The sequence below is a fragment of the Salegentibacter salegens genome, from assembly GCF_900142975.1.
Classification (GTDB): Bacteria; Bacteroidota; Bacteroidia; order Flavobacteriales; family Flavobacteriaceae; genus Salegentibacter; species Salegentibacter salegens.
Genome location: NZ_LT670848.1, coordinates 3,746,312 through 3,803,130, shown reverse-complemented (window position 1 = coordinate 3,803,130; position 56,819 = coordinate 3,746,312). Strand labels below are relative to the sequence as shown.

Sequence of the window (56,819 nt, the reverse complement as noted above, 5' to 3'; positions counted from 1 at the left end):
GCTTCCATTATTGCTTTTCTGGCAATGGACAAATCTTCTTATATCACTGGCCAAAATATTGTTGCAGACGGTGGAATGAGCATTAATGCCATTTAAACGCAGTTTTTTGTACCTTTAAAGTAAAACCAACACCATGAAAAAATTACTATTTTTTACTTTTCTAATTTCAGCCTTAATTAGCTGTAAGAATAATGAAACCAACATTGGTAAAGAAACCGCTGCCGAAACCGATAGGAGTATTGAACAGCAAATTGCTGAAGCGCATGGTTTAAATAATTTTGCCGAAGTAGAAGAAATTCAGTTTACTTTTAATGTTAAGGTTGAAGATTCTCTTAGAACCAGCCGCGAATGGACCTGGAATCCCCAAACTGACGAGATTAGGCTTACCGAAGGTGATATTAGCCGCACGTACACCAAAACCGACAATATTGCTGAAAATGATAAAGATATAGACCAGAAATTTATTAACGATTCTTACTGGTTCTTATTCCCTTTTCAAATGGTGTGGAGCGATGCAGAGATTTCTGAAGAAAAAACCGGGGTCGCCCCAATTAGTAAAAAAGAGATGAACTATCTTGAAGTGTCTTATAAAGGTGAAGGCGGCTATACTCCTGGTGACACTTATGTAGTTTACTATAAAGACGATTATTTGCTAGAGGAATGGATCTACAAATCGGCCGATGGCCAGCGGGAAATGCCTACTACCTGGGAAGATTTCGAAGATTTCCAGGGCTTAAAAATCTCTAAATCCCATAAATCTCCCGATGGAAGTTTTGAATTATTCTTTACCGATATTGAAGTAAAATAAATCTTTGATTAAGATAAGAAAGCCATGAATTCACCATTATTTAGTGAATTTGTGGCTTTTTTAGTTCCTAAATTCTGGATGTAATTTTTAAGGCTAGACAGTAAAAATCTACTAATATTTTAAACCACTAAGAATTTCAGCGGCTCCTTCTGCCGGTTTCCAATTAGAATCGGGTTCAAAATAATTCCACAGTAAAGCTGAAATTTCCTTTTGTAATTGCCAGGCTTCATTATTCTCCTCCCAGGAATCATCTTCATTATTTTTGGTTGCTATATAACAAACATAATCTCCCGATGGTGCATTTACCATAAAAAGTTCTGACCGGGATTTGTTAACCATTCCTTGCTTTGCCGCTGCCTGCACATGCGGCGGAACTTGCGATAAAGCATAATCCTGATAAAAAGAGTTGCCAAGCAACCTATACATTTCATCACTCGCTGCAGCACTTATCAGTTTACGGTTTCTAATTTGTTCTAAAATAGAAGCCATTTCACGCGGGGTGGTTTGACCCCAGCCATGTTTTTCCCAGTCTTTATCGCGACCCTCAGTTCTGGAATTTACGCGCGTGTGCTCCAACCCAATTTCAGCCATTAACTCATTAATTCCTTCTCCGCCTCCGGCAAGTTCCTGGTTCCATAAAGAAGTTACATTATCGCTATAACTAATCATTAAAGCCACCAAAGTTCTAAGATCGGTTGTGGTGCTGTCTTTGTAAAATTGCATTAAACCTGAACCACCATAAATTCGATCTTTAGAATAAACCAACGAATCTTTATAGCTTAATTCTCCCTTTTCAATTTTATCAAAAATCTTTAGCAGAATAGGTATTTTTACGATACTGGCAGTAGGGAAAATAGTATCGGCATTTATCGCAGCTTCTTTCCCGCTTTTTAAGTGTTTTACATAAATGCCAACATCGCCTTTAAAATCCCGGGCAATGGTTTCTAATTTCTGCTGAAGTTTTAAATCAATCTCAGCATTTTGAGAAAAACCTGCGATTGAAATCATCAAAAAACAATAGATAAAAATCTTTTTCATTAGTATTTTAAATTAAGTTTTATTAATCTATTTAGATTTATCAAGAATTCCTTTTTTCAGGATCTGCCCAAACTGGTACATATCTTCAAAAGAACAATAAAACGGTGCCGGCGCAAGTCTAATTACATTAGGTTCCCGCCAGTCGGTTATCACTCCATTTTTCATTAAATAATTAAATAATTCCCTGCCTTCCCCGTGTAAAAACACCGACAACTGGGTACCGCGTTCTTCCTGCTTTTTAGGTGTAATAATTTCAAAATTACTATCAACCTCCTTATCAATTTCGTGTAATACGAATTCCAGGTAAGCCACGATCTTATTTCGCTTCTCTATTAAAGCCGGCATTCCCACTTCGTCAAATATTTCCAGCGAAGCTAAGTAAGGCGCCAAAGCCAAAACCGGTGCATTCGAAATTTGCCAGGCATCGGCCCCGTTTTCGGGCTGAAATTCAGGCTCCATTAAAAAGCGGCGTTCTTTATTATGGCCCCACCAACCTTCAAAGCGGGGAATATCTTTTTGGTTGTGATATTTTTCATTGATAAAACATCCAGAAGCATTTCCCGGGCCGCTATTCATATATTTATAGCTGCACCAGGCGGCGAAATCAACGTTCCAGTCACTCAGTTTAAGCTCAATATTTCCGGCAGCGTGGGCAAGATCCCAACCTACAAAAGCACCAATTTCTTGTCCTGCTTTTGTAATTTTTTCCATCTCCAGTACCTGCCCAGTGTAGTAATTAACACCACCAATTAAAACCAAGGCGCACTCGGCTCCTACTTCCTTAATCTTTGCTAAAATATCTTCGGTTCTAAAATTATTTTCACCTTCCCGCCTTTTAATTTCAACAATAGCATCTTTTGGATCATAACAGTGAAATCGAACCTGGCTCGAGATCATATACTGGTCGCTGGGAAATGCTTTTTCTTCACAAATAATCTTATAGCGTTTTCCCTTTGGTCTATAAAACGAAACCATCAACAAATGCAGGTTTACCGTAAGGGTATTCATTACTGTAACTTCAGTAGGTTTAGCGCCAACAACTTTAGCCAGTTTTTCTGCAAAACGTTCGTGATAATCCCACCAGGGCTTTTTGGCATAAAAATGACCTTCTACGGCGAGATTTGCCCAATCGGTCATAATTTCATCTACGTATTTTTTAGCTGATTTTGGCTGAAGACCTAAGGAATTCCCGGTGAAATAAATCACATTTTTTCCTTCGTGTTGTGGGAAAATAAATTGATTCCGGAATGATGATATTTTATCCTGGGCATCAAGTTGCCGGGCATATTCTAATGTATTTTGAAACTGCATGTGTGGTTGTATTTTAAATCCTGAAGATTTGAAATCTAAGTTATCGAGTAAAAATACAATTTATTGGCAGAAGTCGCGCTCCTGTGAAACCATTCCTAATTTCTACTGAAAGCTATTATTTCAGAACCATTAAATTCTATAAATTTGACAAAAATAGAATCTTATGCATTTTCTTCCTGAAGCGATAGACCAGTACATTATAGAACATTCAGCTAAAGAACCAGATTTTTTGGCAAAACTTAACCGGGAGACCAATCAGAAAGTATTGCAACCGCGCATGATAAGCGGAAACTACCAGGGAAGGATTTTGAGCCTGATTTCTAAAATAATCGCTCCAAAAAGCATTCTGGAAATTGGAACTTATACCGGTTATTCAGCTTTATGCCTGGCCGAAGGTTTACCTAAAGATGGAATTTTGCATACGATAGATATTAATGAAGAATTATACGATTTTCAGCAGAAATATTTCCAGGCTTCAGATTATAAAAATCAGATCAAACAATATATTGGTGATGCCCGGGAAATAATTCCGCATTTAGATCAAAAATTTGATTTAGTTTTTATCGATGCCGATAAGCCCAATTATCCTGCTTATTTCGATTTAATTATTGGGAAAATGAATCCCGGCGGAGTTATTTTATCAGATAATGTTTTATGGAGCGGAAAAGTAGTAGAACCGGTTAAAGCCGAAGATGAATCTACCCAGGCGCTTTTAAAATATAATAAAATGTTGGCAGAAGATGAACGCGTAGAAACCGTGATTTTACCTATTCGCGACGGATTAACTTTAACTCGGGTTAAATAAATCTTTTTCCCGAACGCTGATAAAGAAAGAAGAAAATAATTGCAAAAATAATCCCAACGGCGGCGCCAACCAAAACGTCTCCCGGATAATGAACACCAACATAAATTCGGCTTAACATAAACATTAACGGCCAGATAAGTACTGCCCAAATCCACGGATATTTCTCTTTTAATGAAAGGATCAAAAAAAGTGCTGCTGCCATAGATACTGCTGAATGGCCGGAGAAAAAACTATAATTATCTGGCGTTTGAAGAATTCTAATTATATCGGCTATTTCGGGTTGGTTATTAGGTCTTAGACGCAAAAAAAAGTTCTTAACTATATTGGTAAAACCATAAGTAGAAAGCGCTGTTGCAAGAATAAATAAGCTAGTGAAAAGTGCTTTTTTCCAGTGAAATGCCAGGAAATAAATAATAAAAAAAGTGATATAAAGCGGAATCCAGTTTTGGATGGTAGTTACGGTTATCCAAAAATTATCGTAGGTTTCAATTCCCAGTCCGTTGAGATAAACAAACAGCTCGCGATCCCATTGTTTTAGCTGTTCTAGCATAAAATGTGATTAAAATCTACGTTTTACTGAACCTGTAATCTCGTCTATATCTTCCTTCACTTTATCAATTTCACCTCTCACATCTTTAGAAATATCGGTATCAATGCCTTGTTTATCGGCACTTTTCTGAATTTCGGTTTTAATATCGTTAGAGGCATTACGAAGCATTTTCATCCCTTTACCCATACCACGGGCTATATCGGGAATCTTATCGGCACCAAAAACCATTACCAGAATAAACAGGATAAATGCGATCTCGGCACCACTAATAAAAAGAGGTATGATGTTCATAGCAAAACAAATATAGCCACAAATTTAAGCATAAAAAAAGCCGACTCGTTAAAGTCGGCTAAATTTATTTTAGTTTCCAAGAGTCTCCTTGAATTCTTCAAATTTACTGGTAGTTTCTTCTTTAGGCCAGGTATTGTTGCTTACATCAATATCGGCCGTTTCTAGGTTTGGATCTACCACCATTTTTACGATTTCCTTATTGGTAGCGATTGCTTTTGTAGCCACTTCATCGTCCATTCTCCAAAGCTGTACTGGGTATCTTTTCATTTCAGTGGTACCATCGGCATAAGTGAATTCTACGATTAAAGGCATTGGGATTCCTCCCGGTTTTTCGAAAGTTACCTGGTAGAAATATTTAGGATCCTTTAGTTTTGCTCTTTCTTTTTCGGTAAAGTTATCCATCACATACTCTTTTAAAGTAGACGAATTTTCAAAAACCGAATTTCCTTTTAAACTTTCATCAAAATCTTCGCTTTCTTCTTCTACTACATAAATAGCATCAACTTCTTCTGGATCTGCTCCATAACGCTCCAAAAATTCTTTTCCTTCTTTAGTTGCATTATCCGTAATATATAGTTTCTGAACTTCCTTAATTCCCATATCTACATTATGCGTAGTATAAAACCATCCTCTCCAAAACCAGTCTAAATCTACTGCTGAAGCATCTTCCATAGTTCTGAAAAAATCTTCTGGTGTTGGGTGCTTAAACATCCAACGATGTGCAAATGTTTTATAGGCGTGATCAAAAAGCTCGTGTCCCATTACAGTTTCACGTAAAATATTAAGCGCGGTTGCAGGCTTACCATAAGCGTTATTTCCTAACTGGTAAACATTCTCAGGATTAGACATAATTGGCGCGATATACTTTTGGTTTCCTTTCATATAAGGAACAATTTTCGCGGGAATTCCTCTTCGAGAAGGATATTGCTCTAAAGGCGTGATCGCTTCAGGGTATTTTTCTCCAAATTCCTGCTCGGCAAGATACTGGCTAAAGGTGTTTAAACCTTCGTCCATCCAACCCCACTGGCGTTCGTCACTGTTTACGATCATTGGGAAAAAGTTATGTCCAACTTCATGAATAATTACACTTATCATCCCAAATTTAACCCTATCGGAGTAGGTTCCATCTTCATCGGGACGGCCATAATTCCAGCAAATCATTGGATATTCCATTCCCTGGTTTCTTGCATGAACTGAAACCGCTTTATGATATGGATATTGAAAAGTTTGATTTGAATAAGATTTTAAAGTGCTGGCCACGGCTTTTGTAGACCATTCTTCCCAGAGTGGGTTCCCTTCTTTTGGATAAAGTGACACTGCCATTACATCCTTACCTCCAACATCTGTAGCCATCATATCAAGAATAAATTTTCTTGAAGTAGAGAATCCAAAATCCCTAACCATCTCGGCTTTATATTTCCAGGTTCTGGTTTTGTTAGAAAAAGACTTTTCAGCTTCTTCGGCTTCGGCCTGTGTTCTAACTATTACGGGTTTATCGTAAGATTTTTTTGCCTGTTCATAACGATTCATCATTTCTTTAGTATAAACATCTTTACGGTTCTGAAGTTCTCCTGTAGCCTCCATAATATGATCTGCAGGAACAGTAATATTCACTTCGTAATCACCAAAAGGAAGTGCAAACTCTCCACTGCCCCAAAATTGCATATTCTGCCAGCCTTCAACATCGTTGTAAACTGCCATTCTTGGAAAGAACTGCGCTATCACATACGCATTATTGCCATCTTTTGGAAAATGCTCATAACCACTTCTAGCCCTATCGGTAATATGATTATTTATAGTATACCACCATTTCATTTCAAACTCAAAAGATTCGCCGGGCTCTAAAGCCTCTTCCAAATCTATTCTTAGCATCGTTTGATTTATGATGTAATTTAGTTTATCGCCATCGTGAGTTAGGCCAACAATATTGAAGCCGCCGTCAAACGACTCTTCCATATGCTGATTTACAAAACGCTGCGGAGTAGCCACAGGGCTCATTCCACTTGGATTTCGCTCTAAAGCCGGCGCGTCTTTTTTACGTACATTCTGGTCTAATTGCACCCATAAATATTCTAATTTATCGGGAGAATTATTATAATAAGTCACCTCAGCCTCACCATCTAAACGAGTATTTTTATCGTCCAGTACGATATCCATTTTATAATCGGCCTGGTTTTGATAATAGGCTTCGCCGGGAGATCCAGCACCGGTACGGTACTGATTGGGAGTTGCGAAAGTTTCATAAAGTTGTTTAAACTTATTGTTATTTTCGTGGCCTTCCTGTTTTGGCTGCTGTTCTTCGGCTTCTGCTTCCTGGGCCTGCACACCGCTTACAAAAAGCATCACCAAAGCGAAACTTAAAAGTCTTAATCTGTTCATCAATTATGTTTTAATTTAAAGATTGCTAAAAATAAATATTTTAGTCAGGTTTTCCTTAAGGAAAAGTGAGTTTTTCTGTTTCCTGTTGCCGCATAAGCAACAAACTTTTTGTTTTGCCATTAACTTTAACGTGTACTACGTTTTTCTGGTCGTCAAAAAGATCGGTTAAAATCTCGTTAGTGACTTCAATTTGATTAAATGAAACTACATTTTCAACTTCAATATAAAGCACTAATTGGTCGGCATCGTATTCTTTTCCCAAATAATTTAGCTGAAGCTCTTCGCCATTGGTTTTTAACCTTAATTTTTGGATAAGATATTTAGAAATATGTTCAGTTACCGCACCTTCTTCTGCTTCCTGGGAAAGCTGAATATCGGCATCATAACGTTCGTTTAAAACATTTTGAAAATCGTCTATAAAAACCCGCGTAATAATTTGCAAACTTTGCTCCTCATTGTTGTATTCAATTTCAGTAACGCTAAGGTAAAACTCGTGCGCGCCAGATTTAAATGCTGAAAGCAAAAAAAAGCTGGCCAGGATTAGGCTTATCTTTCTCATTAATCTTTTTCTCTTCTCTAACAAATATTAATCCAAAGCACTTAAAGCTTTAAATTCAACTGATTTGGACTGAAAAAACTCGTATAACTCTAAAGGACTATCCAGAAAAATTTCCAAATCATAATTTTCAGCACAATAATACACAAAATTCATCACCTCAGTTTGCTTTATTTTGAAGTCTTCAATTAGAGTATTTTCAGAAATTAAATAAATGGCTTTTTCAATAGTAAATTTAAATTCGTCCTTTGCCTTTCTTTTCTTTAACCACGCAGTTCTACCACTAATTCCATTTATTACAGGATCTAATGGGATTGTTCCAGTTAATACACTTAAAACACTAAGCCTTCTCCCACCCGGGCCTGTGGTTGCGGTAAATAATTGCCTTTCTACCTGAGAGGGGGGCGGTTTTCTGGCCATTGGAGCATTTAATTCGAATTTATTAAAGGTTTTAATGCCTGAAATATCATTTGCTAAATTTCCCGAGAGATTATGAAGCTTTACCTCATCTAATTCGGTAAGATCTTCTGTTAGTTTAATCGTGAAATTGTTTTGCTAAAGACTTTCGCTATTCACTATAAAAATTTCTTTTTTATATTGAACCGAAGAAAAAATAAGGGAGTCCCCGATATTTACTTCTACCATAAAATAACCCGAAAGTTCACTTAAACTTCCTTTTTGTTGCGTAATATTAATAATATGAACCGGCGAGTTGAGGGGTTCTTTCGTGATAATATAACCAGATAAAATTGTTTTTTCCTGCGCAATAGCTGAAACAGCAATTAGCACAAAAACCAGGAGAAAAACACATTTATTCCTCGATAAACTCATGATATTCCGGGACCATTCCTTTTAAAAATTCTATTAAAACCAGGGGATCATTTTTTTTGACCAATTCTTCAAAATTAGGTTTTAAGCTACAATAGTAAAGAAAATCCATAATTTTATTCTCGGGTAAAAGTAAGGTCTCGGTAAAATATGCATCGGGTACAAGCTCCCTGGCCTTATAAACCAGTGCGCTTAATTTGTTATTTTCTATTGCTTTTTTAAGTTTTTCACTTTCTCCTGAAATCGCTCCATAAATAAGACCAACAGGATCCATAGGACTGCTCATTGCAACCAGTTTTCGTTCTTCAATACTTAGTGGTTCTTTATCAGAAAGGGCAAAACCAATAATTCTTGGATCAAAGGTTTTAATTTCTTTAATATCACTTGCCAGGTTGCCACTTAATTGGTGTAACCTAACTTCGTCTAATTCGGTAAGGTCTTTTTGCAATTCAATTTCTAAGAATCCAGATGATAAAATTTCAGAAGTAATCAGGATTTCTTTTTTCTGAAATTGTACCGATGAAAATAACAGCAAATCATTTTCCCTCACCTCTACCGAAAATTCGGCACCTGCTTCGGTTACTGTACCCTTTTCAGCTGTTATATTTATAATATGAATAGGAGCTTCAATAGAATCAGCAAGAATCTTTCCTTTTAAGATTATACTTTCCTGGGAAAATAAATGAGCTGAAAAAATAAGTAGAAATACAAGAAAGAAGCTGCTTTTCATCTATTCAGCAATAAGTTTTAAATACACTGTACTCTTCTTTTCCAGAAATACTACAAGTTCTAAAGCGCGTTCTTCTTTTAATAAATTTTTATGAAAACCATTTTCAAAAATATAGGTTAGGAAATTCATTATATGAGTAGAATCAATTTTTAAATGATTGGTAAAGAAATAATCGTCAAACCTGATACGTAGATTTTTTACGATCTCCCTTTCACTTGTAGCAGGAGAGGCAGATTTACCTCCTAATGATCCAAAATTTGGTTTTCCCGCAATTAATCCCACCAAACCTAAAATATTCCCACCGGCCGGCGCCTGGGTTTGGCTGGCATTAAATGCTGCGTTTGGCGTACCTCGTGGAATCACGCTAGGAGGTGAAGGCGGTACACTAATAACCGGCATATCTATTACCTTAATATTGGCAATATCTTCTTCCAGGTTTCCACTAAGATTATGAACCCTCACCTGTTCGAGTTCGGTTAGCGCAGGGCGTAATTCTATATTAAGTATTTCTTCATTAAGAATCTTAGAAGTTATCTTAATTTCCTTTCGCTGAAATTGTACCGATGAGATTAGCAGTAAATCATTTTCTGCTACTTCTATTTTAAAATTTCCCGCTTTATCGCTTACACTCCCCTTTTCTTGCGTTATGTTGATAATGTGAACGGGAGCTTCAATACTATCGGCTTTAATTTTACCGGTAAGTTGTTGTTTTTCCTGGGCGTTTAGCGCGAGTACAGAACAAAACATTAAGAAAGATAAACAATATTTCATGGACTGATGATGATAATAAATAATGATGATTGATGATGATTTTTAAATGTTATTCTCTAGCGTGAAATGCTTTATATTCTTTACTTTTTTCTATTAAAAATTCAATAAGGTTTAATTCGTTTCCATCTTCCAGCAAGTCATTATCTAAACCGTGATCTGTGACGTAGTAAATAAAGTCATTTATTTTATCTTTTTCTATATCCAGGTTGGCCCTAAAAAATTCATCATCATAAAGATTCCGTAATTCTTCGTCTAATTCCTTTTTCGTAAAAGGATTGTTTTCAACTTCAGCTCCAACCAAAAATTTAAAAATGTTCACAAAGTTAAGTCCGTTTACTAGCCTCGTATTTCCCGCGGCAAGGGCAGCATTTCTACCTGGCCCCATTAAAGAATCGGGTTGCCTTCTAACATTCATCGCTTCCAAATCAGCCGCAGAATACCTGGGAACATCGGGATCGCTAACTTCAATTCTTGCGACATCTACCCTAATATCTCCTGAAAGTTTATTATCAGATAAAAGTACTTCAGGTAATTCGGTTACGGTTTCGGTGAGAAAAACATTCATTTCTCCAGAGTTTATAACACCTTCTTCTACCACAACTCTAAATTCTTCAAACTGTATGGAAGAAAATACTACCGTGTCTTTAAGTGCCACGCTCAATTTAAATTCTCCGTTGGGATTGGCTATGGTTCCCCGTGATGTGTTTAGATTAAAAATCGTCATCCCCTCGGGAGTAACGTCTTCAGGGACAATGATTTTACCATTAACCAGAAGGCGTTCCTTTTCCTGAGCAATTAAAATACTGCTGAATAAAATTAAAATAATAAAAAATGTATTTTTTAACATAGTTGTAATTTTCCTACTAATAAAGTAACAATTCTTACTTCTTATTTATAGTAAAGCTGTTTGTAAACTTTTGTTAAAACCCCTATTTAGACTATTTTTAAGACATTAAATATTATACTCGCAACACAAAGAATTATTTGAATATGAGCAAAGCACTATTAGCCAGCACCTCAACCTTACACGGCCAGGAATATTTGGAATACCTAATTCCAGAATTAAAAACCTTTTTTAGCCATACCCAAGAAGTAATTTTTATTCCTTTTGCCCGTCCCGGTGGAATTTCGCACAATGAATACACTAAAAAAGCTTCCGAAGCTTTCAAAAAAGCTGGAATAAAGCTGCGTGGAATTCATGAGTTTGAGAATATGACTGAAGCTATAACTTCAGCTAGAGGAATTTTTACAGGTGGCGGGAATACTTTTCTACTAGTTTCTGAACTCTACCGGAATAAATTAATGCAAACACTTAAAAACAGTATTCAAAATGGCTGCGCTTATATGGGCACCAGCGCAGGAACCAATATAGCCGGCTTAACGATGCAAACCACCAACGATATGCCCATTGTTTATCCGCCGAGTTTTAAAACCCTGGGAATAGTTCCTTTTAATATTAATCCCCATTATTTAGATCCCGATACAAATTCTACCCATAAGGGAGAAACACGAGAAACACGTATTAAAGAATTCCATACTATAAATACCCAACCGGTAATCGGGCTTCGTGAAGGAAGCTGGTTAATGGTTTCAGATAATAAAATTGAGTTAAAAGGTAGCTTAAGCGCCCGTATTTTTAAATCAGAAAAATTACCTTTCGAAATAGAAACCAATTCAGACTTAAGCGAATTAAATTAATATGGATTACCAAAGTATACTAAATACCATAAACGATGAGTTGAGTTACCGCGATGTAACAGGCAAGGTTGCCTCTTATATTCCAGAACTCGCTAAAGTAGATCCACGTAAATTTGGAATGCACGTTTATTGTGGAGATCGGCAACATTTTAGTTTTGGAGATAACGAAGAACTCTTTTCTATTCAAAGTATTTCTAAGGTTTTTAGCCTCGCTATGGCCATGCGTATTATGGGTGAAGATCTTTGGGACCGGGTAGATGTAGAACCATCGGGAGATCCGTTTAATTCTTTAAGTCAGTTAGAATATGAAAGCGGTGTTCCTCGCAATCCCTTTATCAATGCCGGTGCTTTGGTAATTTCAGATATTCTGGTAGATCAATTAGAAGACCCAAAACAGGAATTACTAGATTTTGTAAGAAAAATTACTGAAGATAATAGCATTAATTTTGACCCTAAAATTGCCGCTTCAGAACGTGCTACCGGTTATAGAAATGTCGCGCTCGTAAATTATATGAAAGCGCTTGGAAATATTAAATGTGAAGTAGAACCTATTGTAGATTTTTACTTTCATCTTTGCTCTCTTGCAATGTCTTGTAAACAATTATCGCAGGCTTTTATGATCTTTGCCAATAAGGGCAAAATATTAAGTTCAGACGAAGAAATTTTAACCCCTACTACGGTAAAAAGGATTAATTCTTTAATGCAAACCTGTGGTTTCTATGATGAAGCCGGGGAATTTAGTTTTGAAGTAGGATTACCTGGAAAAAGTGGAGTTGGCGGCGGTATTGTTGCCATTCATCCCGATCAATACTCCGTAGCGGTTTGGAGTCCTATTTTAAATGAAAAAGGAAATTCAGAATTAGGAATGAAAGCTTTAGAACGTCTCACTTCCCTAACCGGTCTTTCGGTTTTTTAAACCTAAAACTATAGAAATATTAAACCAACTAATGGAAATAAAAAAAATGCCTTCCGCAAACGCAGAAAGCATTTTTTTATAATTGAACACTGTAATAATTCTTAAAGCGTAGCTACGTGCTTTGCAAGTTGCGATTTTAAGTTCGCAGCTTTATTATCATGTATAATATTTTTCTTTGCCAATTTATCTACCATAGAGATAACAGAAGGCAAAAGAGCTTCAGCTTCTTTCTTTTCAGACTCCTTCAACTTTTTAATTGCGTTTCTGGTAGTTTTATGCTGGTAGCGGTTTCTAAGACGTTTGGTCTCATTGCTACGAATCCTCTTCAATGCTGACTTGTGATTTGCCATTACAAAATTGCTTTAATTATTTTTTAAAAGTAGTCCGTAGGGGAATCGAACCCCTGTTACCAGGATGAAAACCTGGCGTCCTAACCCCTAGACGAACGGACCATAAATTTATTTCAAATTGCCTTTTCAGGACTTTAAAAACACAAACTAAAAACCTGTGTTCTTTTGTAGTCCGTAGGGGAATCGAACCCCTGTTACCAGGATGAAAACCTGGCGTCCTAACCCCTAGACGAACGGACCATTTTTTTGTTTCAATGCGGATGCAAAAATACAACTATTTTTGAATGGCGCAAGACTTGAACAAAAAAAATTTAAAATTTAATAAGCCTTCGCAAAAAGCACTCTTTGCCCAGACGGTTTACCAGTAAGTACACAGCTTCCCGACTCCTTTTCGGAATTAAATGGTATACAGCGAATTGTGGCTTTGGTAAGCCCTTTTATCTTATTTTCTGTCTCTGTAGTTCCATCCCAATGCGCAGAAATAAATCCGCCTTTTTCTTTTAAAACTTTTTTAAATTCATCAAAAGAATCTACTTCGGTGATATGTTCGTTTCTAAAATTGTAAGCTTTCTCGAATAATGTATCCTGCATTTCCACCATTAAATGCTTCACCTTCTCCACTACTTCACTCTGGTTTACAAATTCTTTAGTTAGTGTATCTCTTCTAGCCAATTCTACACTTCCTTTTTCCAGGTCTTTTGGGCCTATAGCCAATCTTACCGGAACGCCTTGTAATTCGTACTGTGCAAATTTCCAGCCCGGCTTTTGAAAATCTCTATCATCATATTTCACCGAAATACCGGCTTCTTTAAGATCATCGGCAAGTTTATTCGCCACCTTAGAAATATCTTCTAACTGTTCTTCTCCTTTATATATAGGAACAATTACAACCTGGGTAGGCGCTAAATTTGGAGGAAGCACCAGCCCGTTGTCGTCACTGTGCGTCATAATAAGCGCTCCCATTAAACGGGTGGAAACACCCCAGGAAGTTGCCCAAACATTTTCTAACTTTCCTTCTTTGGAAGTAAATTTCACATCAAAAGCCTTTGCAAAATTTTGACCTAAAAAGTGAGAAGTTCCCGCTTGCAATGCTTTCCCATCTTGCATCATGGCTTCAATACAATAAGTTTCTACAGCACCGGCAAAGCGTTCACTTTCGGTTTTACTTCCTTTTATAACCGGCATGGCCATAAATTTTTCGGCAAACTCAGCATAAATATTATTCATTAATTCGGTTTCCTCTAGGGCTTCCTGTTTGGTAGCGTGAGCGGTATGCCCTTCCTGCCAGAGAAATTCTGAAGTTCTCAAGAACAAACGGGTTCGCATTTCCCAACGTACCACATTGGCCCATTGGTTTATTTTAATAGGAAGATCGCGGTAAGACTGAATCCAGTTCTTATAAGTATTCCAGATAATTGCCTCAGAAGTTGGTCTAACTACAAGTTCTTCTTCCAACTTAGCTTCAGGATCTACGATTAATTTAGATTTATCGTTAGGATCTGTTTTAAGCCTGTAATGAGTAACCACAGCACATTCTTTGGCAAAGCCCTCGGCATTTTTTTCTTCAGCTTCAAAGAGATGTTTGGGAACAAAAAGTGGAAAATATGCATTTTGGTGACCGGTTTCCTTGAACATTTTATCAAGCTGGGCCTGCATTTTTTCCCAAATGGCGAATCCGTAGGGTTTAATAACCATACAGCCCCTTACTGCGGAATTTTCAGCTAAATCGGCTTTTACCACCAATTCGTTGTACCATTTTGAATAATCTTCGCTTCTTTTGGTTAACTTTTTACTCATTCTCTGTATTTGGCATAAATCTTGTATTTTGTTAAACACAATCTAAATGCAGGTTTAGTTAGCGCAAAACTAACTATTTTTGTAATGTTCAACAATAAAATACTAAGCTAATGATACGCAATTACAACTTACAGAAAAAAGCAATTCTATTTGTTGCTCCTATGTTCTTGCTATTGTTAGCATCTTGCGGTTCTTACCAGTATTCTGGTTATGAGGATGGAATCTATGGTGATTCTAACCAACAGCAATCACCTGCTGAAGAGCCAGCCCAATATGCTAATAATAACCAGGATCAGGGAAATACATATTACAAGAACCTTTTTTCGGAAAAATCAGAATTTTATGGCCAAATGGCCGATGACATCATCTTTACCGATGTAGAATCTTACTCTTCTGCTGAAGGCGGAGAGGATGAAGTTTATTATGAGGACCAACAAGCTTATGTTGGTGGAAGAGCGCCCTGGGGTGAAGATCCAGACCAATACACCATAAACATCTATAATACCGGTTTCCATGGTGGATTTTATAATCCCTGGAGATGGAATCGTTTTGGATACGGTTACGGTTTTGGAGGTTTCTATGACCCATTTATGTGGGATCCATTTTACGGCCCTGGTTATTGGGGCGCAGGATTTGGCTCCTGGGGTGGCGGATTTGCTGGCCCATGGGGTGGCGGTTTCGGCTTTGGCCCAGGATGGGGCTGGGGTAACCGCTTTGGATATGGTGGCTTCGGCGGTTTCTATAACCCATACATGGGAAGAGGTTTTATAAACAACCCATATTATAATACTCGTAATAATTATAGAGATGTAGCTTATAATAGTGGTAGAAGAGCTAGTTATTCAGACTATAGTAGAGATAATGTTTCCCGTCTAAGAGATAACGAATCTTCTTACTCCAGGAGCATTCGCAATATAAGAAGCAATGATAATGCTTCAAGAAGCAGAAGTTACACCAGAAGTAATTCTGATAATTCTAATGTTTATTCCCGTTCTAACAGAAGAAGCGAACCGGCGAGAGTCAACACTTCTTCCACCAGAAGAAATGCTGATATTAACAGGTCTAACAGAAGTTCAAGATCTAATTCTACCTATAATAGGTCTTCAAATAGTTCTTCAAGAAGCAGTGGTACTGTTCGCAGTAGCTCGAGTAGTTCAAGAAGTTCTGGAACAAGAAGTTCAGGTGGAGGTCGTTCTTCCTCATCACGAGGTGGCGGCGGTAGAGGTTAATAAACATCTAGTTTGAAAATATTTTAAAAAGTTATTTAATCAACCTTACAGTTATGCGCTGTAAGGTTTTTTCTGAAATCCTTAATTATATAACCGGTTTATAATCTGGAAAAAATCTAAAAGGAATTAAAAAAAGTTTATGAAAAAGATATTTATAATATTGAGCGTTCTTTTTATAGCAGGAGGCGCCCAGGCTCAAAATATTACCGATGCTTATAGATATAGCTCTGAAGAATTGAACGGAACCGCAAGATTCCAGGCCCTTAGTGGTGCTTTTGGCGCACTTGGTGGGGATTTATCGGCGATCACCGTAAACCCAGCCAGTTCTGCTGTATTCCTTAATTCTTTTGGTACTATGACGTTGTCTCACCGTTCTACAAATAAAAATGTAGATTATTTTGGAACAGGCACTACTAACGAAAATTCAGATATTAATTTTAATCAGGCAGGAGGAGTACTTGTTTTTGACACGCGAAGTGATAGTCCCTGGAGAAAATTTAGTTTAGGCTTAAATTATAGCCAGACGAATAATTTTGATGATGCTTTTGTAGCTACAGGTACCAGCCAAACCTCTATAGACCAGTACTTTTTAAATTATGCTAATGGCCTGCCATTAGACTTATTACAAACCCGTGAAGATGAAAATATTTCTGATCTTTATTCCTATTTAGGGGAAAATGAAGGTTATGGAGCACAACAAGCATTTCTGGGATACCAGGGTTATGTTATAGACCAGGCAGAAGATTCGCCAGATAACACCGAGTATAATTCGTTTATAAGTCCTGGAAGTTTTAATCAGGAATATCGCTCGGTAGCTACAGGCTTAAACGGTAAATTTTCTTTTAATTTCGGCACACAGTTTAGGGATTTCTTATACCTGGGCGCTAATCTAAATACCCATTTTTTAAATTACGATCGTACTACACGTTTTAGGGAAAACAACAGTAATTCGGGTAGTGCAACCAATCAGGTAATTTTTAATAACAACCTAAGTACAACTGGAGATGGGTTTTCCTTTCAACTGGGGGCCATTGCCAAAGTAAGTGACCGCTTTAGAGTTGGAGCATCTTACCACTCTCCTACCTGGTTTAATATTGTAGAAGAGGCCACCCAATATCTTGAGACAAATAATGAGGCGAATGAGCGTGTGGTTGTAGACCCTAACGTATTAAATCTTTACCCCGATTATAATTTGAAAACGCCCGGTAAAATCACTGGTAGCCTTGCCGTATTATTCGGCTCAAAAGGATTAATTAGTTTCGATTATTCTTATAAAGATTATTCAGCTACTGAATTTAGACCTACTAATGATCCCGAATTTGAATTTCAGAACGAACTTATTTCAGAAGAACTTCAGGCGGCTTCTACTTTTAGATTGGGTGGAGAATATAGAATCAATAACTGGAGTTTAAGAGGCGGTTACCGTTTTGAGCAAAGTCCATACGCCAACGAATCTACTGTAGGCGATTTAACCGGTTACTCCGGTGGTATAGGTTACGATTTTGGAAGTATGAAATTAGACCTGGCATATACCAATGCAAATTACGAGGAAAATGCGCGGCTCTACGAAACCGGGCTAACAAATACGGCAAATATAGATAGAGACCTCTCTAAGGTTATTTTATCCTTGAGTTTCGGATTATAAAAAAACAAACATTTATTTATTTTAATCTACAAACGCCCTTCGGGGCGTTTTTTATTGGTTCAATTTATAAAAAATAAACAGATGTATTTAGCTATTTTTCAGTAACTTACAGTACCTATTTATTTTAGCCTCATCTATCATAGCTGCATTACTAACACTTAAATAAACAGCTTATGAAATCAATTTTCTACTGGATGATGCTAATCCCTTTTTTAGTACTCTCCCAAGATCAACAAAGTAACAATGAAGAATACCTCATTGTAGGAACCGCTATCTATTCAGCAAAAAGCGACAAAACAAAAGAGTTTTCTGAAGGAATGAAAAACCACAACGAGCAATTTCATGCTGAAGGAGCTATGGGTGTACGAATTTTTACAATTATGAACGGCCAAAACGCCTATGATTACATGGCAGTTATGGGCCCTATGCCATGGAGTGCCTTAGATGCTCCCAACACAGAGCAGGACGCACATGATGAAGACTGGGCCAATAATGTAGTGCCTTATTTAGCCAGCGAAGAAGATGTAACTTTCTGGAGGTTTCACAATAATTTCTCTAACTTCCCTACAGATTTTGAAATGAGCAAACTTAGGGTTACCGTTTGGGATATTGCAAGAGGAAAATATGATGCAATGATTTCTAGGAAGCTTTGAATAAGTAATGGTTTTTCTTTTATTTCTCTTTTCCGAGAATTTTTTTGGACTATTTTGCCTAAATCCTTGACTTTTGGCCAATTTTTTTCATCATTTTCGTTATTTTATTCCCTTTTTGTTCCAACACTGCGCACGTTCCCACGTTTTAGGCTTTCGAGAGCAGATAACTGGCCCGAAAAATATTGTACAGGATGCAGTTGAAGTCAAACCTTAATTCGTTCCTTGCCATTGTTTTAGCAACCGTTCTTTTGTAGTTCAACTTTTCCTTCAAATAGGCGAAAGGGTGTTCAACCTTGCATCTTATCTTTGATTTCTTCTTGTTGTTTTTCTTTTGCGTCGCGGAGAGTTTCCGCTTTCGTGTCCCTTTGTCCAGCATCCCGTAATAAACACCCTCTTTCCTGGCCTTTCGCTTGTCGGCAATAGTGCCATAGGCGCTATCGCCAAAAATCATCTGCTCATCGCCGCTAAGGAGTTCATCTTTTAGCTGGGAATCATGAGGACGTGCCGAAGTGAATGTCCTTTTCCTTATCAGCTCACTGCCCACATCGGTTCCAATATGACCTTTATAACCAAAATATTTCTTCCCCCGCTTTGCCGTGGATTGGGCATCGGTATCTATTTGCGCACTCGGGTGTTTTTCCAGTTCTTCCCGCCGCTCCTTGCTCAACGGCTTGGTGGTGGACTGAAGGATGGTGGCATCTACACTCGTTCCTTTTTTCAGCAACAAACCTTTTGATTCAAGACTGGCCAAGATCAAAGCAAACAACCCATCCATCAAGCCTTCCCGTACCAAGGCTTCTTTGAACCGCCATATGGTCGTGAAATCTGGCACCGTGGTAGTGTAGTTGATCCCTGCAAATTTTTGAAAACTCAAGCGGTCGTTGACCTGATCCTCCAGTTCCGGGTCGCTCAGGTTATACAGGTGCTGAAGAAAAAGCATTTTGACCTTAATGGAAAGATCGCGGTGCGGCGCTCCACCGATAACTTTATTGGTGTTGTCCACTGCCTGCACCAGATTGAAGACTTTGTCCCATTCCACCAAATTATTGATCTTGTTTAACTTGGAGGATACCCTGCTGGGCTTTCTACTGCGTCCCAATTCTATATCGGAAAAACTTAACTGGCTCATAGGAGATGGTTTTTGTAAAGCATGAAATTAGTGAAAACCAACCATGCACACAAATTTTTTATGCTATGTTTGTAAGGGGTTATGCAAAGGATTCTTCTAAATTAGAAAAAGTAACAAAAGTCCTGAAAGAAAAATCAGCTGAAACGCCTTTTGGAATTTACACCAATGAATTCTCTTCTACCCAATCTGGGCAGGATTTATCTGTAGTCTATTTCTTTGATGACTTTGCCTGGCTGGGAAAAGATCAAAAACTTAAAGAGAAATTTGATGAAGTTCACGGCTCAGGTTCTTTTGATTCTTTTGCACAAGAATGGATGGAGATCACTAACGGTGCTTCCCAGGAATTATGGATATACAACCAAAGCCTAAGCGGTATTGGGCCACAGGTGACCACCTCTACAGAAGATTAAAACATTTAGATATAAATATTTATAAAGCCTGCTCTGTTATATTCAGGGCAGGTTTTATAATAAATGTATCTTAACCATTTTCAAAACTCCTCCAAAGCATTTTTCCTGATTTTCAATTGAAAAGTAGATTTTAATCACTGAAAAATTAAGAATTTCTTATCTTGTAAAAAATTAGCAACTTATCATGTTTGAGTTTGACCAGGAAACCTGGATTTACTTCGCGCTTATTGCGGCTTTTCTCATCTATTTTATTTGGAATTCCCGTAGGGCGAAAAAGAACCGGAAGGCACGTAAAAACAGAAACTTTAGAAGGCGATACATAGAACGCCGAAGAGAGGAAAAATCAGAACCTAATATCTAATTTCTAATCCTCACTAATTACCGGCTTAATTCTTCATTTTGTACCTTTGAAAGGTAAACTGCTTTACGATAAGGCTACAAAACCTTAGGTAAAAAAAACAAAATATTTATATGAAGATTTATACTAAAACCGGTGATAAAGGTACTACCGCTCTTTTTGGTGGCACCAGGGTCTCGAAAAATCATATTCGCATTGAAAGTTACGGCACTGTAGACGAACTCAATTCTCACATTGGGCTTGTACGCGACCAGGATACCGGCGAACACACAAAGAAAATATTAAGTAGAATTCAGGATAGACTTTTTACTATAGGTGCTACCCTGGCTACAGATCCCGAAAAACAGAAATTAAAGAACGGAAAAGAGCGATTAAATATTCCAAAAATTTCTGCAGAAGATATAGAGATGCTGGAAAAAGAAATGGATAAAATGAATGAGGAACTTCCTCAAATGACTCATTTTGTGCTTCCAGGAGGCCACCAAAGCGTGTCATTCTGTCACATAGCGCGTTGCGTTTGCCGCCGTGCAGAGCGACTTGCCACCGCTTTATACGAAATTGAAGCATTTGACGATAAGGTTTTACAATATCTAAATAGACTTTCTGACTACCTCTTTGTGCTGGCACGGATGTTGTCTAAAAAGTTAAAGGCCGAAGAGGTAAAATGGATTCCAGAAAAATCTTAAATTCTCAGTAAGGCTTTAGCAAGAATTACATAGTAAACTACCTCGGGGCAACTTACGAGATAATATTATTAGGAAATAATCTTTTAATTTCGAGATAAGTCTTAGATAATTTACGCTTGGCTTTCGAGTAAAATCTATAATTTTTGCGTATGTTCTTAACGGTATTGATTAAATAATAGATTTTTTTCTTGGCTATTACCACAAAAAATTTATTTTTGCAAAAATAATAAACCTGATCAACCCATGTATTGGACTTTAGAATTAGCATCTTATTTAAGTGATGCACCCTGGCCAGCAACTAAAGACGAGTTAATTGACTATGCTATAAGAACAGGTGCTCCACTAGAAGTAGTAGAGAACCTGCAGGCAATTGAAGATGAAGGAGACTCGTATGATTCTATTGAGGAGATCTGGCCCGATTATCCAACTGACGAAGATTATCTTTGGAATGAGGATGAATATTAAATAACAACACGCAAAAAATAGAAAAAAGTCTCCAAAGTGAGGCTTTTTTTTTGCGTACATTTAAACCCCGTATTAAACAAAAACCATTATGGATTTTTTAAATTCTGTATTAAAAGTATTTGTTGGCGATAAATCTAAAAAAGACGTCAAAGAAATACAACCCATAGTCGATAAGATAAAGGCGCTGGAAGGTGAGTTTGAAGCCCTTTCTATAGACGAACTTAGAGCAAAAACCGCAAGTTTTAAAGCGAAGATCGCTGAAGCTTTAAATGATATAAACAAACAAATTGAAGATCTGGAAGCTGAGGCTGATGCCAGCGACGACATTACCCGAAAGGAAGATATTTATGCTGAAATTGATGCCCTTAAAGCAAAATCTTACGAAACCTCTGAAGGGGTCTTAAATGATATTCTACCAGAAGCTTTTGCTACCGTAAAAGAAACCGCGAAACGCTTTTTCCATAACGAACAAATAAAAGTTACTGCATCAGAATTTGATCGCGAGATTTCTGCAGAAAAAGATTATGTAAGCCTTGATGGGGACCACGCCATTTGGAACAACTCCTGGGATGCTGCCGGTAAACCGGTAACCTGGGATATGATTCATTACGAAGTGCAGCTTATTGGTGGTGTAGCGATGCACCAGGGTAAAATTGCAGAGATGCAAACCGGGGAAGGTAAAACCCTTGTAGCTACCTTACCAATGTACCTCAATGCGCTTACAGGAAAGGGAGTTCACCTGGTAACCGTAAACGATTACCTTGCAAAAAGGGATAGCGCCTGGATGGCACCAATATTTGAATTCCATGGGATGACGGTTGATTGTGTGGACTACCATAGGCCAAATTCAGCAGCAAGAAGAAAAGCTTATAATGCCGATATTACCTACGGAACAAATAATGAGTTTGGTTTCGATTATTTGCGTGATAATATGTCTCACGCGCCAAACGATCTTGTACAGCGCCCGCATAACTTTGCCATTGTAGATGAGGTAGACTCCGTGTTAATTGATGATGCCCGTACGCCACTTATTATCTCGGGGCCAATTCCTAAGGGAGATGTACACGAATTTAATGAGTTAAAGCCTGCAATTTCTAATATCGTAGAATTACAACGGAAACACCTTACCAAGGTGCTTGCTGAAGCTAAAAAACTTATCAAGGAAGGAAACACCAAAGACGGTGCTTTCTTATTGCTTAGGGTCTATAGAGGTTTACCTAAAAACAAAGCACTTATTAAATTTTTAAGTGAAGATGGCATAAAACAATTACTGCAGAAGACCGAAAATCATTATATGCAGGATAATAACCGCGAAATGCCAAAAGTAGACGCGGACCTTTATTTCACTATTGAAGAAAAGAGCAATCAAATAGATCTTACCGATAAAGGTATTGAGTTTCTTTCTGCCGATGGTGATGCCGATTTCTTTGTTATGCCCGAAATGGGAATGGAGATCGCCAAGATCGAAAAAGAAGGATTTCCAAAAGAAGAGGAAGCCGAGAAAAAAGAGGAACTTTTTAGAGATTACAGTGTAAAAAGCGAACGTATACACACTTTACGACAATTGCTTAAAGCATTTACACTATTCGAAAAAGACGACGAATATGTGGTGATAGATAATAAAGTTAAAATCGTAGACGAGCAAACCGGTCGTATTATGGATGGTCGTCGTTATAGCGATGGTTTACACCAGGCTATTGAAGCCAAGGAAAATGTAAAAATTGAAGATGCCACTCAAACTTTTGCTACTGTAACCCTTCAGAATTACTTTAGAATGTACGGTAAGTTATCTGGTATGACAGGTACTGCGGTAACTGAAGCAGGTGAGCTATGGGAGATCTATAAATTAGATGTAGTAGAAATTCCTACCAACCGCCCTATTGCCAGAGACGATAAAGACGATTTGGTTTATAAAACAAAACGAGAAAAATACAATGCAGTTATAGATCACGTTACCGATCTTTCTAATGCGGGTAGGCCGGTGCTTATTGGTACCACTTCTGTAGAAATTTCAGAATTACTTTCCAGGATGCTGAAATTAAGAAATGTTCCGCATAACGTACTTAACGCGAAACTGCACAAGAGAGAGGCCGATATTGTTGCTGAAGCCGGTAAATCTGGTATTGTAACTATCGCCACCAACATGGCAGGTCGTGGTACCGATATTAAACTAAGTAAAGAAGTTAAGGAAGCCGGTGGTTTGGCCATTGTAGGTACAGAGCGTCACGATTCACGTCGTGTAGACCGCCAGTTAAGAGGTCGTGCAGGCCGCCAGGGAGATCCGGGAAGTTCTCAGTTCTATGTGTCGCTTGAAGACAACCTGATGCGTTTATTCGGTTCTGAAAGAATAGCGAAATTAATGGATAAAATGGGGCTGGAAGAAGGTGAAGTAATTCAGCATTCTATGATCTCAAAATCTATTGAGCGTGCACAGAAAAAAGTAGAAGAAAATAACTTCGGAATAAGAAAGCGTTTGCTGGAGTATGACGATGTTATGAATGCGCAACGTGAGGTGATTTACAAACGTAGATATCACGCTTTATTTGGAGATCGTTTGCGAGTTGATATCGCCAATATGATTTTTGATACTTCTGAAGCGATTACCGACAACAATAAAGTTGCCCAGGATTATAAGAATTTTGAATTTGAATTAATTAGGTACTTCTCTATGAGTGCCCCGGTTTCAGAAGAAGAATTCGAGAAAATGGGTGTACAAAAAATCGCTGGAATTGTTTATAAAGAAGCCTACCAACATTATCAGGATAAAATGAAGCACAGCGCTTCCAGAGCATTCCCGGTAATTAAGCAGGTTTATGAAGATGAAAGCAATAATTTTGAAAGAATTTCGGTTCCATTTTCAGATGGACAAAAAACACTTCAGGTAGTTACTAATCTTGAAAAAGCTTATGAAACCGAAGGTGTACAGTTAGTTAAAGATTTCGAGAAAAATATAAGTCTTGCTATTATAGATGATGCCTGGAAAACTCACCTTCGCAAGATGGATGAGTTGAAACAGAGCGTTCAGCTGGCAGTTCACGAGCAAAAAGATCCTTTATTGATCTATAAATTTGAAGCTTTTGAATTGTTCAAAGCAATGTTAGATCAGGTAAATCGAGATGTAATTTCATTCCTTTTCAAAGGGGAAATTCCGGAAGGCAATGTTTCAAATATCCAGGAAGCGAGACAACGCAAAAAAGAAAAAGTAGAAACCCAAAAGGACGAAATTCCTAATATAGACGAAAGAGCTGCACAAAGCAGGGCTGCCGGAAATACCCAACAGCAACGTCGCCCGCAGGTGACTGAAACCATTACGAGAGATCAACCAAAGATTGGTCGTAATGATAAGGTTACAGTCAAAAACGTAATGAGCGGTGAAAATAAGACTATGAAATATAAACAAGCCATCCCCCTTATTGAAAAAGGAGATTGGGTTGTTGTAAATAACTAGTCAGTAACCAAAAATTATATAAAAATCCCGCAGCCTATTTGGTTTCGGGATTTTTTATATAATACTTTAGGATTCACCTAATACTACATTCTAATTAAGTATCTATACGTATTTTTTAAATAATTTACGTAGTTTTGAAACAAAGAACTTTAATCTTCAACTTATGAATTTTAAATTACCATTTCTGTTTTTCTCATTATTTCTACTCTATCCCATTTCCGGAATTTCTCAGAATTTTTATATTGATGCCGATATAAGACCGCGCTTTGAATACCGCCACGGGTATGGAAATCTTTTTCCTAATGACGCTAAACCAGCGGCTTTTGTAACCCAACGAAGCCGATTAAATTTAGACTACAATTCTGAAAAATTACAAACCTATATTAGTATCCAGGATGTAAGCACCTGGGGAGATACCCGCCAGATTCTTCCCAGCGATCATAACGATTCTTTTTCCTTATTCCAGGCCTGGGCTCAATTGCAACTAAGTGATTATTTTGCAGTAAAACTCGGAAGACAGGTAATTTCTTATGATGACCAAAGAATCTTTGGCGGACTGGATTGGGCAATGCAGGGACGTTCTCATGATGCACTTATCCTAAAATACAAGTCTACAGGATTAACTATAGACCTTGGAGCGGCATATAACCAGGAAGAACCATATTTAACCGGAAACACCTATGCTATTCAAGGCTTCTTTAGTTATAAAAGTATGCAGTATTTTTATTTGAAAAAAGAATTGGGCAGTGCCCAGTTCAGCATTCTATTTCTAAATAACGGCTTTCAAAAATTCGCTGGGGAAAATAATGATCAACCAGATGGGGTATACAACCGGCAAACCACAGGCTCATACTTCAGGATACCGGCAAAACGCTTTCAAATATCTGGTAGTGCCTATTATCAATTTGGTTATTCCAGCGCACAACAAGAACTAAGTGCCTATCAATTTTCGTTATTGGGAGAATACAAGCTCAACAATATGCAATATGGAATAGGACTTGAAATACTAAGCGGAACCGACAGGGAAAGTGAAGGAATAAATAAATCTTTCTTCCCACTTTATGGCACCAACCATAAATTCAACGGGTTTATGGATTACTTTTATGTGGGAAATCATGCAAATAGTGTTGGATTAAATGATTTTCATGGGAAGATAAATATCAATACAGGAAAGCTAAATTCCTTGCTAATAAAAGCTCATTATTTCACCTCCAATGCATCTTTGGGAGAAGACCATGAAAAATACCTTGGAACTGAACTGGATGCGGTTTTTACACATAAATTCTCAAAAGATATTATTCTGAATTTAGGATATTCCCACATGTTTGCTTCAGAAAATATGGGCATTCTAAAATCTGAAAATCATCAAAATACCAACAATTGGGCCTGGGCACAGCTAACTATCTCTCCAAGAATTTTTCAACATAACTTTACTAAAGATTAGAAAAAGCCGAATGTTTACTATTAAAAGCTATTAGAAAGTTAGTTTGTAGGCATTCAACAGGTCTTACGCATTTAACTCCCAACCGATTTTTACTTAATTTTGTCAAAATCGATCGACCAATGAAAAACTACGTAATTGAAATAAAATGGGGAGTAATCTTTTTCGCTGCTTCTCTACTCTGGATGTATTTTGAAAAACTTATGGGTTGGCACGATGTGCTAATTGCCAAACACGCAATTTATACTAACTTTTTCGGCTTAATTGCCATTGCGGTCTATCTGTTTGCTATCCACGATAAAAGAAAAAATTTTTTCGGTGGAAAAATGAGGTGGAAACAGGGATTCGTTTCGGGAGTAATTTTAAGCATAGTCATTGCCCTACTCTCTCCAATTGGCCAGTTAATCACACACTATCTTATTTCTCCAGAATTCTTTGAAAATTCCATAGAAAGCAGTGTAGAAAGAAATGCAATGAAACGTGAAGACGCTGAAGCCTATTTTAACCTAAGCTCCTACATTGTACAATCTATAGCAGGTGCGTTAATGTTTGGTGTAGTAACCGCAGCATTTGCTGCACTTATTTTAAAGAGAAAATAATTAAGAATTTCTTAGTTTGAGCAAGTAATTGGGATCTGGACAATTTTGTAAATAAAAATCCAGGTCCCTTCTTGAAGTTACTCCCGGAAAATCACCAATTTTTTCGACCAGGTCTTCAATGATCTGAAAGTGTAAATGCGGGGCATAATCCCCGTTTTCTTTTGCAGTTCCCAGTTCACCTATTTTCTCTCCTTTCTTGATGGAAGTTCCAGGCGTTAAATCTTGTAAAGAAGCCCGACTTAAATGACCATAAAGGGAATAGAATTTATTCTCTTCAAATTTATGTTCCAGAATAATTGTGGGCCCATAATCGCCAAAATTGGTATTATCATTAAAACTGTGAATTCTCCCATCCAGGACTGCTAAAACATCGGTATGCGCATCAGCCCAAAAATCCAAACCTAAATGAATATTCCTGTTGCTGTCTTCATCTTCTGAAGTTGTAAAAAGGTCGCTTCTTTTGTATAATTTCCGAACTTCAGAATAACCGCCAAAAGCGACTTTTTTTCCGAAGGCATTTAAATATTCAGCTATATAATTAGAAAAAGCCCGGGAAGAAGACACATCTACTTTCCCGAGCTCTACATTATCTTCAGATAAATCTATAATAATATAATCTTCTTCCCTTAAGTTCACATCTAAAACCTGGGTAAATCCAGAAGTTAGCTGCGAAAGAAATTCAGAAAAATTGGTGGTTCCCATAAGCGATCTTATAAACGGTTTGTAGTTTATAATGATTGCAAAATACAGTTTGAAATCTAATTTAACAAGACTTCACTGAAATTAGCTTTTATACTAATATTCCCACCAGAATCTTTAGTTTTATGAAAACCCGTAAGCTTTTTATTATCGTAAGATTCACTACTCGTTAATTTTAAAGTTTTGGGATGTTTAATATCGCTCTGCGTGCCGCTGTACATAAAATTAAAGGCTGAAGAAGGCAAGCCCAGTTCCAAATCGCTATTTTCTAAATTGATATCCAGATTTTTAAAATTAGGACCGACGCTTGCAATATTCAATTCGCCAAAATTCCCCGATAAGATCCCGGTATCTTCCAGCTCGTTGATATTCACATTACTTGAATTTGAAGTTAGTTTAATGCTTTTAACTTTATTAATTTTAAAGTTTTTCACATATTTAGCATCCATAATCCCGTAAGACCAGTAGTTGATATTCACCGGCGTGTAGGCCGCTTCCACATCAGTATTTTTCCCATTTATCCTATCGGCGGTTAATTTACTATGAGAAAGATCGGCTCGTAAATTATTGGTAGTTCCAGAAAGTTTAACCTCTCCGTGACGAACATCAAGTTTAAGTTTACCCCTTTTTGGCATTTTCACCTTAATGGTCTTTTTAGCCTTAGAATTATTTAAACCTATCACTTTACTTTTTCCATTTTCAGCCTCACCAAAACGAGCTTCCATTTGTGCTCCAAAAGATTCGCCCCAGGCTTCCATATCTTTCCCAAAGCTTTCTGCCCATTTCTCCATAGACTTTTCCAGCTCTTCCTCGTTTATATCCATTTTCATTTCAAAGTTCTTCTCCCATTTCTCAGCATTTTTCTCAAACTGGCTAGCCCATTTTTCCATAGATTTTTCAAAATCATCTCCAAAATTAGCTTCTATCTCTTCTTCAAATTTCGCAAGATATTTATCCCCGTCTTTTTGGTAAGCTTCATAGTCAAATTTTATCTTTCCCATTTTCTCACTGAATTCTGGCGGAAGCGGTGCTCCCATACCTTCGCCCATGCTTTCACCCATACTTTGTATTAAAGGAGTTACCAGGTTATTCATTAGAGGTTCCAGCATCTGCGGAAGACTGGCCAAAGGTTTTTCTAGTCCACTTAGATCTATCTCCCCGTTCCACTGCATCCCGCCTCCGGAAGAAATATTCACTACAGAAGTATTTCCTGATGTATTCAATTCCCAGGCGGCCAATAGTTCTTCCGTTTTATCTTTTTCAACCTCACCTGTTTCTAAAGTGGCTTCTATTTGAACTTCATTTTTATCCCAGTAATCTACCAAGATATTGGTGTGACTGGCATCTATTCTCACTTCTACATTATCTGAAGTTTTATAAGTTTTATTCAACTTTTTGGTTTGTGCACCAAGCATTACCGGAAGGCAAAGTGCCAGGGCGAACATTAAATTATACCTCGTAGTTTTCATATTCTTTGTCTTGTGATTGATTGATTTCTTTTAATTTATTCTTCAGCTTATACAGCAAATCCAATCTTAATTGAAGGTTTGCGATCATTGCCTCTAAAGTTTCCTCGTTTGGACCGGTTTCTTTTATTTCTATGTTTAAGCGTTGATATTCTTTATCTAACTCTGCCATTTGTTTCATAAAAGAATCTATAAGCGCCTTATTCTCTGGTGTAATATTGATCTTGGAAAGTTCAATATTGAGACTTGCCATATAATAATCTTCAATTTTCTTGAATTCCGGAGAAACTTCACTTAGCTGAAAAATATTTCCCGAAGCTTTTAGTTGATTTTCTTTTTCTTCAGAAGTCTTCTCGGTTGGAGTATCCACCACCGCAGGCTCATTACTAAAATTATCTCCATTAGAATTCAGAAAATAGAATCCTATTCCCAGGGCTACAACAAGTACCGCTGCAATCTTCAGAAAAAAGAAAGCCTTGTTTTCTTTTTTCTTTGGTAAGTCTTTTTCCAGGAGAGCTTCAAAGCGTTTTTGGTGCCCTTTAGGTAATGTATTTGATTTGGGCTCCTTCTTATTCCTGAACATTTCCCTAATATCCTGTGCCATTTTTTATAGTCTTTAATTCTTCTTTCAATTTTTTCTTACCTCTGTGTACCAGAGTCCGCGAGGCTACCGGACTAATATTTAAAATCTCTGAAATTTCTTCGTGATCATAACCTTCCATCAAGAATAACATCAGCGGGTATTTATATTTCTCAGGAAGATTTTCCATACTTGTTTTTACTTCTTCCATCCCAATACCATCATCTACCTGCCAATTATCATCTTCTTCGGCAGTGGTCAAAACCTGTTCGTTTATCGCGACCAATTCCATTTTTTTCGCCTTTATTTTATCAATACATTTATTAATTACAATGCGCTTAAGCCAGGCACCAAAAGTGACTTCTCCTGTAAATTGTTGCAGTTTAGCAAAGGCTTTTATAAACGCTTCCTGCATCGCGTCTTCGGCTTCAAAAGGGTCCTTCAAAAAGCGTAAGGCCACATAATGCATACCCTGGCAATATTGATTGTAGAGCTTTAGTTGGGCTCTGCGATCATTATTTTTACAGGCTTCTATTAATTTATGCTGTATCATTTTTGATGGTTGATTTCACCCAATAAATGGGATTTGATATTCTGGATACAAGCAACGAAACATTTTGGTTGGCTATCAAAACAATCGGCTTTTACCAGCTTGGTTTCAATATAAAGACGAAGCTATTTTTCTAATGTTGCAAGCTTCTATTAAATATTAGCTGAAAATACGTCTTTTTCTCTTTTCTTGCTGAAAATGAAGTTTGCACGCTTTTTGAACTAGATATTGTAAATTGAATTATAATGAAAAAACCGGTAAAGACTTTCTTGAAAATGGGCGGCATAATTCTCGTGCTGGCCACAGTAATTTTGCTTGTGCTGCGCTACAATACCAAAGCTCACAGCCCGGAAGACATGGTATCTTATACTGAAGAAGATTTAAAAATAGAGGTTTTCTACAACCGCCCTTATAAAAAGAACCGGGTAATTTTTGGAAACCTGGTTCCTTACAATGAAGTTTGGCGAACAGGGGCTAATGAAGCAACTACTTTTGAAACCAATAAAGATATTATGGTAGATGGCTCTCTTTTAACGGCCGGGAAATATACCTTATGGACTATCCCGATGGAAAATTCCTGGAAAGTTATTTTTAATGATAAAATGTATCCCTGGGGAATTAACCTGGAAGAAGAAGCCTATCGTGACCCTGCATTTGACGCGCTGGTACTGGAAGTCCCCACCAAAGATTTAAAACGAACTATGGAACAGTTTACCATAGCTTTTAATCAAAAAAATGAGTTTATACTTCTAAATTTAGCCTGGGATGAAACGCTGGTTAGTGTTCCTATAAAACCTGAAAAGGCATAAAAAATTAAACCTCACAGGGTCTTAAAACCCTGTGAGGTTTATAATTTAAGTCACCCTGAACTTGGTTCGGGGTCTAATTTCTTAAAGTCTTAGATGCTGAAACAAGTTCAGCATGACGATAACGAAATTTCAAAAATTTCACCTTAGTCTTCGTCTACTAAAAGGTTAAGCGTTACATCTATATTGTCTCTTGTTGCACGAGAATAAGGACAAATTTCGTGCGCTTCATTAACAAGTTTCTCACCGGTTTCTACATCAACGCCGGGTAAAAAACAATCTAAAACTACTGCAAGTTGCAAATTTTCATCTTCAGTTTGCCCTAATTTTACTACTGCACTCACACTAAGGTCTTCGCCTAATTCTATATTGTGTTTTTTAGCTACCACCTGCAACGCACCTCCAAAACAAGCAGAATAACCAGCTGCAAACAATTGCTCGGGATTGGTGAAATCACCGCCTTCGCCGCCCATAGACTTAGGGACGCTTAATTGAACATCCAGTAAGCCGTCATCACTTTTGGCGTGGCCTTTTCTTGCTCCTTTGGTAGTTACCGTTGTTTTATACAAATTTTTCATCGTTATTTAAATTTAATTAATTAGGCCTGAATATACCAAGCAAAAACAAGGCTCCCAAAGATCGAATTCATAAATTTGTCATAAATAACCATAGGTTTGAGCAAGAAGAAACAACAATCGGCACTAAGTGAATCTGGCAGTAAACCAACTTCAGCGAATGTGAACCCCAATTCCGCTCAAAAGATAAGGGCTTCCCGAAAAAGTAAGTTTGCAGAAGAAGACTTGCTTCAACGATTACTTAATGGCAATAAAACAGCTTTGGGCCGTGCAATTACACTAGTTGAAAGCAATCAATTTTCGCATAGAAAAAAGGCACAACAGCTTTTGGAAGATGCCTTGCCACATTCCCAAAATTCAATTAGAATTGGAATTACCGGTGTGCCCGGAGTTGGTAAAAGTACTTTTATAGAAAGTTTTGGTTCGTATTTAATTCAGCAAGGAAAAAGAGTTGCGGTGTTAGCGGTAGATCCTAGCAGCAGTGTTTCGCGAGGCAGTATTTTAGGCGATAAAACAAGAATGGAAAACCTGGTAAAAGAAGAAAATGCTTTTATACGCCCATCAGCCTCCGGTAATTCCCTTGGCGGCGTAGCCAAAAAAACCCGTGAAAGTATTATTCTATGTGAAGCCGCGGGATTTGATGTGGTTCTTATTGAAACCGTTGGCGTTGGCCAAAGCGAAACTACCGTACACAGTATGACCGATTTCTTTTTACTGCTGAAACTGGCCGGTGCAGGCGATGAATTGCAAGGCATAAAACGCGGAATTATTGAAATGGCCGATGCGATTGTGATCAATAAAGCCGATGGCGACAATATAAAAGCAGCGCGTGAGGCAAAACTGGAGTTTAATCGGGCACTTCAACTTTACCCTTCAAAAGAAAGCGGCTGGAAACCAAAAGTTGCGCTTAGTAGTGCTTTGAAGCAAACAGGAATAGATAGTGTTTGGGAACTTATTTCTGAATTTCAGGCTACGCTAAAAGAGAATGGATATTTCCAGAAAAACAGGAAAGAGCAGAATAAATTCTGGCTTTTACAAACTATAAATGAGCATCTTAAAAACCGGTTTTATCGAAATCCAGTAATGAAAAACGAATTAGAAATTCAGTTAAAAGCTATAGAAAACAATGAAATTACCGCTTTTGCCGCAGCCGATCTTTTAATTGAAAAATTTGAAAATCTAGATTAATCTTTTTTAAAAATTTTCTCCTGAGCCCATTGGTGAAGTTTATAAAAAATAAAGCCTAGAAGGGCACCAATCAGCATTCCTACAATAATATCGCCTGGATAATGTACACCTAGATAAACCCGGCTATAGGCTACTAATAATGCCCAGGCGACAAGCCAAATTATCATTTTTGGATATACTTTTCTAAATAATAAACCCAAAAAAATAGCTACACCCATCGAGTTCGAAGCGTGTGCCGAAAAGAACCCGTAAGAACCACAACGCACAGCGACAAACCGGGCATATTCCATTACGCCTTCCTGGCGGCAGGGCCTTAAACGTTCAAAACCGTCTTTAAAAACATTCCCCAATTGGTCTGTAGCGGTTATTAATAAGGCGATAAAAACAAGCGTTACCATGCTTGATTTCCAACCAAAGTTCTTAAAAATAAGGAATAAAAGTAAAGCATATAATGGGATTGCTGTCCATTTATCGGTAATAAGCAACCAAAGCCAATCCCAGGATTCGTTCCCCAAATTATTGAACCAAAGAAATAATTTATGATCTAAGTCTATTAATCGTTCCATTAATCGTCTTCGTATCGCGCTATTTCTCTATCGTAAAATTCTGAAGCTTCTTTAATAAGGTTTTCGGTCTCGTTTTCGAGTTCCTCCTCATCATGCTGGTCAAATTCTTCCAACCATTCTACTTCATCATTTTCAAGATTGATTATAAAACGCGGAAATTCAGTATGTACTACGAAAATAGCAGTGGGATAATCGGTATTATCACCGAGAAGAAATTTAGGGAAATCCATAATTAAATTTTTGATTGAACAAGACTTGATTCTTGCAAAATAAGTTTTTTTGATAAATAATTAAATCGAATGTACAACATTAATGCCGAAGCCGAGAGCCCTGCCAGAAGTCCAAGCCATATTCCCATAGTTCCAAGGTTTTCGGCTTTTCCAAAATACCAGGAAACCGGGAAACCAATAATCCAGTAAGAAATAAAACAAATTACGGTTGGAATTCTCACATCCTGAAGCCCTCTTAAAGCTCCCAGAATAACAACCTGTAAGCCATCGCTAAGTTGAAATAACGCAGCAACAACCAGTAATTGCGCTGCCAGTAAAATCACTTCAGCATTATCTAAATAAAATGTGGGTAGCCAATCTTTCAACAAAATAAAACCTAGTGCAAATACCGCTTCAATTAAAAACACCAGCAAAAAAGTTGACATGGCGATTCTTCGCAAATCCTTGAAATTGGCCAATCCTTTTTGATTTCCCACTCTAATTGTAGCGGTAACTCCAAGTCCAACGGCGATCATAAACGTCATAGACGCGAGATTCAAGGCTATTTGATTAGCCGCTTGTGGATTGGTTCCCAGCAAACCGGCTAGAAATACCGTAGCGGTAAAAATCCCTACTTCAAATAGCATTTGGAGCGCAGTTGGGAAACCGAGATTTAATAATCTTTTAAATACTTCAGAATTTAAAGATTCCTTTTTACCCCATTTAAAATATTCGGCGAATTTCTTTTTACGTCTCAAGATTTCCCAAACAAACCAAAGCATAAAGAAACGGGAAATTAAGGTACCAATTGCTGCGCCTTCCAGTTCCAATCTTGGGAAGATCCAAATTCCGTAGATAAGAAGATAATTAAAAATAACATTCACTACGTTAGCTATCAATGTCGCGTACATAGCATATTTGGTTTGCGAAAGTCCGTCAGCAAACTGCTTAAAGGCCTGGAAGATCATTAAGGGAATCATTGAAAACGCCACAATATTAAGATAAGGAATGGCGAGTTCTACTACTTCAGGTGGTTGATCTAAATAGTATAAAACCGGTTTTGCCACCAATAAGGTGAGGAATAGAACAATCCCGTTAATGGTGCATAAAATAACCCCGTGATGAAAATAGCTTCGGCCTTTATTGATATCCTGTGCACCATCGGCTTCAGCAATTAAAGGTGTAATAGCAAAAGAAAATCCAATTCCCAGGGAAAGTGCAATAAACACCAGGGAATTTCCGAGAGAAACCGCAGCAAGTGGTGCTGGCCCCAATTGGCCAATCATTAAATTATCTACCAAACCTACCATAACATGCCCCAACTGGCCGAGCATTACGGGAAAGGCAATGTTTAAATTCTTACCGAATTCTTTGGTATAGGCGCTTAGTTGCAAAACATAAATTTTGGCGGCAAAGATAGCAGGATTTTACCGGCCTAAAATTTAAATCGCGATAAAGAATAATTAAATTTTTGGTTTAAAGTTTTTGGCCTTTTTCAATGTTAATACGCTTCATTCCGTACTTATCTACCAAGTATATTAACGAAGTCATTGTAGCAGCTCCCAATTCTAACTCGCGCTTGTTGACGTGCTCAAAAGTATCGGTCGCGGCGTGGTGATGATCAAAATATCTTTGAGAATCTGGTCTTAAGCCAGCAAGGACGATATCCCCTTTCTTTAACGGACCAATATCTGCACCGCTACCTCCTCTTTCAAAATAATGAATTAAATAAGGTTCAAAAAGCGGTTTCCAGCTTTCAATTTGTGCGAATTGAGCGTCGTCTGCTTCAAAAGAAAATCCGCGTGGTGTGAATCCACCGGCATCACTTTCTAAAGCGAAAATGTGATTTTCATTTTTGCTATGAGCAACATCGGCATATTTATTTCCGCCGCGTAAACCATTTTCTTCGTTCATAAACAAGACTACTCTAATAGTTCTTTTTGGCTGGTACCCCGTTTCTTTAAACAAACGCAAAACTTCCATAGACTGCACCACTCCAGCGCCATCATCGTGGGAACCATCCCCCAGGTCCCAAGAATCCAGGTGACCACCAACAACCATAATTTCTTCAGGAAATTGGCTTCCGGTTATTTCCCCGATTACATTATAAGATTGAACTTCGCCGTGATTTTCTGAACTTAATTTATAATAAAATTCCAGGTCTTTTTTCAATTTTAAAATTCCGGAGAGATATTCAGCATCTTTGGTGCTTATTGCAGCGGCCGGGATCCTTTGACTATCCTGCAAATCACCATAGCTCATTGAACCCGTATGCGGATTTTCATCAATTTTAAGGCTTAAAGAACGTACAATTACTCCTGCAGCACCATATTTTGCAGCTGCTTCAGCTCCCGAGTAACGCTGATCTACACACCCACCGTAAGCTTCGAAAGTTTGAATAAGTTCCGGTTTCATTGGGCGGTTATAAAAAACAATTTTGCCTTTTATTTTATCTTTATAATTTTCCAGGTCTTCTATCCCCTGTACTTCTACAACCTGAGCTTTTAACCCGCCAGCGGCTGTAGCCACTGAGCCTCCCAGAGCAGTTATATTAACTTCGGTAGTCATCCCAGGGCCGGTTTGAATATAAGCGTGCTCCCGGGCGCCGCGCGTCCATTTGGGCACCATAACCGGTTGCAGCCAAACTTTGTCCAGACCTAATTCTTCCAACTGTGCTTTGGTGTATTCTACCGCTTTTTGCGCATTTAACGAGCCTGATAATCTCCCGCCAATATTATTAGAAAGATGCTCCAACCATTCATAAGCCTGGCCCTTAACCAGGGCGGCATCATATAATTCACGAATTTGAAGGGAATCTTCCTTTGTTTCCTTAGCCTGGGCGTTAAGATTTAGTGTAAGTACGAGGCAAAAAATGGCAAAAAGGTATTTTTTCATCAGGGATGGGATTTTATTTTAAACTATTAATTACGAATTTAATTATTCCTGCGGAAGCTTCTATTGTAATGCTTTAATTTTCCGGAAATTTTTCGAAAAACTTTTTATGATTTTCTGCTGAAATATATAACTGCTATCAGTGTGGTCCGGCAAAAAAAGCAAGCTACGAATGGCTTCACCTTAAAAATCACAATTTAGAGTTGTAAAACAGTAAATACGATGGCTAAAAGTAATTATTTTTCTGGTAAATCTGTTTTCGGACAGCTAATTTCCTTAATTGGGTATAGAACAATAAAAGAAGAGGTCCAGAAGTGTGATTCTAATCGATATGTTAAGAAGTTTATGACCAGGGATCACTAGATAAGTATGCTGTCATGCTCCTTTGCCAAATGTAACTCTTTAAGTGAAGTTTCCGTTGTAATGCTTGGCCTCTTCGCATGTTAAACGGGGTCATATTCCAAAAAGGAGCACTCTTTCTGATACAAACAAAACCAGGAAGGTTGATTTTTTTTTTGGAATATCTACGATAGCTTGCTCGGGCAATGCGGTAGCGTTTTTTTGGACAGCCGAATTAAAGAGGTTTTGGATTAACAAGTCAAAATTGTGGATAGCACCACCATTAGCCCTTTTTAAAGATATTTTAAAATGTGTGGGGAGAAACCCAAAGGAAAAGGTGGAATCAAAGTCCATTCTGTTATAAATGCAGATAAAACAGTGCCGAACCTAATTTGGTTTAGCCCCATCGCCACACATGATCATAATTTCCTGAAAAAGCTCAAATGTGATGATGCCTGCGGTCTTGGCAAAGAATTGCAAGTGCCGGTATATAAATTTACCAAAGACATACTTAGAAGAAAATTTGGCCAGAACCGGTATTTTAATGTAAAAAAAAATAGCCACAGGACCTTAAAAAATAAATCACTACACTACTTTGATTTTCAATGATTAATATTTAGAATTTTATTATCGTTCATTACTACTGATGCGTTAATAATTAGTTGTCAAATAAATTTTTTTGTTCATTGAAATTTTGATTTGAAAATTCTTCTGTAAGCAATTCTTTTATGGAGGATTTATCCATCGCCGATATACTTAGTATTTGTATGATCTCATATATGGATAGGCTGCTGCGTAACGAATGTTTTATGTGAGCTACGATTAAGTAAGTGCAAATTGCCATCCATACGTGGATGTTTACTGCATTTTCAGAATGCCCCCATAGTTTTTTTATGGTCAGGTTTTGTTTTATCCACTTGAAGAACACCTCTATTTGCCACCTGTTTCTATACAGTTTTGTTATCTCTAGAGCGGACACTTCTTGATTGTTGGTCAAGAAGTACAATGTAATATCTTTCTCTACATCGTGGTATTCTACCAACCTAAGTGGCTCTGGATATAACCTTTTGGATTTATATCCATTGAGCAGTATGGTCTTGTCACTTTTTAAACCTGTCACGGGGTTTATATTGTAATTCTGGCCAGTGACCGTGTAGTCCATATTGGATTTGGCCCTTGAGATAAAAGAAGCCCCTGCAAGATGTATGCGGTAGAGCGCTTCAAAGTCTATATAAGCTTTGTCCATCAGATAGATTGCTCCTGATACCGGCACCAATACATCCAGTACGTTACTGTCGTGGTATTTCCCATCGGTGATCAACACAAAAGATGGTATGCTACCCCTGAGATCGAGCAGGGTATGGATCTTTACGGCTCCCCGGGAATACTTTCCCGGCGCCCATTGAAAAAGGACAAGGCTAAGGGAGATCGTGGTCGAGTCCAACGCAAAAACCTCATTTTCCAACCTGATGTTGGGTATGGGATGATCGGTGTACAGAGGACGCACCTGACCGATCAAGTATTCTCCAAAGTCTGCGAATATCCTCCAGTCCCTACCCTCATTGGCACGGGACAATGAGGACTGATTGACATAACCGTTCATTCCCAAATGATATAGCTTGCTTTTGTGTGCCCTGAGGCAGGTAGCGATGTCCCTAAGGGAATTGCGGGAGGTCAACTGGCCAAAAAACAACTGAACGAACTGATTCCAACAATTGAAATCACGGGTTCTGTAGTCGCCATTGTACCGTTTTACGCACTTCCCGAACTCATACCTGTTCACATAGTCCAGTGTTTGGGCAAAAACGTATTTTCCAGAATTCATAGCGGTCTAGTTTTAGACTACTAAGCTAGAATTCATTTCAAATCAAAAAATCAAAGAACGCTTTCAAAATCCCATGGATAGAGGTTTTAGTTGAAAAATAAAAAAGTTAACGCATCACTAGTAATCGTTCATTTAAATTCCTCTTCAATTTGAGAGGAATCAACCTACGCGTTCTAACCACCTCACAGGTTAAAATTTTTAAACCCACAGATTAAGCCTAACCGCACATTTAAATGATCCTAATGTCTCAACTCACTTTGCAGAAGGAGATGCTTCAAAGACAATTCTCGATTATACCGATGAATGAAATGCCTACCTTATTATTATGGGAACTATTGCATCCAGTGTTCTTTAAAAAACTAAAATTCATGTATATATGGTGCCTGTCAAAAAAGAAATGTAAAAACAAAAAAGCCCTGCAAAGTCTGCAGAGCTTGGAATCATTGGTTTTGATGCTTAATCATCAGCAAGGTCTTCCAAAGTTTTCACTTTAGCCAGGGTGTTATTAATTTCCTCAAGTTGCGCTGTTATGATCCTGGTTACTTCAGGCGTATAATAACTTTCCTTTAATTTTTTTTCATACTCCTTCTTACTGGCCTTTTCTCCACGAATACATTCCTCAAGTAAAGCTTCATCTTTGTTGCTGCTCAATGCGGTTTTTATATCCATCCATGTACGGTGAAGGTCACCCTTGGTACTTCCTTTTTCTTTTGGCACGTCATTTAAAGAACGAATCAAATGCTCCAGTTCAGTCACGAATTGGTCTTTTTGCAATGACTGTTTTTTTAGGAATTGTTTTAAGCCAGAGTGCTTCCTGCCCTCCATAGCATTTTTAAATCCTTTTTCAGCATTGTAATTTTTTTCCAGCAGCTCCTGCAAATCATCAACAAGGTTTTTATGACTTTCTTCCTTGGCTTCTTCTCTTGTGGTCTTCATAATTTTTAGTTTCAATTAGATACCAAGATACTGTAGCATCTGCAGCAACTAAGCCAAATTAGTCAAAGTTTTAGAAGGGTTTAACAGGATTGTTAAGAAAGTTAGGAGAAACATCCTTAAGAAATTATTTGATTTTTTTGCGACATTGCCCATTTTCTTGTAATGCTACTTTAGAGAAGATCTAAGAAGGATTTACCAGTTTTTCCATCTCCACGCAAGCAATCTGGTTTTTTTATTTCCGGTTTCCATATCTTTTACTTGATGTGATGCATTTAACTTAGTAAGTTGTTTAATTAATTTCGGAAGATTTTGTTTTTGGGAAATAAGAGAAGTAAACCACCCTATCTGGGTTTTAAAATGTACACTTTCTTTGATCATCCGTTTTACGAACAAAGCTTCCCCACCATTACACCACAATTCGTTAGCCTGTCCGCCGAAATTGAGAGGAAAAGAGGATGAACCTATGTTCTCTCTTTTTTGCAAATTTGCTTTTCTGGCCGCTTCTTGGGATTCATAAAACGGAGGATTACACATACTAAAATTATAGCATTCCCCTTCTTTCACTATTCCTTTAAAAATGTTTGACCGGTCCTTTTGATGCCTTATGTTAACAAAATTTTCTAAATCTGGATTGGACTTCAGGATCTTAGTGGCTGAATATACTGCAGGGAGATCAATATCTGCACCGGTCATTTTCCAATTATAAATTTTGGCACCCAGGATGGGATAGATACAATTTGCTCCCATCCCAATATCCAGTCCTTTTACTTCTTCTTTTATCCTTTCATCTTTTGATATCAAATCATTAAGATGATGAATATAATTTGCCCTGCCGGGAATGGGAGGGCATAAATAGTTTTCCGGTATTCCCCACTCTAATAAACCGTAGTGGTGCTTTAATAAAGCCTTGTTCAAATGCAAGACCGCTTGTGGATCTGAGAAGTTTATTGTCTTTGTTCCAAATTTATTTGTAAAAACAAATGCACTCAAAGGTTTATGACTACCAGTGAGAGCATCAAGATCATACGGGTTTTTATGAATATTTTGAGAATGCAATTTTTTTTAATGATTAATTAACTTGTAAAGTTACAATGCTTAGGTCTATTTTTCGGAAAAAGAATTACAAAGTAGAAACTCCGGGGCCTTAAAATTATTAAATAAATATTGTTGTCGGGTAAAAAAGTGAGGTCTTCAAACCTTGTCAGCTTTTGTAAGATTCATCTTTCTAATTATACAAACCTGTTGCAGTTTTAGAAAATTAGCACCAAGATTGGATTATACATAAACCAGAAAAAAAATAAATACGTGATTTTCAGTCAAATAAAAACATTAAATCCTGGAAATGGATTTTTACCTGACATTAACGAACTGCTATTTATAAACAAAGAGCCTGAATAATATGAAAATTACATATCATTTATAGCCGCCTTTAATCAGCTTCAAAAAAGATAAATTTTATATCTTCGCCGCTAAATTGTAGCAGTTTGAACAAAGCAGAGAAAGAAGAGATCATCACGAAGGTTACCAGTCTTTTAAAGGAAATCCCGTCCTCTATGGATATTGTAAAAAAGGCAGGAAACCGCCATAAACGTTTTGAATATCTTGCCACGCATATGGTGGAAAAGGCCATTGAAAAAGATGCGCTTATTATTTCTAAAAACCGAATGGGAATTGCTATTTTATTTAAGACCAGCAAGAAAGACGATAATTTCCTAAAAGATATACGGTCTCAAATTGGCCTGGTATTAAATGTAACCGGGGTAAAAAACGCTTATACAATCGTAAAAAACCAGAATTACATTAAAAAACAACGCCCACAAGAAAGCGAATATCTATACTGCTGGTTTTGGGGGATCTTAGCCGAATCCCGTGGTGCCGACACCCAGGTTGGCAAGGAGATGAAAGACGAATTTTATAGAAAGGCCAAAGAATTCCAAATCCCGCTTTATGCTGAAACGAGAATGCGCAAAAACGCCCTGGTTTATCAACGCTTCGGGTTTGAGTTATTCCACGAATGGCAACACCCGAGTGGCGATACGATGTACTTTTTAAGGTATAATCCGCCGCCTCACAGCGAAAATCAATAAGTTTATAGTTTAAAATTTGCTTCCAAAGAGTTTTACGTCTTCTTCGGTTATCTTTTCACCCCCAAGAATAATAAGGCGTTCTACTACGTTTCGCAGCTCACGTATATTTCCGCGCCAATCGTAATCTTTAAGGATCTTTAAGGCATCTTCGGTAAATTCTTTTTTACCAGAACCATGTTCCGCAGATATCTTTTCGCTAAAATAATCTATAAGCAGCGGGATATCTTCACGACGTTCGTTTAGAGACGGCACTTCAATTAAAATCACCGCCAGCCTGTGATAAAGGTCTTCCCTGAATTTCTTTTCTTCAATTTCCTTTTTGAGATCTTTATTTGTTGCCGCAACCACGCGAACATCTACCTTAATATCTTTGCCACTTCCTACCCGTGAAATTTTATTTTCCTGAAGTGCCCGTAAAACTTTAGCTTGTGCCGAAAGGCTCATATCACCAATTTCATCAAGGAAAATAGTTCCGCCGTTGGCAACTTCAAATTTACCGGCACGATCTTTATTAGCGGAAGTAAAAGCCCCTTTCACGTGCCCAAAAAGTTCACTTTCTATTAATTCGGAAGGGATAGCCGCGCAGTTCACCTCTACCATTGGCCCTTTAGACCTGTCGCTTTTTTGATGCAACCAGTGAGCTACCAATTCTTTTCCCGTACCATTTTGGCCGGTGATAAGAACACGAGCATCTGTAGGAGCAACTTTTTCTATAAGTTCTTTGATTAGGTGAATTTCTTCAGATTCGCCAATCATTTCAAAATTCTTGCTTACTTTCTTCTTGAGACGCGTATTCTCTAATACCAGTTCTTTTCGGTCTAAAGCATTTCTTACCGTATTTAAAAGTCGGTTAAGATCTGGTGGTTTAGCTATATAATCAAAAGCGCCCATTTTCATAGTATTCACAGCAGTTTCAAGATCTCCGTGACCGGAAATCATCACCACAGGGATTTCAGGCTTAATTCTCATAATAGCCTCCAGGACTTCTACCCCATCCATTTTGGGCATTTTGATATCGCAAAGCACCAGATCAAAATCCTGATCTTTTATCTTTTCAATGCCTTCAAGACCATCTGCCGCTTCTTCAACTTCATAATTTTTGCTCTCTTCAGTAAGGATTTTTACTAAAACCCTTCTTATTGCTGCTTCGTCTTCAATTAATAAAATACTTGCCATATTATAAAATACTAAATTTTAAGCCGCTACGGGCGTAGAATGTATTGTTTTCGTCTATAGTGTACAGGTCTTCCCTGTCATTATCTCTTAATCGAATATCATTAATAAGCGTATAACCGGCATAGGCATAGAATGAAATATGATCGGTAAAGTTATATTGATATCCCAAACCGCTTAAAACAATGGTCATAGACATACTTTCGGCAAGCCTATTAGCATTGGGATTAGTTTTGGGGTACGGATTAAAATTTTGCTGAACATTAGCAAAAAATCCATCTAAAGTCACAAAACCCTGGACTTGGTGCTTATCATTAAAGTAATGCACAAGGTTTGTTTTAGGAATTCCTAAACCGTAAGACCATTTTTCATCAAAACGTTTATAATAATTAATCACTGGAAGTGGAAACGGAAAACCTGTTGTTGTAGAATAACTTAATCCCAAAATTAAACGCCAGGGCTCTACATAACGCTGGTCTTCTTTAATCTTTATGAAATATACTGAACCGGTATAAATAAAATCGTCTTTTACTAACTCACTGGTAGCAAAGTTAGAAGCAATCTTCACTCCTGTTTCGGCTCCAAATCGCCATAAATCGTTCATTTTAAAAGTATATCCTATTTTTCCGGTGAATGATTGGAAACGGTCTAGATTATTGGTAGAAAAAGCTTCATCATTTCTGTACCTAAAATTCACATTTCTGTATTCCACTCCAGGAATTAGATACGCGTCATTATCATTAAGTTTAATGGGAAAATTCACAAATGTTCTAAACCTTCTAAAAGAATTATCTGAATTTGACTGCGGAAAATAAGTGTATTCTATTCGGGCCAAATCTGTAGATTGTGCCATCGCCGGAAAAGTTACAACCCCCAACAAAAGGAAACCTATAAATTTAAAGGTCCTATTCATTATTAGACAAATTTTGGTTTAGGTTTTGGGTAGGATAAAAATGCACATCCCGCTGCGGGAAAGGAATCGTGATATTATTGATCCTGAATTCTTCATCTATTTTAAATCTAAGTTCACTTTTTATTTTTGGATCTACAAAACTATCGGTTACATAAAAATGTAGGGAAAAATGCAAAGCCGAATCTCCAAAATCCTCGAAGAGTACAAAGGGCTCGGGGCTTTCCATAACATCTTTAATCTGCTTAGCACATTTCAGTAAAACTTTTTCAACTTTTTTAGTGTCACTACCATAAGCCACTCCAACTTTTACGGCCTCTCTAGTGGTTTCATGATTTTGGGTGTAATTAAAAATTACATCACTCATAAACTTATGATTAGGAATAATCATCACCTTATCGTCCCTTGTTAAGGCGCGGGTGGTTCGCAGTTTTATTTGAAAAACACGTCCCACTCTACCCTCCATCTCTATCACGTCTCCCACTAAAAGGGATTTATCTAAAATGATAAAAACCCCTCCAATAATATCCTGAAAAAACTCCTGTAAAGCTAAACCTATACCTACAAAAAGTGCAGCCGATGCTGTTAAAAGTATTGTAATATTTATGCCCAAAGAACTTATGGTCACCAAAATCACCACTACATAAATAAAGTATTTAATAAATTTAAATACACTTATAAACTTAAGCTTATCTCCTTCCTGCAGTTTATTGGTAATAAAGGACCTTATTATTCTAAGTACTAAACTAGTAAGCACAAAAGCAATAACAACAAACAGAATGTTTCCTATGGTAATATGCACAGTATTTCCAGCTGTTTCTATAGGAAATAACACAAAATTCCAGAAATCTACCAGGCTACCCCAAATATCCTGTTGTACCACCTCTTTTATTGCTTGTGTAGTTTCTGAATTATCCTGTTCTTGCATCTTCTAGTATTTAAGCCATTTAAATAATTCTTTGTAACTGGCTTTCTTACCGTACATAAGAATTCCCACTCGGTATATTTTAGCCGCAAGCCATATCACCCCAAAATTGGTGATAATTAAAATTGCTATTGAAATAGCCAATTCCCACCACGGCACCCCAAAGGGAATGCGCATTAACATCACTATAGGTGAAGTAAGCGGAATCATAGAAAAAATGGTAGAAACACTTCCGTGAGGATTTTCTATTACTGAAAAGAATCCTACATAAATCCCTAACATTAAAGGCAAAATAACCGGAAACATAAATTGTTGGGTATCGGTTTCACTATCTACCGCCGCCCCAATTGCCGCGTAAATAGCACTATATAGAAAGTAACCACCAATAAAATAAATTAGGAAAAATATAACCAGACTTAGAATTGGTAAATTAAGAACATCCATAACCAATTGGGTAATTTCGGGTTGTGCTATTTGTTCTACAGTTTCCAGTTGTGATTTCTGAACCGTAAAAATATCTATACCCAAAACATAAAATGAAGTTATCGCCAAAACGCTGGCCAGAAGCACCCAAATTGTGAATTGTGTAATTCCGGCTAAGGAAGTTCCTAATACTTTTCCCATCATAAGTTGAATGGGTTTTACTGAAGAAACAATTATCTCAATAATCCTATTCGTTTTTTCTTCAATCACACTGCGCATCACCATATTCCCATAAATGATAATAAACATCATCAGTAAATAACCTGCAGCGCCACCAAAAAACATTTTTATATAATTAGACATTTTAGAGGTGCGTTCCCCAGAAAAATTTTGAATTTCAATTCGTACCTCAGTTTTGGCCTCATTTAACTGGTTAACGTCTATACCACGTTTAATAAGTTCTTCTCGGGTGAGCCTATCGGCAATGGTCTTTTCTATAGCCTGAATGGTGCCCAAACCGGGCGATTCTTTTCCAAAGAACTGAACGCCTTCAAAATTTCTATCAAGATTTTCAGGAATATAAATGAGCCCGTAATAATCCTGCTCGTTCACCAATTGTTTTGCTTCATCAAGAGACTTCCCCGAAAGATCTAAATACTGCACCTGTTCCTGATCTTTAAATTCTGAAGCAAACATTTCTGTTTCATCATACAAGCCAATAATACGTTGCTCACTACTATTAAGCATACTCAAATAAGCGATAAGGGCAAACATTCCTATCAAAATCAATGGACTTAAGAATGTCATTATAATGAAGGTTTTATTCCTTACCCGAGCTAAATATTCCCGCTGAATTATAAGCTTTAGATTACGCATTTTGAGTTACGGTTTTAATAAAAATATCGTTTACTGAAGGAATAACTTCTACAAAATGATTTATCCTTGCTTTACCAAGAAGATAGTTTAAAAGCTGATTGGGAGTTTCCCCGTTATTTAGCTGAATTGTCAATTTAAGATCGTCGTTTATACTTTTAAAATTAGTATTGCCTATCACGAATTTTTCTTTTAATTCGGCTAAAAGCGCAGTATTATTTTCTGATTCCAAACCAACCTCGTAGGTATTGGATTTATAAGCTCTTTTTATTTCTGAAACTCTACCGTCCAGCAATTTATTCGATTTATGAATTAATGCCATATAATCACATAATTCCTCTACACTTTCCATTCGGTGTGTTGAAAAAAGAATAGTTGCTCCCTCTTCTTTAAGTTGAAGGATCTCATTCTTGATTAAACCCGCGTTTACCGGATCGAACCCGCTAAATGGTTCATCAAAAATCAACAACTTAGGGCGATGTAAAACCGTAATAATAAATTGTATTTTTTGCGCCATCCCTTTAGAAAGCTCCTGGATCTTTTTATCCCACCAACCCTCTATTTGCAACTTTGTAAACCAGTATTCCAGTCGTTCTTTAGCTTCTGCTTTAGAAAGCCCTTTTAGTTGAGCAAGATAAAGTGCCTGCTCCCCAACTTTCATAGATTTATAAAGCCCGCGTTCTTCCGGCAGGTAACCAATATGGGCAATATCATCGGGATGCAAAGCTTTGCCATCTAGAAAAACCTGGCCCTTATCAGGCATAGTAATCTGGTTTATAATACGAAGTAATGTAGTTTTTCCCGCGCCGTTTGGCCCTAGAAGCCCAAAGATACTTCCACGTGGGATGGCTATCGAGACATTGTTTAGTGCAGTAAAATTGCCAAATTCCTTGTGAATATTTTCTGCTACTAAGAGATTTTCCATATAAAAAAGTTCGTAAAACTAAATTAGCCTGCGGCTAGCCCACAAGGATTTAAGTTGAAAAAAACAAAAGATTTCAGCACAAATGTCAGCGCTTATTAAATCTAACTTTGTAAGTAAATATATTGAAATACCGCGAGAGATGTTTTGGATTAAGTAGAAAATTTAATTTCAAAAATACTCTAAAAAACAAAACCCACCCTTAATAAATTAAGGATGGGAAAAAAATTGCTATGAAAAAGAAAAATTGTCACTAAAAGACTTAGTGATAATCAAATATATAAATTTTTTCTTAAACCCGGGGGTTCTATGAAAACATATCTTTAACTTTTTCAAAGAATGATTTATCACTTTTCTCTGGATTCGGCTGGAAGTTCTCGTCTTCTGCCATTCTTTCAAAGAAGTCGCGTTGTTCTTTATTTAGATTTTTCGGCGTCCAAACATTTACATGAACCAATAAATCTCCTTTTCCGTAGCCATTAAGATTACCGATTCCCTTTCCTCTAAGTCTAAGGATTTTTCCAGATTGTACTCCTTCTTCAACCTTTATTCTCACTTTTCCAGTAACGGTATCTATTTCTCGAGAAGATCCTAATACTGCTTCAGACAAACTGATGTACAGGTCGTAATGCAGGTTATCTCCTTCTCGTTGCAGGCTGTGGTGTTCTTTCTCTACTATTGCTACCAATAAATCTCCAGGAACTCCATTTCCTGGTGCATCGTTCCCTTTTCCAGAAACTTTTAGCTGCATTCCATCTTCAACTCCAGCTGGAATCTTAATAGAAACGGTTTCTTCATTCTGCACAAATCCGTGGGCATCTGCCTCCGGTGGTCTTTGATCTATAATCTGCCCAGAACCACTACATGCAGTACAGGGTGATGCGGTTTGCATTCTACCCAAAATGGTATTGGTAACACGGGTTACCTGGCCAGTTCCTTTACAAGTGGAACAGGTTTTATAAGTTGTACCAGGCGCCTGAACTTTTCTTTTTACTTTGATTTTCTTCTCGGCACCATTAGCAATTTCTTCTAAAGTAAGACTTACTCTAATTCTAAGGTTGCTTCCTTTAACGCGTCTTTGGCCACCGCCAAAACCGCCTCCAAAACCAGAGAAGCCTCCGCCACCGCCGAAGCCACCTCCAAAGATGTCTCCAAACTGGCTGAATATATCGTCCATATCCATTCCGCCATAGCCACCGCCACCGGCGCCGCCTTCAAATGCCTGGTGACCAAACCTGTCGTAACGGGCTCGTTTGTCTTCATTACTAAGTACTTCGTAAGCTTCAGCCGATTGTTTAAACTTTTCTTCAGCCTCAGTATCTCCCGGGTTTTTATCGGGATGATACTTGATAGCCATTTTTCGGTATGCCTTCTTTATCTCGGCGGTTGAAGCCCCTTTACTTATGCCTAATATGTCGTAATAATCTTCTTTCATGGTCTCGTTTTGCAGATTCTAAAAAAGCTTTTATTTGCCGGTTACTACTTTAGGAAACCTAATAATACGTTCCCCTAATTTATAACCTCGCTCAACTACATCAACTATCTTGCCTTTAAGCTTATCTTTAGGTGCAGGAATTTGGGTAATAGCCTCGTGAATTTCAGAATCAAAGGCATCGCCTTCTTTTACATTCATTGCTTCAAGGCCTTTGCTGTTAAGCGTTTCTTTAAATTTATTATGGATAAGCTCTACTCCATGTATTAATTCTTCCTCTCCAGATTTTCGCAATTCGTTTAAAGCCCTGTCAAAATCGTCTAATACTGGCAACATGGCTGTCATTACTTCCTGATTGGCAGTTTTAAATAGTTCTAAACGTTCTTTTGAAGTTCTTCTTTTGTAATTTTCAAACTCAGCGAAAAGACGTAAAAATTTATCTTTTTCTTTCTGAAGATCTTCTTTCAACTTTTCTTCTTCAGTAAGTTCAGCTTGGTTTTCCTCATCTTTTGGTTCCTCTTTATCCTTCTCTACCTCGTCTATAGCTTCATCTATCACATCTTCAACCTGATCTTTCACAGGCTGGCCCTGTTGCTCTTCTCTTATATCTTTTTTCTTCTTGCTCATTTTTGTGCATTTTAATACAGCCTGAATGGGTCAAATTCATTGCCAATTATGATTCGGTGTCAAAATGTCACTCATAATATTTAGTAAACATTTAGCATTCCCATATTTCAAGTTTATGTATTTTTGCAGACTAAATTTAAAACTAAATTTTAACAAAATGAAAAAATCAATTTTAAGCACTTTTGTAATTGCAGCTTTTTTAACTGCGGTTGTAGGATGTAAAAACGATAAAAATCAAGCAGATACTTCTGAAGCTAAAGATGCGGCAACTGCACAAGCCGAAGCTATGGAGTTTAAAGTAGATACTTCAGCTTCTACAATTGAGTGGAAAGGGAATAAACCAACCAGAGAGCATACCGGTACTATTAAAATTGCTGAAGGTACTTTTAGCGCCAACGATAGTATTATTGAAAGCGGAAATTTCGTAATTGATATGCAATCTATTAATGTTACCGATCTTAAAGGAAAAGATAAAGCAGACCTTGAAGCTCACCTAATGGGAACTGTAGAAGGCAAAGAAGGTGATTTCTTTAACGCTACAAAATATCCTGAAGCTACTTTTGAAGTAACTGATATTACTGAAAAAAACGGTCAAAAAATGCTATCTGGTAACCTAACTATCAAAGAGGAAACTAAAAACATTACTTTCCCGGTTAGCATTAACCAGTCTGATGACAGTATTGAAATTACCAGCGAAGAATTCACTATAGACAGAACAAACTGGAATGTGAATTTTGGTTCTAAATCTGTTTTTGACGGGCTAGGAGATAACTTTGTAAGTGATGATATTACTTTAAAGTTCAACCTAAAAGCTACTAAAGCTTAAGACGATTCACAATTTGAATATTAAAACGGCTGCCAAAATTTTGGCAGCCGTTTTTTATGCTTTAATAATTTCTGAACTACGAAATCAAATCTTCCAGAGCTTTAGTGAGGTTTACATAATTAAAAGTATAACCTTCCTGATCTATTTTATCACTACTCACCAACTGGCTGGATAATACCAGGTGTGCCATCTCCCCCAACACAAGTTTAAGGGCAACTTTGGGCACATTAGGTAACCAAACGGGTTTTCCCATTTGTGAAGCTACTTCATTTACCAATTCTTTATTAGTAACCGGGTTTGGCGCTACGGCATTATAAACTCCTGTGAGTCTGTTTTCTACTGCGAACATAAATATTCCGCTAATATCATCTATATGAATCCAGGATTGCCATTGCTTTCCACTACCTAGCGGGGAACCAACATTAAAATTCACCGGCTTCTTTAGCTTTTGGAGTATTCCGCCATTTTCGGCAAGAACAAGGCCTATTCTAATTTTGGCGACTTCAATTCCCAGGTCTTTAAAATTATCTACGGCTTCTTCCCATTTTACCACCACTTCTCCAACAAAAGAATCATCTACTCCCTGATCTTCTTCTGTATATAATTTCTCAAGAGAACTGGGATATACACCTATGGCACTGGCAGAAACCAGGTGTTTTACCTGGTGCTCATTTTCCTCTAAACATTTATAAAGTAAATTGGCCGTTTCGGTACGGCTTTTAAGGATTTTCTCTTTTTGATCGGGCGTCCATCGTTCGGCTATGCTGGCACCAACGAGGTTTATAATCGCGTCAACGCCATTTATGGCCTTACTATCTATTTCGTTCTCATTGGGATTCCAGTAAAACCCTTTATAATCTGCTTTACTTTCCAGTTTATCTTTACTGGTAGACAGATAATGAACCTCTATCCCTTTTTCACGACATAACCCACTAATATTAGATCCAATTAAGCCGGTAGCTCCTGTAATTAATACACGCATTTTTATTTACAAGAATCCTTTGCATAACCCCTTACAAACATAGCATAAAAAATTTGTGTGCATGGTTGGTTTTCACTAATTTCATGCTTTACAAAAACCATCTCCTATGAGCCAGTTAAGTTTTTCCGATATAGAATTGGGACGCAGTAGAAAGCCCAGCAGGGTATCCTCCAAGTTAAACAAGATCAATAATTTGGTGGAATGGGACAAAGTCTTCAATCTGGTGCAGGCAGTGGACAACACCAATAAAGTTATCGGTGGAGCGCCGCACCGCGATCTTTCCATTAAGGTCAAAATGCTTTTTCTTCAGCACCTGTATAACCTGAGCGACCCGGAACTGGAGGATCAGGTCAACGACCGCTTGAGTTTTCAAAAATTTGCAGGGATCAACTACACTACCACGGTGCCAGATTTCACGACCATATGGCGGTTCAAAGAAGCCTTGGTACGGGAAGGCTTGATGGATGGGTTGTTTGCTTTGATCTTGGCCAGTCTTGAATCAAAAGGTTTGTTGCTGAAAAAAGGAACGAGTGTAGATGCCACCATCCTTCAGTCCACCACCAAGCCGTTGAGCAAGGAGCGGCGGGAAGAACTGGAAAAACACCCGAGTGCGCAAATAGATACCGATGCCCAATCCACGGCAAAGCGGGGGAAGAAATATTTTGGTTATAAAGGTCATATTGGAACCGATGTGGGCAGTGAGCTGATAAGGAAAAGGACATTCACTTCGGCACGTCCTCATGATTCCCAGCTAAAAGATGAACTCCTTAGCGGCGATGAGCAGATGATTTTTGGCGATAGCGCCTATGGCACTATTGCCGACAAGCGAAAGGCCAGGAAAGAGGGTGTTTATTACGGGATGCTGGACAAAGGGACACGAAAGCGGAAACTCTCCGCGACGCAAAAGAAAAACAACAAGAAGAAATCAAAGATAAGATGCAAGGTTGAACACCCTTTCGCCTATTTGAAGGAAAAGTTGAACTACAAAAGAACGGTTGCTAAAACAATGGCAAGGAACGAATTAAGGTTTGACTTCAACTGCATCCTGTACAATATTTTTCGGGCCAGTTATCTGCTCTCGAAAGCCTAAAACGTGGGAACGTGCGCAGTGTTGGAACAAAAAGGGAATAAAATAACGAAAATGATGAAAAAAATTGGCCAAAAGTCAAGGATTTAGGCAAAATAGTCCAAAAAAATTCTCGGAAAAGAGAAATAAAAGAAAAACCATTACTTATTCAAAGCTTCCTACAAGATAACAACATGTATAAACTTCAGCTAAATATTATTATTGATTTAACAGCAAAAGCGGTTACTTTTTTAACGCTCTTAACATTTCACGTTTTCCTGGAGGACCGGGAAGCCTTTCAACGATAAATCCTGCAGTTTGCATAGCCCTCCTCACACTACCTTTTGCCGCATAGGTTACCAAAACTGCATTGGCTTTCATTGCTGCAAACATTTTATTAAAGATATCCTCTGTCCAAAGTTCGGGTTGAACCCGGGCTCCAAAAGCGTCAAAAAACACTAAATCGTATTCATCCTTATCCTTAATTTCTTCAAAGCGTTTTTGTTGTTTTTCAAGCTGGAAATTTTCAGAAATATCTACCAGAGAATTCCACGGAATTTGATGCATTTTTTGAAAGGAATCAATCTGATTTTCTGCAGAAAGCATTTCGGCATAATTCAATTCCTTTATCTCAGCTTTAGCAACGGGATATGCCTCTACCCCGGTATAATTTATCTTAAGCTGAAGCTTTTTAGCCTCAAGGAAACTGATAAACGCATTGAGCCCTGTACCAAAACCTATCTCTAAAATAGCCAGGTCTTTTCCTTTATTTAATCCTACCCAATAGTCCAGGCCCATTTTTATAAAAACATGCAGAGCCTCCTGTATCGCACCGTGTTTGGAATGATACTGCTCATCCCACTCCCTTAAATAAATGGTGACCGAGCCATCACCGGTTTTTATAATTTTTCTTTCCAAATTTATTCTTTTAAAAGCACGCCGTTTGCGATGAAAGCTCTGGTAATTTCAGGAGAAGTAATTGCGGCTATTTCAGCTTTAGACCTCCCTTCATCTTTGGCATAATGTTTTTGATCCTCAACCGTCATTTCATTTAAAAATGCTTTTCCTTCTACAATCACGTTAGTGTCTTCGCTGTCTTTTGGAACAAAAAATCCGTAATCCTTAAAGGTAACCCTTACATCCTCCTCTTCGGGAAGTTCTAAAATCATCCAGCAACCTTTCATTTTACAAACGCTGTTTATTTTTGAAGTGAATTTTAGTTCTAAAGTATCGCCAGGTTTCAGCGAATTGAATTTCTCAAGTGCTTCGGCTGCGCTCAAAGTACTTTCTGAAGTAATTTCGGCTCCAAAAGAATTATAGGAGACAGGGTCGGCTTCCGCTAAAACTTGAGCTTCCTCATTAGATTTTTCATTTTTACAGGCAATAAATATTAAGGATAACGCCAATATAGATGCAATTTTTCTCATTTTCTTATTTTTAGTTAAAACCTTGCTGCCAAACAAATTTACCAAAACTTTAGATTTTGATTCTGTTTTAAATTAGGTAAATTTGTTAACTAAACTAATGATAATGAAATACGATACTGACCAGCTCGAAATTAACAAAGTCCAAAAATCTAAAATTGAAGAAGTAAATTTTGACAATCTGGTTTTTGGCGAAGTTTTCACAGATCATATGTTTGAATGTGATTATGAAAATGGACAATGGCAAAATCCTAAGATTAAGCCTTACGCCCCTATTCAACTGGATCCATCGGCTAAAGTATTTCATTACGGCCAGGCCGTTTTTGAAGGAATGAAGGCCTATAAAGATGAAAATGACCAGATTTGGCTTTTTAGACCAGAAGAAAATTTTAAAAGAATCAATAAATCCAGCGCTAGATTAGCAATTCCTGAATTTCCGGAAGAATTTTTCTTTAACGGACTGGAGGAGTTATTGAAACTGGAAAAAGACTGGATCAAAAAAGGTTTTGGAAACTCGCTTTACATTCGTCCATTTGTAATTGCTACCGAAGAATGCGTTTCTGCCAATCCTGCGACCAAATACAAATTTATGATTATTTGTTCTCCCGCCCAGGCTTATTATAGCGGCGAAGTGAGGGTTCAATTTTCAGAAAAATACAGCCGCGCTGCCGATGGGGGCGTTGGAGCTGCCAAAGCTGCCGGAAATTACGCCGCGCAGTTTTATCCTACCAACCTTGCCAAAGAAGCCGGTTTTCAACAAATAATCTGGACTGATGCTAATACGCACGATTATCTGGAAGAGGCCGGAACGATGAATATTTTCTTTAGAATTGGAGACACGCTTATTACCGCTCCTACCAGCGACAGAATTTTAGACGGGGTAACCCGAAAAAGTGTGATAGATCTTGCTAAAGATCTTAATATTGAAGTTGAAATTAGGAGGGTTCCAGTTTCTGAAATTGTTGAAGCCGCCAGAAAAGGCAAACTAAAGGAGATCTTTGGTTCGGGTACCGCAACGGTAATTAACCCAATTGCCGGCTTTGGATATAAAGGCGAAAAGTTTGAGCTTCCAAAAATGGAAGATTCCTACGGGAAATCTTTCAAAGACCGATTAATGAAAATTCAATATAACCAGGCTGAAGATAAGCATGCCTGGAGACATTTGGTGAAATAATTTTTATTGAATTTTTCATTTAAAAAACTAAACCTCACAGCTTTTCGTAATCTGTGAGGTTTTTTATTTAAGGGGCAGAAAAAAACCTGAACTGGTTTCTGGTTCCTACTTAACAAAAAATAAAAGTTGTTGAGTTACAAAAATCTATAAAATTAATCCTTAAGTACTTTTGCTATATTTGGTCTAACATAATCCGGTCCTTTAATCACCTTTCCATTTTCGTTATACATTGGGTTTCCGTTTCCATCCAGCTTGCTCATATTACTATGCTGAATTTCATCAAAAACGGCTTCAATTTTATGTTCCAGTCCGTGCTCAATAATGGTTCCGCATAAAACATATAACATATCGCCCAGGGCATCAGCTACTTCGGTGAGATCTCCGTTATTTGCTGCCTCCAGGTATTCCTCGTTCTCTTCTTTCATTAATTCGTAACGTAAGCGGTTTTTCTCAGCTCCCAGGGAAGCCCGCAGATTTTCAGCAATTCCCAGTTTAAAAATTTTGTGAAATTCCTTTACGGCAGCGAGTCTTTTTTTCATTTTTTTATAATTTTAATCCCAATGTTATTGTTGTTGAACGAATCCTCCCTATCGGTCGGAAGCCCTACCCGCCTGAACAGCCCAGATAAGATATTCATTTTGTAAAAGTAATAGATTTATTAATTTGTAGCTAAATTTTAAATCTAATCTCATGTTTAAAAAAAAGTAAAACCATTGCTGAACGCGCTTTTGAGGAGGTAGCGGGTTTCAGTACACTTCAAAACAAATTGGAGCAGAGCTTTTCTATTAACGGCAAAGCAAAAAGCACCTTAAACAATTACCTCCGATGTCTGGCACATCTTACTTTGCACTATAAAGAAAGCCCAGAAACGCTCTCGGTGGAAAACATTGAGGCTTACCTTTATTATTGCCAAAAACTTCACAAAACCCCTTCTGAAAGTTTTTTTAAGCACACCATTTTTGGCCTCAGGGCTGCTTACAAAGTAATGGGTATGGAGGCCAAACGCGTAGCCTTGCCCCAGATCAAACGGGACCTTAAACTGCCAACCGTCTTGAGCAAGGAGGAAGTCAGGCGTCTTTTAAAAGCGCCGAAGTACCTTAAACACCGCTTGATCATAGGAATGCTATATGGCTGTGGACTTCGCAGCTACGAACTGTGCAATCTAAAATTGGCTGACATCGATTTTGATCGCAAAACAGTTTTTATTCCCAAGAAAAAAGGTAAGATCGACCGCTACGTCCCTTTGAGTAAACATTTGACCAGAGGACTAAAAAAGTATATCAAAACGGAAAACCCCCAAGTATATCTTTTTAACAGCCAGGTATCCAAAGATGGAGAAGCGCGGGGACTGACTACCAACGGAGTGCGTTGGGTGATCAAAGAGAACCGAAGTAAGATAGGCAGTTCTAAAAAAATAACCGCCCACACGCTGCGGCACAGCTTTGCTACGCATTTGTTGGAATATGGCGTTGACATTGTCAGTTTAAAGGAACTTTTGGGCCATGCCCACATCGAAATGACTTTGACTTATTTGCATGTAGCCAATTTACCTAGTTGTTCGAAGTTTTCTCCTCTAGACAAGCTCTACGATTAATGCGGCCCCAACATAAGGTAGCTGACATTTTAGAGATGGAACAGCTACAGCTCAAAAGCTTGAGCCTAACCTCATGGCATTACCGTGCATTGCAGGCCATAAGGAGGTGCCGAACAGAAGCTATGGGCGGACACATTGATAAATGCGATTGTTGCCACGAGCTGCACATCAGTTACAACAGTTGCAGGAACAGGCATTGTCCAACATGCCAGGGGCACAAACGTGAAGAATGGATTAGGGCAAGGGAAAACGAACTCTTGAACGTTCCCTATTTTCATTTGGTGTTTACCCTTCCAAGTGAATTTAACAGCTATGCCTTGAGCCACGGCAAAATAGTGTACGGCAGTTTGTTCAGGGCCGCCTGGCAGACCTTGCAGCAATTTGGGGAAAACCCCAAACACTTGGGTGGCAGAATGGGCATGATTGCGGTGCTCCATACTTGGGGCCAGAATATGAGTTTGCATCCTCACTTACATTGCATTGTACCAGGAGGTGGTTTGAACAAATCAGGAACATGGAAAAAAGCAAAGAACAATGGAAAATACTTGTTTAATGTAAAATCCATGAGCCAAGTGTTTAGGGCAAAATATATAGCTGAGCTAAGAAAGAGTGAGTTGAAAATTCCTCAAAAAGTTTACGATAAGGTATTCAGTAAAAAGTGGGTGGTATATGCCAAACAACCTTTTAGAAGTCCAAAATATGTCATTGAATACCTGGGCAGATATACCCATAAAATAGCCATTAGCAATCATCGGATTACGGATGTAGATCGCAAAAACAGAAAGGTGACTTTTACTGCAAAAGATTATCGTCGTGCAGGAAAGAAAGTCAACTTAACCTTATCGGGCCAAGAGTTTAT

General features: G+C 37.8%; 60 protein-coding genes and 2 tRNA genes (2 of these 62 running past the window's edge). 23 read left to right on the top strand and 39 right to left on the bottom strand.

The genetic code is table 11. The features are described from left to right. Together B5488_RS16900 and B5488_RS16895 are read left to right on the top strand one after the other, a co-directional pair. A protein-coding gene (locus B5488_RS16900; RefSeq protein ID WP_079736321.1) for an SDR family oxidoreductase crosses the window boundary here: on the top strand, window positions 1-96 show its 3' end. It extends 663 nt beyond the left edge of the window; only the last 96 of its 759 coding nucleotides appear in the window; its start codon lies off the left edge, out of view; it ends in the stop codon at window positions 94-96. A gap of 37 nt (window positions 97-133) precedes the next feature. Continuing rightward, window positions 134-808, top strand: a complete 675-nt coding sequence (locus B5488_RS16895; protein WP_079736320.1) for a hypothetical protein — start codon at window positions 134-136, stop codon at window positions 806-808. A gap of 111 nt (window positions 809-919) precedes the next feature. Here the strand turns inward: B5488_RS16895 and B5488_RS16890 are convergent, their stop codons facing one another. Continuing rightward, complete coding sequence (locus B5488_RS16890) at window positions 920-1,846, bottom strand: serine hydrolase (RefSeq protein WP_079736319.1); 927 nt, start codon at window positions 1,844-1,846, stop codon at window positions 920-922. A 27-nt stretch (window positions 1,847-1,873) separates the two neighbouring features. After that, window positions 1,874-3,157 (bottom strand): kynureninase, encoded by a 1,284-nt coding sequence (kynU, locus tag B5488_RS16885; RefSeq protein WP_079736318.1) that lies wholly within the window; start codon window positions 3,155-3,157, stop codon window positions 1,874-1,876. 163 nt (window positions 3,158-3,320) lie between these two features. Between kynU and B5488_RS16880 the strand changes: the two genes are divergently transcribed. Beyond that, window positions 3,321-3,962: an O-methyltransferase gene (locus B5488_RS16880; RefSeq protein ID WP_079736317.1), complete on the top strand. Its 642-nt coding sequence runs from the start codon at window positions 3,321-3,323 to the stop codon at window positions 3,960-3,962. Here B5488_RS16880 and B5488_RS16875 read toward each other — a convergent pair. From B5488_RS16875 to B5488_RS16835, 9 genes are all read right to left on the bottom strand, one after another. Further along, window positions 3,955-4,512 carry a phosphatase PAP2 family protein gene (locus B5488_RS16875; protein WP_079736316.1) on the bottom strand — a complete coding sequence of 186 codons (558 nt, stop codon included), beginning with the start codon at window positions 4,510-4,512 and terminating at the stop codon, window positions 3,955-3,957. The genes B5488_RS16880 and B5488_RS16875 overlap by 8 nt on opposite strands. A gap of 9 nt (window positions 4,513-4,521) precedes the next feature. Beyond that, window positions 4,522-4,803, bottom strand: a complete 282-nt coding sequence (locus B5488_RS16870; protein WP_079736315.1) for a Sec-independent protein translocase subunit TatA/TatB — start codon at window positions 4,801-4,803, stop codon at window positions 4,522-4,524. A gap of 69 nt (window positions 4,804-4,872) precedes the next feature. Next, window positions 4,873-7,182 (bottom strand): M1 family metallopeptidase, encoded by a 2,310-nt coding sequence (locus B5488_RS16865; protein ID WP_079736314.1) that lies wholly within the window; start codon window positions 7,180-7,182, stop codon window positions 4,873-4,875. 55 nt (window positions 7,183-7,237) lie between these two features. Next, complete coding sequence (locus tag B5488_RS16860; protein WP_079736313.1) at window positions 7,238-7,741, bottom strand: DUF6702 family protein; 504 nt, start codon at window positions 7,739-7,741, stop codon at window positions 7,238-7,240. A gap of 27 nt (window positions 7,742-7,768) precedes the next feature. Further along, window positions 7,769-8,158 carry a hypothetical protein gene (locus B5488_RS16855; RefSeq protein ID WP_079736312.1) on the bottom strand — a complete coding sequence of 130 codons (390 nt, stop codon included), beginning with the start codon at window positions 8,156-8,158 and terminating at the stop codon, window positions 7,769-7,771. A gap of 135 nt (window positions 8,159-8,293) precedes the next feature. Then, window positions 8,294-8,569, bottom strand: coding sequence for a hypothetical protein (locus B5488_RS16850; RefSeq protein ID WP_079736311.1), 276 nt, complete (start codon window positions 8,567-8,569; stop codon window positions 8,294-8,296). After that, window positions 8,550-9,296, bottom strand: a complete 747-nt coding sequence (locus B5488_RS16845) for a hypothetical protein (RefSeq protein WP_079736310.1) — start codon at window positions 9,294-9,296, stop codon at window positions 8,550-8,552. Before B5488_RS16845 ends, B5488_RS16850 begins: the two co-directional genes overlap by 20 nt. Next, on the bottom strand, window positions 9,297-10,043 hold the full coding sequence (locus tag B5488_RS16840) for a carboxypeptidase-like regulatory domain-containing protein (protein WP_079736309.1): 747 nt from the start codon (window positions 10,041-10,043) through the stop codon (window positions 9,297-9,299). Between the two features lie 73 nt (window positions 10,044-10,116). Next, window positions 10,117-10,914 carry a peptidase associated/transthyretin-like domain-containing protein gene (locus B5488_RS16835; RefSeq protein WP_079736308.1) on the bottom strand — a complete coding sequence of 266 codons (798 nt, stop codon included), beginning with the start codon at window positions 10,912-10,914 and terminating at the stop codon, window positions 10,117-10,119. A 143-nt stretch (window positions 10,915-11,057) separates the two neighbouring features. Between B5488_RS16835 and pepE the strand changes: the two genes are divergently transcribed. Next, window positions 11,058-11,765: a dipeptidase PepE gene (pepE, locus tag B5488_RS16830; protein WP_079736307.1), complete on the top strand. Its 708-nt coding sequence runs from the start codon at window positions 11,058-11,060 to the stop codon at window positions 11,763-11,765. 1 nt (window position 11,766) lies between these two features. After that, window positions 11,767-12,681 (top strand): glutaminase, encoded by a 915-nt coding sequence (locus B5488_RS16825; RefSeq protein WP_079736306.1) that lies wholly within the window; start codon window positions 11,767-11,769, stop codon window positions 12,679-12,681. A 101-nt stretch (window positions 12,682-12,782) separates the two neighbouring features. Here B5488_RS16825 and rpsT read toward each other — a convergent pair whose 3' ends face one another. The 4 genes from rpsT to proS all read right to left on the bottom strand — a co-directional run bounded on the left by rpsT (window position 12,783) and on the right by proS (window position 14,828). Next, window positions 12,783-13,031, bottom strand: coding sequence for a 30S ribosomal protein S20 (gene rpsT, locus B5488_RS16820; protein ID WP_079736305.1), 249 nt, complete (start codon window positions 13,029-13,031; stop codon window positions 12,783-12,785). A gap of 30 nt (window positions 13,032-13,061) precedes the next feature. After that, window positions 13,062-13,133 (bottom strand) — tRNA-Glu (locus B5488_RS16815). Window positions 13,134-13,199: 66 nt separating this feature from the next. Further along, window positions 13,200-13,271, bottom strand: a tRNA-Glu gene (locus tag B5488_RS16810). A 78-nt stretch (window positions 13,272-13,349) separates the two neighbouring features. Beyond that, entirely contained in the window at window positions 13,350-14,828 is a 1,479-nt protein-coding gene (gene proS, locus B5488_RS16805; protein ID WP_079736304.1) for a proline--tRNA ligase, read from the bottom strand. A gap of 110 nt (window positions 14,829-14,938) precedes the next feature. Between proS and B5488_RS16800 the strand changes: the two genes are divergently transcribed. The 3 genes from B5488_RS16800 (at window position 14,939) to B5488_RS16790 (ending at window position 18,355) form a co-directional block, all read left to right on the top strand. After that, window positions 14,939-16,057 carry a hypothetical protein gene (locus B5488_RS16800; protein WP_079736303.1) on the top strand — a complete coding sequence of 373 codons (1,119 nt, stop codon included), beginning with the start codon at window positions 14,939-14,941 and terminating at the stop codon, window positions 16,055-16,057. Between the two features lie 139 nt (window positions 16,058-16,196). Next, a complete protein-coding gene (locus B5488_RS16795; protein ID WP_079736302.1) occupies window positions 16,197-17,702 on the top strand; it encodes an OmpP1/FadL family transporter in 1,506 nt (501 codons plus the stop codon). A 173-nt stretch (window positions 17,703-17,875) separates the two neighbouring features. Continuing rightward, window positions 17,876-18,355 (top strand): hypothetical protein, encoded by a 480-nt coding sequence (locus B5488_RS16790; protein ID WP_079736301.1) that lies wholly within the window; start codon window positions 17,876-17,878, stop codon window positions 18,353-18,355. 145 nt (window positions 18,356-18,500) lie between these two features. On the opposite strand, the gene B5488_RS16785 is transcribed toward B5488_RS16790, so the two are convergent. After that, complete coding sequence (locus tag B5488_RS16785) at window positions 18,501-19,484, bottom strand: IS5 family transposase (protein WP_079733655.1); 984 nt, start codon at window positions 19,482-19,484, stop codon at window positions 18,501-18,503. 65 nt (window positions 19,485-19,549) lie between these two features. Here B5488_RS16785 and B5488_RS16780 point away from each other — a divergent pair, with 65 nt between their 5' ends. The 6 genes from B5488_RS16780 (at window position 19,550) to B5488_RS16755 (ending at window position 26,891) form a co-directional block, all read left to right on the top strand. Continuing rightward, window positions 19,550-19,894, top strand: a complete 345-nt coding sequence (locus tag B5488_RS16780; protein ID WP_146128778.1) for a hypothetical protein — start codon at window positions 19,550-19,552, stop codon at window positions 19,892-19,894. A 471-nt stretch (window positions 19,895-20,365) separates the two neighbouring features. Further along, on the top strand, window positions 20,366-20,938 hold the full coding sequence (locus B5488_RS16775) for a cob(I)yrinic acid a,c-diamide adenosyltransferase (RefSeq protein WP_079736299.1): 573 nt from the start codon (window positions 20,366-20,368) through the stop codon (window positions 20,936-20,938). A 243-nt stretch (window positions 20,939-21,181) separates the two neighbouring features. After that, window positions 21,182-21,403, top strand: a complete 222-nt coding sequence (locus B5488_RS16770; protein WP_008272287.1) for a DUF2795 domain-containing protein — start codon at window positions 21,182-21,184, stop codon at window positions 21,401-21,403. An 88-nt stretch (window positions 21,404-21,491) separates the two neighbouring features. Next, window positions 21,492-24,851, top strand: coding sequence for a preprotein translocase subunit SecA (gene secA, locus B5488_RS16765; protein ID WP_079736298.1), 3,360 nt, complete (start codon window positions 21,492-21,494; stop codon window positions 24,849-24,851). Between the two features lie 163 nt (window positions 24,852-25,014). Further along, entirely contained in the window at window positions 25,015-26,295 is a 1,281-nt protein-coding gene (locus B5488_RS16760; RefSeq protein ID WP_079736297.1) for an alginate export family protein, read from the top strand. A gap of 119 nt (window positions 26,296-26,414) precedes the next feature. Next, window positions 26,415-26,891 (top strand): DUF4199 domain-containing protein, encoded by a 477-nt coding sequence (locus B5488_RS16755; RefSeq protein WP_079736296.1) that lies wholly within the window; start codon window positions 26,415-26,417, stop codon window positions 26,889-26,891. Here B5488_RS16755 and B5488_RS16750 read toward each other — a convergent pair whose 3' ends face one another. The 4 genes from B5488_RS16750 to B5488_RS16735 are packed head-to-tail and all read right to left on the bottom strand — an operon-like array spanning window position 26,892 to window position 30,189. Further along, on the bottom strand, window positions 26,892-27,593 hold the full coding sequence (locus tag B5488_RS16750) for a peptidoglycan DD-metalloendopeptidase family protein (protein ID WP_079736295.1): 702 nt from the start codon (window positions 27,591-27,593) through the stop codon (window positions 26,892-26,894). Window positions 27,594-27,649: 56 nt separating this feature from the next. Continuing rightward, window positions 27,650-29,059 carry a DUF4097 family beta strand repeat-containing protein gene (locus B5488_RS16745; RefSeq protein WP_079736294.1) on the bottom strand — a complete coding sequence of 470 codons (1,410 nt, stop codon included), beginning with the start codon at window positions 29,057-29,059 and terminating at the stop codon, window positions 27,650-27,652. After that, window positions 29,040-29,660 carry a hypothetical protein gene (locus tag B5488_RS16740; protein ID WP_079736293.1) on the bottom strand — a complete coding sequence of 207 codons (621 nt, stop codon included), beginning with the start codon at window positions 29,658-29,660 and terminating at the stop codon, window positions 29,040-29,042. Before B5488_RS16740 ends, B5488_RS16745 begins: the two co-directional genes overlap by 20 nt. After that, the gene (locus B5488_RS16735) at window positions 29,644-30,189 is read right to left on the bottom strand and encodes an RNA polymerase sigma factor (protein ID WP_079736292.1); all 546 of its coding nucleotides are present in this window, start codon (window positions 30,187-30,189) and stop codon (window positions 29,644-29,646) included. The genes B5488_RS16740 and B5488_RS16735 overlap by 17 nt, the downstream gene beginning before the upstream one ends. Before the next feature lie 242 nt (window positions 30,190-30,431). Between B5488_RS16735 and B5488_RS16730 the strand changes: the two genes are divergently transcribed. After that, window positions 30,432-30,995, top strand: a complete 564-nt coding sequence (locus B5488_RS16730; protein ID WP_079736291.1) for a DUF2911 domain-containing protein — start codon at window positions 30,432-30,434, stop codon at window positions 30,993-30,995. Between the two features lie 143 nt (window positions 30,996-31,138). Here B5488_RS16730 and B5488_RS16725 read toward each other — a convergent pair whose 3' ends face one another. Further along, entirely contained in the window at window positions 31,139-31,570 is a 432-nt protein-coding gene (locus B5488_RS16725; protein ID WP_079736290.1) for an organic hydroperoxide resistance protein, read from the bottom strand. A 96-nt stretch (window positions 31,571-31,666) separates the two neighbouring features. Between B5488_RS16725 and meaB the strand changes: the two genes are divergently transcribed. After that, window positions 31,667-32,755, top strand: coding sequence for a methylmalonyl Co-A mutase-associated GTPase MeaB (meaB, locus tag B5488_RS16720; RefSeq protein WP_079736289.1), 1,089 nt, complete (start codon window positions 31,667-31,669; stop codon window positions 32,753-32,755). Here meaB and B5488_RS16715 read toward each other — a convergent pair. The 4 genes from B5488_RS16715 to B5488_RS16700 form a co-directional block, all read right to left on the bottom strand. Beyond that, window positions 32,752-33,321, bottom strand: coding sequence for a phosphatase PAP2 family protein (locus B5488_RS16715; protein ID WP_079736288.1), 570 nt, complete (start codon window positions 33,319-33,321; stop codon window positions 32,752-32,754). The genes meaB and B5488_RS16715 overlap by 4 nt on opposite strands. Next, entirely contained in the window at window positions 33,321-33,551 is a 231-nt protein-coding gene (locus B5488_RS16710; RefSeq protein WP_079736287.1) for a hypothetical protein, read from the bottom strand. Before B5488_RS16710 ends, B5488_RS16715 begins: the two co-directional genes overlap by 1 nt. A 2-nt stretch (window positions 33,552-33,553) precedes the next feature. Further along, window positions 33,554-34,924, bottom strand: a complete 1,371-nt coding sequence (locus tag B5488_RS16705; protein WP_079736286.1) for an MATE family efflux transporter — start codon at window positions 34,922-34,924, stop codon at window positions 33,554-33,556. Window positions 34,925-35,006: 82 nt separating this feature from the next. Next, window positions 35,007-36,425: a M20/M25/M40 family metallo-hydrolase gene (locus B5488_RS16700; RefSeq protein WP_079736285.1), complete on the bottom strand. Its 1,419-nt coding sequence runs from the start codon at window positions 36,423-36,425 to the stop codon at window positions 35,007-35,009. 219 nt (window positions 36,426-36,644) lie between these two features. On the opposite strand from B5488_RS16700, the gene B5488_RS18435 reads away from it, so the two are divergent. Beyond that, window positions 36,645-36,785: a DUF4372 domain-containing protein gene (locus B5488_RS18435; protein WP_079736284.1), complete on the top strand. Its 141-nt coding sequence runs from the start codon at window positions 36,645-36,647 to the stop codon at window positions 36,783-36,785. Window positions 36,786-37,419: 634 nt separating this feature from the next. Here the strand turns inward: B5488_RS18435 and B5488_RS16685 are convergent. The 3 genes from B5488_RS16685 to rlmF form a co-directional block, all read right to left on the bottom strand. Beyond that, window positions 37,420-38,586, bottom strand: coding sequence for an IS4 family transposase (locus B5488_RS16685; RefSeq protein WP_006987510.1), 1,167 nt, complete (start codon window positions 38,584-38,586; stop codon window positions 37,420-37,422). 456 nt (window positions 38,587-39,042) lie between these two features. Then, window positions 39,043-39,522 (bottom strand): ferritin-like domain-containing protein, encoded by a 480-nt coding sequence (locus B5488_RS16675; protein WP_079736281.1) that lies wholly within the window; start codon window positions 39,520-39,522, stop codon window positions 39,043-39,045. Between the two features lie 192 nt (window positions 39,523-39,714). Then, a complete protein-coding gene (gene rlmF / locus B5488_RS16670; RefSeq protein ID WP_079736280.1) occupies window positions 39,715-40,578 on the bottom strand; it encodes a 23S rRNA (adenine(1618)-N(6))-methyltransferase RlmF in 864 nt (287 codons plus the stop codon). 497 nt (window positions 40,579-41,075) lie between these two features. On the opposite strand from rlmF, the gene B5488_RS16665 reads away from it, so the two are divergent. Continuing rightward, on the top strand, window positions 41,076-41,609 hold the full coding sequence (locus B5488_RS16665) for a hypothetical protein (RefSeq protein ID WP_407690223.1): 534 nt from the start codon (window positions 41,076-41,078) through the stop codon (window positions 41,607-41,609). Between the two features lie 9 nt (window positions 41,610-41,618). Here B5488_RS16665 and B5488_RS16660 read toward each other — a convergent pair whose 3' ends face one another. From B5488_RS16660 to B5488_RS16630, 7 genes are all read right to left on the bottom strand, one after another. After that, complete coding sequence (locus tag B5488_RS16660) at window positions 41,619-42,785, bottom strand: sigma-54-dependent transcriptional regulator (RefSeq protein ID WP_079736278.1); 1,167 nt, start codon at window positions 42,783-42,785, stop codon at window positions 41,619-41,621. Window position 42,786: 1 nt separating this feature from the next. Next, window positions 42,787-43,695, bottom strand: a complete 909-nt coding sequence (locus B5488_RS16655) for a DUF6268 family outer membrane beta-barrel protein (RefSeq protein WP_079736277.1) — start codon at window positions 43,693-43,695, stop codon at window positions 42,787-42,789. Continuing rightward, window positions 43,688-44,620, bottom strand: coding sequence for a mechanosensitive ion channel family protein (locus tag B5488_RS16650; protein WP_079736276.1), 933 nt, complete (start codon window positions 44,618-44,620; stop codon window positions 43,688-43,690). Before B5488_RS16650 ends, B5488_RS16655 begins: the two co-directional genes overlap by 8 nt. Window positions 44,621-44,623: 3 nt before the next feature. Next, the gene (locus B5488_RS16645) at window positions 44,624-45,916 is read right to left on the bottom strand and encodes an ABC transporter permease (RefSeq protein ID WP_079736275.1); all 1,293 of its coding nucleotides are present in this window, start codon (window positions 45,914-45,916) and stop codon (window positions 44,624-44,626) included. Beyond that, on the bottom strand, window positions 45,909-46,838 hold the full coding sequence (locus B5488_RS16640; RefSeq protein ID WP_079736274.1) for an ABC transporter ATP-binding protein: 930 nt from the start codon (window positions 46,836-46,838) through the stop codon (window positions 45,909-45,911). The genes B5488_RS16645 and B5488_RS16640 overlap by 8 nt, the downstream gene beginning before the upstream one ends. Window positions 46,839-47,142: 304 nt before the next feature. Next, complete coding sequence (gene dnaJ / locus B5488_RS16635; RefSeq protein ID WP_079736273.1) at window positions 47,143-48,270, bottom strand: molecular chaperone DnaJ; 1,128 nt, start codon at window positions 48,268-48,270, stop codon at window positions 47,143-47,145. 30 nt (window positions 48,271-48,300) lie between these two features. Beyond that, on the bottom strand, window positions 48,301-48,894 hold the full coding sequence (locus B5488_RS16630) for a nucleotide exchange factor GrpE (RefSeq protein ID WP_079736272.1): 594 nt from the start codon (window positions 48,892-48,894) through the stop codon (window positions 48,301-48,303). A gap of 157 nt (window positions 48,895-49,051) precedes the next feature. On the opposite strand from B5488_RS16630, the gene B5488_RS16625 reads away from it, so the two are divergent. After that, a complete protein-coding gene (locus tag B5488_RS16625; RefSeq protein ID WP_106197147.1) occupies window positions 49,052-49,720 on the top strand; it encodes a YceI family protein in 669 nt (222 codons plus the stop codon). A 76-nt stretch (window positions 49,721-49,796) separates the two neighbouring features. Here the strand turns inward: B5488_RS16625 and B5488_RS16620 are convergent, their stop codons facing one another. Further along, the gene (locus tag B5488_RS16620; RefSeq protein WP_079736270.1) at window positions 49,797-50,702 is read right to left on the bottom strand and encodes a TIGR01777 family oxidoreductase; all 906 of its coding nucleotides are present in this window, start codon (window positions 50,700-50,702) and stop codon (window positions 49,797-49,799) included. Window positions 50,703-50,808: 106 nt separating this feature from the next. Between B5488_RS16620 and B5488_RS16615 the strand changes: the two genes are divergently transcribed. Continuing rightward, on the top strand, window positions 50,809-51,792 hold the full coding sequence (locus B5488_RS16615) for an IS5 family transposase (protein WP_079733655.1): 984 nt from the start codon (window positions 50,809-50,811) through the stop codon (window positions 51,790-51,792). Window positions 51,793-52,011: 219 nt separating this feature from the next. Here B5488_RS16615 and mnmD read toward each other — a convergent pair whose 3' ends face one another. Both mnmD and B5488_RS16605 read right to left on the bottom strand, forming a co-directional pair. Next, window positions 52,012-52,686, bottom strand: coding sequence for a tRNA (5-methylaminomethyl-2-thiouridine)(34)-methyltransferase MnmD (mnmD, locus tag B5488_RS16610; RefSeq protein ID WP_079736269.1), 675 nt, complete (start codon window positions 52,684-52,686; stop codon window positions 52,012-52,014). Between the two features lie 2 nt (window positions 52,687-52,688). Next, window positions 52,689-53,195: a DUF4920 domain-containing protein gene (locus B5488_RS16605; RefSeq protein ID WP_079736659.1), complete on the bottom strand. Its 507-nt coding sequence runs from the start codon at window positions 53,193-53,195 to the stop codon at window positions 52,689-52,691. A gap of 103 nt (window positions 53,196-53,298) precedes the next feature. On the opposite strand from B5488_RS16605, the gene B5488_RS16600 reads away from it, so the two are divergent. Beyond that, on the top strand, window positions 53,299-54,366 hold the full coding sequence (locus B5488_RS16600; protein ID WP_079736268.1) for a branched-chain amino acid aminotransferase: 1,068 nt from the start codon (window positions 53,299-53,301) through the stop codon (window positions 54,364-54,366). A 152-nt stretch (window positions 54,367-54,518) separates the two neighbouring features. Here the strand turns inward: B5488_RS16600 and B5488_RS16595 are convergent, their stop codons facing one another. Beyond that, a complete protein-coding gene (locus tag B5488_RS16595; RefSeq protein ID WP_079736267.1) occupies window positions 54,519-54,905 on the bottom strand; it encodes a pyrophosphohydrolase domain-containing protein in 387 nt (128 codons plus the stop codon). Window positions 54,906-55,132: 227 nt separating this feature from the next. On the opposite strand from B5488_RS16595, the gene B5488_RS16590 reads away from it, so the two are divergent. Both B5488_RS16590 and B5488_RS16585 read left to right on the top strand, forming a co-directional pair. Beyond that, complete coding sequence (locus B5488_RS16590; protein ID WP_231919753.1) at window positions 55,133-55,960, top strand: tyrosine-type recombinase/integrase; 828 nt, start codon at window positions 55,133-55,135, stop codon at window positions 55,958-55,960. Then, window positions 55,960-56,819 carry the 5' portion of an IS91 family transposase gene (locus tag B5488_RS16585; protein WP_079734452.1) on the top strand. The gene runs 280 nt beyond the window's last position, so the window shows 860 of its 1,140 coding nt (coding positions 1-860); it begins with the start codon at window positions 55,960-55,962; the stop codon falls past the right edge of the window. The genes B5488_RS16590 and B5488_RS16585 overlap by 1 nt, the downstream gene beginning before the upstream one ends.

Excerpts from the sequence above, each read along its gene's own strand:
- B5488_RS16730 (WP_079736291.1), top strand. The coding sequence starts at position 30,432 with ATGAAAAAACCGGTAAAGACTTTCTTGAAAATGGGCGGCATAATTCTC.
- B5488_RS16780 (WP_146128778.1), top strand. The coding sequence starts at position 19,550 with ATGTTTGTAAGGGGTTATGCAAAGGATTCTTCTAAATTAGAAAAAGTA.
- B5488_RS16875 (WP_079736316.1), bottom strand. The coding sequence starts at position 4,512 with ATGCTAGAACAGCTAAAACAATGGGATCGCGAGCTGTTTGTTTATCTC.
- B5488_RS16775 (WP_079736299.1), top strand. The coding sequence starts at position 20,366 with ATGAAGATTTATACTAAAACCGGTGATAAAGGTACTACCGCTCTTTTT.
- B5488_RS16760 (WP_079736297.1), top strand. The coding sequence starts at position 25,015 with ATGAATTTTAAATTACCATTTCTGTTTTTCTCATTATTTCTACTCTAT.
- B5488_RS16715 (WP_079736288.1), bottom strand. The coding sequence starts at position 33,321 with ATGGAACGATTAATAGACTTAGATCATAAATTATTTCTTTGGTTCAAT.
- B5488_RS16725 (WP_079736290.1), bottom strand. The coding sequence starts at position 31,570 with ATGAAAAATTTGTATAAAACAACGGTAACTACCAAAGGAGCAAGAAAA.
- B5488_RS16700 (WP_079736285.1), bottom strand. The coding sequence starts at position 36,425 with ATGAAAAAATACCTTTTTGCCATTTTTTGCCTCGTACTTACACTAAAT.
- B5488_RS16795 (WP_079736302.1), top strand. The coding sequence starts at position 16,197 with ATGAAAAAGATATTTATAATATTGAGCGTTCTTTTTATAGCAGGAGGC.
- B5488_RS16660 (WP_079736278.1), bottom strand. The coding sequence starts at position 42,785 with ATGGCAAGTATTTTATTAATTGAAGACGAAGCAGCAATAAGAAGGGTT.
- B5488_RS16835 (WP_079736308.1), bottom strand. The coding sequence starts at position 10,914 with ATGTTAAAAAATACATTTTTTATTATTTTAATTTTATTCAGCAGTATT.
- B5488_RS16645 (WP_079736275.1), bottom strand. The coding sequence starts at position 45,916 with ATGCGTAATCTAAAGCTTATAATTCAGCGGGAATATTTAGCTCGGGTA.
- B5488_RS16770 (WP_008272287.1), top strand. The coding sequence starts at position 21,182 with ATGTATTGGACTTTAGAATTAGCATCTTATTTAAGTGATGCACCCTGG.
- B5488_RS16890 (WP_079736319.1), bottom strand. The coding sequence starts at position 1,846 with ATGAAAAAGATTTTTATCTATTGTTTTTTGATGATTTCAATCGCAGGT.
- B5488_RS16845 (WP_079736310.1), bottom strand. The coding sequence starts at position 9,296 with ATGAAAAGCAGCTTCTTTCTTGTATTTCTACTTATTTTTTCAGCTCAT.
- B5488_RS16800 (WP_079736303.1), top strand. The coding sequence starts at position 14,939 with ATGATACGCAATTACAACTTACAGAAAAAAGCAATTCTATTTGTTGCT.
- B5488_RS16685 (WP_006987510.1), bottom strand. The coding sequence starts at position 38,586 with ATGAATTCTGGAAAATACGTTTTTGCCCAAACACTGGACTATGTGAAC.
- B5488_RS16640 (WP_079736274.1), bottom strand. The coding sequence starts at position 46,838 with ATGGAAAATCTCTTAGTAGCAGAAAATATTCACAAGGAATTTGGCAAT.
- B5488_RS16825 (WP_079736306.1), top strand. The coding sequence starts at position 11,767 with ATGGATTACCAAAGTATACTAAATACCATAAACGATGAGTTGAGTTAC.
- B5488_RS16880 (WP_079736317.1), top strand. The coding sequence starts at position 3,321 with ATGCATTTTCTTCCTGAAGCGATAGACCAGTACATTATAGAACATTCA.
- B5488_RS16615 (WP_079733655.1), top strand. The coding sequence starts at position 50,809 with ATGAGCCAGTTAAGTTTTTCCGATATAGAATTGGGACGCAGTAGAAAG.
- B5488_RS16785 (WP_079733655.1), bottom strand. The coding sequence starts at position 19,484 with ATGAGCCAGTTAAGTTTTTCCGATATAGAATTGGGACGCAGTAGAAAG.
- B5488_RS16605 (WP_079736659.1), bottom strand. The coding sequence starts at position 53,195 with ATGAGAAAAATTGCATCTATATTGGCGTTATCCTTAATATTTATTGCC.
- B5488_RS16870 (WP_079736315.1), bottom strand. The coding sequence starts at position 4,803 with ATGAACATCATACCTCTTTTTATTAGTGGTGCCGAGATCGCATTTATC.
- B5488_RS16745 (WP_079736294.1), bottom strand. The coding sequence starts at position 29,059 with ATGAAAACTACGAGGTATAATTTAATGTTCGCCCTGGCACTTTGCCTT.
- secA (WP_079736298.1), top strand. The coding sequence starts at position 21,492 with ATGGATTTTTTAAATTCTGTATTAAAAGTATTTGTTGGCGATAAATCT.
- B5488_RS16650 (WP_079736276.1), bottom strand. The coding sequence starts at position 44,620 with ATGCAAGAACAGGATAATTCAGAAACTACACAAGCAATAAAAGAGGTG.
- dnaJ (WP_079736273.1), bottom strand. The coding sequence starts at position 48,270 with ATGAAAGAAGATTATTACGACATATTAGGCATAAGTAAAGGGGCTTCA.
- B5488_RS16600 (WP_079736268.1), top strand. The coding sequence starts at position 53,299 with ATGAAATACGATACTGACCAGCTCGAAATTAACAAAGTCCAAAAATCT.
- B5488_RS16740 (WP_079736293.1), bottom strand. The coding sequence starts at position 29,660 with ATGGCACAGGATATTAGGGAAATGTTCAGGAATAAGAAGGAGCCCAAA.
- B5488_RS16850 (WP_079736311.1), bottom strand. The coding sequence starts at position 8,569 with ATGAGTTTATCGAGGAATAAATGTGTTTTTCTCCTGGTTTTTGTGCTA.
- kynU (WP_079736318.1), bottom strand. The coding sequence starts at position 3,157 with ATGCAGTTTCAAAATACATTAGAATATGCCCGGCAACTTGATGCCCAG.
- B5488_RS16840 (WP_079736309.1), bottom strand. The coding sequence starts at position 10,043 with ATGTTTTGTTCTGTACTCGCGCTAAACGCCCAGGAAAAACAACAACTT.
- B5488_RS16665 (WP_407690223.1), top strand. The coding sequence starts at position 41,076 with ATGGATATTGTAAAAAAGGCAGGAAACCGCCATAAACGTTTTGAATAT.
- B5488_RS16735 (WP_079736292.1), bottom strand. The coding sequence starts at position 30,189 with ATGATACAGCATAAATTAATAGAAGCCTGTAAAAATAATGATCGCAGA.
- B5488_RS16790 (WP_079736301.1), top strand. The coding sequence starts at position 17,876 with ATGAAATCAATTTTCTACTGGATGATGCTAATCCCTTTTTTAGTACTC.
- B5488_RS16620 (WP_079736270.1), bottom strand. The coding sequence starts at position 50,702 with ATGCGTGTATTAATTACAGGAGCTACCGGCTTAATTGGATCTAATATT.
- B5488_RS16625 (WP_106197147.1), top strand. The coding sequence starts at position 49,052 with ATGAAAAAATCAATTTTAAGCACTTTTGTAATTGCAGCTTTTTTAACT.
- B5488_RS16855 (WP_079736312.1), bottom strand. The coding sequence starts at position 8,158 with ATGGCCAGAAAACCGCCCCCCTCTCAGGTAGAAAGGCAATTATTTACC.
- rpsT (WP_079736305.1), bottom strand. The coding sequence starts at position 13,031 with ATGGCAAATCACAAGTCAGCATTGAAGAGGATTCGTAGCAATGAGACC.
- B5488_RS16895 (WP_079736320.1), top strand. The coding sequence starts at position 134 with ATGAAAAAATTACTATTTTTTACTTTTCTAATTTCAGCCTTAATTAGC.
- B5488_RS18435 (WP_079736284.1), top strand. The coding sequence starts at position 36,645 with ATGGCTAAAAGTAATTATTTTTCTGGTAAATCTGTTTTCGGACAGCTA.
- pepE (WP_079736307.1), top strand. The coding sequence starts at position 11,058 with ATGAGCAAAGCACTATTAGCCAGCACCTCAACCTTACACGGCCAGGAA.
- B5488_RS16710 (WP_079736287.1), bottom strand. The coding sequence starts at position 33,551 with ATGGATTTCCCTAAATTTCTTCTCGGTGATAATACCGATTATCCCACT.
- B5488_RS16595 (WP_079736267.1), bottom strand. The coding sequence starts at position 54,905 with ATGAAAAAAAGACTCGCTGCCGTAAAGGAATTTCACAAAATTTTTAAA.
- B5488_RS16675 (WP_079736281.1), bottom strand. The coding sequence starts at position 39,522 with ATGAAGACCACAAGAGAAGAAGCCAAGGAAGAAAGTCATAAAAACCTT.
- proS (WP_079736304.1), bottom strand. The coding sequence starts at position 14,828 with ATGAGTAAAAAGTTAACCAAAAGAAGCGAAGATTATTCAAAATGGTAC.
- B5488_RS16750 (WP_079736295.1), bottom strand. The coding sequence starts at position 27,593 with ATGGGAACCACCAATTTTTCTGAATTTCTTTCGCAGCTAACTTCTGGA.
- B5488_RS16630 (WP_079736272.1), bottom strand. The coding sequence starts at position 48,894 with ATGAGCAAGAAGAAAAAAGATATAAGAGAAGAGCAACAGGGCCAGCCT.
- B5488_RS16860 (WP_079736313.1), bottom strand. The coding sequence starts at position 7,741 with ATGAGAAAGATAAGCCTAATCCTGGCCAGCTTTTTTTTGCTTTCAGCA.
- B5488_RS16655 (WP_079736277.1), bottom strand. The coding sequence starts at position 43,695 with ATGAATAGGACCTTTAAATTTATAGGTTTCCTTTTGTTGGGGGTTGTA.
- B5488_RS16755 (WP_079736296.1), top strand. The coding sequence starts at position 26,415 with ATGAAAAACTACGTAATTGAAATAAAATGGGGAGTAATCTTTTTCGCT.
- B5488_RS16865 (WP_079736314.1), bottom strand. The coding sequence starts at position 7,182 with ATGAACAGATTAAGACTTTTAAGTTTCGCTTTGGTGATGCTTTTTGTA.